The following is a 57,671-nucleotide window of genomic DNA, read 5'->3' on the forward strand; positions in this document are numbered from 1 at the left end:
TTTCCGTCCGGAAAACGAATGGTATACAGAGGGTCGCAAAGCAGCAGTTCATATCGCTGTTTCGATATTCCCGCTTCGCCTAACAATTCCTGGAACATTTCAGGAAGAAGGACGATGGTCGGCCCTTCATCAATTCGGTAGCCGTCTTTTTCAACAAAGCGAAGGCGTCCCCCTAATTGGCTGTCTTTTTCATAGATGGTGACGTCGTATCCTTGTTGTGTCAGGTATAAGGCACCCATCAATCCTCCGACGCCTCCGCCGATAATTGCGACGTTCATGCGAACCCCTCCAATGCAGGAAGCGGAGAAACAGGAAGTGTTTTTCTTCCATGCTGTTCCAAAATTCCATTGGTCGAGATGCGGGCGGATTCAAGGATGGTAGGCAGTCCGCTTCCAGGATGGGTGCCGCCGCCGACCAACCAGCAATTATCCAATTCCTCAAATTTATTGTGCGGGCGGAAAACCATCATCTGAGTTAGTTGGTGGCCTAAGTTGAACGTGGCACCTTTATAAACCGAATAGTCTTGTTCCCAACCAAATGGAGTGAGCAGTTTTTCCACTTCAATATGGTCGCGCAGCCCTTTGAATTGCGTCTTTTCTTCTATAATATCCAACACAAGGTCACGGAAAGCTTCCTGCTCATTTTCCCAACCGATATCGCTGAAATTATTCGGCACAGGAGCTAGAATATATAAAGCCGATTTTCCTTCCGGCGCAAGCGTCGGATCTGTCACACTGGCATTTTGGATATAAATTGAAGGATCTTCAGAAAGAATGCGTGAATTCGTTATTTCTTCTACATTTTTCTTGTAATCTTTTGAGAAGACGATTGTATGGTGTGACAAATCGTATTTCTTATCGAGCCCCAGATAGATCATAAATGTCGAACATGAATATTTTTTCTTCTCCAGTTTTTCCGGTGTGTATTTTTTGAGGATGCCAGGCTCTACGAGATGGTTCATGACATGGGCAAAATCTCCGTTGATGACAACTTCGTCTGCTTCGATGCGTGTGCCATCTTCAAGATCCAATCCTTTCACAGCCCGGTTCTCGATCCATAGTTTTTTAACCCCGCGGCCAGTGTGGATCGTTCCTCCCAATTCTTCGACTACTTTGGCCATTGCCTGAGAGAGCTGGTTAACGCCGCCAATTGGATGGAAGATGCCATAGGCATGTTCCATATAAGAAAGAATTGAAAAAGCGCCCGGACATTCCCATGGGGACATGCCCAGATATTTCGACTGGAATGCGAAAGCCATCTTGAGGCGTTCATCTTTAAAATAGCGTGATAGAACTTGATAAAGCGTTTTATTGACTTCAAGTTCTGGCAACGCTTTAATCACTTTCGGCTGCATCATATGGATGAATTTATCCATCCGCGATTGGAGGATCGGTGATAACACCTCTAGTTTTTTTCCGGTTTCTTTCATAAACCGTTCATAGCCTTCTCCATTGCCTTTGAAATTCTCGTCAATTTGCGCTCTCATTTCTTTATGGTTCCGTGTCATGATCAAATTCTGGTCTTCAAATACCAGTTCATACATCGGATCCAGTTCAATTGCATTCATGTAATCGCTCAACTTGCGCCCGGAAGCCTCGAATAATTCTTCAACGATGTGCAGCATGCTCAAAAAGGTCGGTCCCGTGTCAAAAGTAAACTCCCCTAACTTCAATTCGGCATTGCGCCCACCGACTTTATCATTTTTTTCATAGACGTCTACTTGGTAACCTTTGGCTGCAAGGAGCATCGCTGCTGCTAATCCGCCAGGTCCGGCTCCCACTACTGCAATACGTTCTCTCATTATATGACCCCATTCCGCTTCAAATGTCCTGTTTAAATTATATTTTTATTATACAAATACTATACGACGTATAATGAAAAAAAACTAGAAATAAGCTTTTTAAATTCTGAAAAATAATTTATTTTTATATTCTTTCTATATCACTAATCAATTCTAACTTTCCCTCTTTCTCATTCTTAAAAACAAATAAACAATACACTTTCCAAAAAGATACAAAAAAGCGCTGATCCAATCTTTTAATGATTGGATCAGCGCTTTTTTTATACATATTCAATTACTTAAGAATTTTAATTTTTACGTTTTTCCGTCCCCATTTAAGGGCATTGCTTTTCGATGGCATGAAGACATCAATTTTCTTTCCTTTAATCGCTCCGCCAGTGTCTCCAGCAACAGCGTAGCCATAGCCTTCAACATAGACTTTTGTACCAAGTTTGATCACCTTTGGATCTACTGCAATGACTTTAAGGCCTGGGTTTTTCTTTAAGTTCAATCCGGTTCTTGTAATTCCTGAGCAGCCTTTGCATGATGCGGTATAAGCAGATGCAGAAACTGTGAATTCTTTGACCACTGAACCTGAAGTAGAACGCGAAGGCGTTTTTGTTTTAGATGCAGTTTTTGCTGTAGACTTTACCAGTTTCAGCTTTTGTTTCGGATGAATCGTATTGGACTTCAAATTATTCCATGACTTCAAATTTGAAACCGATACTTTTTGTGTTTTTGCTATTTTATATAATGTGTCTCCACTTTTAACCGTATAGGTAGATGATGCTGCTGAGCTCTCAAGTGACATGCCAAGGAACAAAACTAGTGCAAAACTTAATACTATAAGTAGTTTTTTCAAGTTGTTCTCTCCTTCTTTGTTTTAGCAGTACAATCAAAATAGCATGTAAACATTACAGTTGTGTAACATTCCGTAGGTCATTTTATTACAATTGAGTTCTTTTTTGTGACAAAATTACCTCTGAATATTCAAAATACTTCGTTTCCAATGCTTTTCTTTCCTCTTTTACTGCCTTGTTGTCAAAATGCCTGAAGCTTTTTGCCCACAAAAAAAGAGAGATTCTGTACAGACAGAACCTCTCTAAATACTCTTTATTTATTGGCTTTATGGACTTTCAATGTCTTGCCTTTAACCGTTTTCTCTTTCATGGCTTTCAGCACCATCGGGCCTTTGCCGTTTAAGATGTCGATATAGGTTACCGTATCTTGGATTTTAATGATTCCGATGTCTTCCGCAGTCATTCCCGGAATACTCGTTAAGGTGCCGACAAAATCAAAAGCACGGAGTTTCTTTTTCTTGCCGCCGTTGAAATACAATTTCATGATGTCTTTATTGACCAATTCATTTTTGTTTTTCTTCAATTTTGGACGGCTTTCCATTTTTTCAGTGAAGGCTATTTCTGCCTCCGCTACTCTTTCTTTAGATGGAGCATCATTCCGCTCCAATTCAAAACCGATATAAGACTCAATTTCATTTAAAAACTTGTCTTCGTAAGGTGTAGCAAACGTAATCGCTTTCCCCGTCTTGCCTGCACGCCCTGTTCTTCCTGCCCGGTGAACGTAGCTTTCTTTTTCCAACGGGAGATCGTAGTTGATGACGTGGGTGATGCTGTCGATATCAATGCCTCGCGCTGCGACATCCGTCGCCACCAAGTAGCGGAATTCTCCGCGCTTAAAATCATTCATTACTTCAAAACGGTCTTCTTGAACCATTCCTCCATGCAATTTATCGCATGTGTAATAATGTTTTTCAAGTTGCTCCATAACGAAATCCACATTGTCTTTTGTTCGGCAAAAGATGATGCAGCTATCTGGATTTTCTATAATAGTGACATCCCGCAGCAAAGAGAACTTTCTTTTTTCATCTACTACATAAAGTGAATGTTCAATCTGATCCGTTAATGTGTGCGTGGAGGCAATCTCGATATGTTCCGGATCCCTCATGTATTTTTGCTGCAGCTTTTCAACGTTTTCCGGCAATGTCGCAGAAAACAGCATCGTCGTCCGCTCTTTCGGCAATTTGTTGATAATGGATTCCACTTGCTCAATAAAGCCCATGTTCAACATTTCATCCGCCTCGTCCAGAACCAAATAAGCGATGCGGCTTAAATCGATTGTCTCTCGTTCGATATGGTCGAGTACACGGCCTGGTGTCCCCACTACAACGTGGCATTTCTGTTTTAATTCGGCTTGCTGGTAAGCGAATGGCTGCTTGCCGTAAACTGCGGCTGCTTTTATGCGTTTAAAGCGTCCAATATTCGTAATATCTTCTTTTACTTGGTCGGCTAATTCCCGTGTAGGCGTCAAAATCAGCGCTTGCGGCTTGTTTTCTTCCCAATCTACGAGTTCGCAGATGGGTATGCCGAATGCTGCGGTCTTCCCGCTGCCGGTTTGTGATTTCACAGCTACATCGGTTTTCTTTAGCGCAGCTGGCATCACTTTTTCCTGTACTTCGGTCGGACTCTTGTAGCCAAGGCCTTCGAGTGCCCGTAAAATCGGTTCACTTAATTGAAAATCATTGAATTGTTGATTGCTCATTTATTATAGCTCCTTTTCCGTTCAAAAACGTACACCTTATTCGATTATCTCACGGATCGGATTTTTTTGCCGTAAATCAATTATTGAAACTACTGTCATTGATCCAGAAGACTGACGGAAACTTTCACTTCAAGGGATTGGCTTCCTCCGCGGTAGACACCCTGGACCGGGCTGACATCATTATAATCCCGGCCGACTCCGACACGGATATGATGTTCCAAAGCTTCTACGTTATTCGTTGGATCCAGGCCGACCCAGCCGATTCCGGGAACCATCACTTCCACCCACGCATGGCTCGCTGCATCTCCGACAAGCGCCGAGTTTTCGCCTACATACAGGTAGCCGCTCACATAGCGCGCCGGTATCTGTTTTGCCCGCAGAATCCCCAACATGACATGGGTGATATCTTGGCATACCCCTTTTCGCAGTTCAAATGACTCCTCCGCTTTCGTCGACACATTAGTCGATTCTCCGTCATAGGTAAAATGGTTATGGATATATTCCATGACGTCAATCGAATACTGCACCGGGTTCGTCATCTCGCCTAATTCCTCGTCCACCCGGGCCATCTGTTCCGGTGACAAATACGTATAAGCTGTATTGCTCAAAAAAGCCAAATAATGCTCGCTGAACAACTGCGAATGGAAAATCGCATTCATTTCCGGTGAATAGTCAATCCGGTGAATAAATGGACTTTTTTGGATACTCACAATCGATGTCGCTTTTACTTCAAGATGCTGATGGTGTTCCGCAATGAAGAAAGTTTCCACGTGATTCCCCCAAATATCGATATGCTCTTTTGTTAAAGAGGCAGGCGTGATATCGGCACGATAAGAAAGCAGACGCTGGCATTCGTCGGTCCTTGGTTTCAGCCGAATTGAATTCATGCTTTGGTCGACAATCGTTTCATATTTAAAAATATTGGTATGTTCAATTTGATATTTCATAGAACTGATCTCCTCTGCACTCATGGATTGTGACTGGCTGAAACCCATATCTTGTATTGTTGGATCGATTAAATAATAGGTCTTCGAGAAAAGCTGCGAAATTTCATTGCAGCCGTCCTGGAAATGATTTAAAAAATCCATCATTTCATCTGTCGTGAATTCTTCGATTTTCACTTCATTGAATTCAGTCCGCATCTCATCCAATTTGGCATAGAGCTCCCATGAATAATGCGAGACTTTCCCTTCTTCCAATACGTCAATCGCTTCCCTCACATGATCCAGGCAGTAGCGGATTGAACGCGGAAAAGCTTTATTCGAAATCAAAAAGCTAAGCACGTGGCGAGGGTCCATTTTCGGGGGATGCGATTTTAAATACGCTTCATATGCATTGGTCATCCTTAAAGCCGATAGCCAGTAATAATAATCCTCAGTTTGCTCATCCAATTGCTGCTCATACGTCCGTTCACAAACGACGTTTAAAATCCTGGCCGTCTTTTCGGCCCGTTCAAGCCATTTGCCGATTTTAATAATTTGGTATTCGACCCCCCTCGACATCGACGATTCGACGATTCCTTGCGATGTCAGGGCTGTCGTTTTCACGCGTTCCAAAAACAGCCCGATTCGGCTATTTCCGCATTGACTGCGGTCTATATCTTGAAGGGCCAAATAACAGCGGTTCCAAGTTTTCCAGTAATCATCTATAATATGATCCCTGCTTACCCGGGCATTCTCCCTTACCATTCGCACGCAATTCGAAATGGAATTCAAATTCTGATCATCTATCGCTAAATAATGGATCAAGTGGTCTTCGCCATGCGCTTGCTGTTTTTTCAAATAATCCAATTCTTGCTGAGTGGCACAAATTTCATAAATCAGCTTCCAATCGCTATCCCTGACCAAGTCTTCATCTGAAGCTTCAATCATCTGAAGCAATTGCACATCAAGTATCCGGGCATTATTCTCTGCCCTTTCCGCATTCCGCGACATCCAATATAAGGCATTCGCTACTCGGCTAAGCATCAAGAAGCCCCCTATCCTCTTTTTCTTTATACACCCACGTGTCTTTACCGCCGCCCCCTTGAGAGGAATTCACTACTAAAGAGCCTTGCTTCAGGGCGACTCGCGAAAGGCCTCCCGGAAGCACTTTCGTTTCCTTGCCTCTCATGACAAATACCCGCAAGTCTACATGGCACGGATAAAACTCTTCACCTTGATAGGCAGGGGCCCTTGAAAGCTTAATAGTGGGCTGGGCAATATATTGATGAGGAGATTCGATGATTTTCTCCCGGAATTTCTCTATCAGCTCTTTCGAGGCATGGGGACCGACAAGCATATCGTAGCCGCCTGATGATCCAACATTTTTAACGACGAGTTCTTCAAGATGATCAAGAACCCATTCACGATCTTCTTTATTGCTAAGCAAATACGTTTTGACATTATCGATAATCGGCTCTTCGCCCAGGTAGTAGCGAATCATGTCAGGCACATATGCATAAATTGCCTTATCGTCTGCAACACCGTTGCCGATGCCATTTAATATGGCTACATTCCCGTTCCGGTAAGCTTCAAGCAGCCCAGGCACTCCAAGTGCTGAATCCGCTCTGAAAGCTTGCGGATCAAGAAAATCGTCATCGATCCGGCGGTAGATGATGTCCACCCGCTGCAGCCCGCGGATCGATTTCATGTAGACGATATTCTTCTTGACGATCAAGTCCCTGCCCTCCACTAAGTCGATGCCCATTTGCTGAGCCAAAAAAACATGGTCATAATATGCTGAGTTGTACATTCCTGGTGTCAATAAAACCGCAAAAGGTTTTTCATTCGAGGTGTTCGGCATATGGTCGAGCATGGCCTGATGAAGATAAGACAATTGATGTTCAAGCGCATGCACGGAATGGTTAGCGAAGAAATCGGGATAGACCTGTCTCATGACATAACGATTCTGGTACACATAAGACATGCCCGAAGGATTTCGCAGATTGTCTTCAAGAACATGGTATTTCCCAAATTCATCGCGTATCAAATCGATGCCAGCCAGGAAAATATGATTCTTGAGAGGAATATCAATTCCTTTCACTTGCTTCGAATAATAGTAGGGATTTTCTTCGACTAAATGTCGGGGCACGATGCCTTCTTCGAGGATTTTCTGCTCATGATAGACATCATCGAGAAATCGGTTAAGAGCTTCCGTACGCTGAATCATTCCTTTTTCAATTGTTTGCCATTCGTCCCGAGAGATGATAATCGGCACAAAATCAAAAGGCATGGTCCTTTCCGTCCCGACATTGTTGTTGTAAACCGTGAACGTAATCCCTTGCCGCAAGAATGCAAGTTGAGCTGTATCATGCTTTTCTTTAAGCTCTTCTTCGGTAAACCGCTGCAATATGTCATAAAACTTCCGGTAATGCGGTTTCGGAACCTTTTGCTCGTTGAACATCTCATCGAAAAAAGGCTTGACCTGATAGGAATCAAACATAATACAACTCACCCTTTCTTAATATTCCGTTAATTTTAAAGCTTAAAAAAAGCTATAGCTCATAGGCTTGCGAGCAATAGCTTTTCTGTTGGGATATTCACTTTTATTTGTCGAAAGTCGATTTATCGGTTGAAGAAGAATCATTTGATAAATCTTTTTTCAATGACTCACTGTAATCCGTACTGCCGCCATAGACTCCGCCGCTCGGGGTTGAAGTGTCTGGAGAAACACTGCTTGAAGAACTCGTATTTGATGAGCCTGAAGCACTGGACCCAGCCGTTTTTGATGTAGAAGAAGAATCTTTAGTAGACGTGCCGCCCACTTCATCCTGCAAAGTTTGGTTGGCTTTATCCAACATGTCTTTTTCTTTATCCATCATTTTTTGCTGGCCTTCAATGGCACTTTTGACTGTTTCCACCGCTTTGCTCACGCCTGGTTTCACTTTGTCGACCATGCCGCCTGATTGTTCATTGAAGCGGTCTAGCCCTTTCTTTACATTCTCTTTCAAATTGCCGGCTTGAGAAGTTTCATTGCCGTTGGAATCTACTTTTTTCTGGGTCATTGCTGCACCAATTACTGCCCCGACGCCTAATAACACAAGCTTGCCAAACATACCGCCTGAATTTCTAGCCATTTTCATCTCTCCTTTTCAGTTTTAAAATACACTGTGCTCTTAGTATTGACTGTTTTAGCCTATTTCAAACATAAAAAAGGAAAAAAGAAAGACACCTTCTAAGCCAAAGGTGCCACAAAATTTATACAAACTATTCAATTTTGCCCTCTTCTTTTATCACTTGTTCAAAGGCCTCGACTACTTCCGGATCGTATTGAATGCCCGCAAGTTGCTTAATTTCTGCCAAAGCGAACTCAGCGGTAAAGGCTTTTCGGTAAGCACGGTCTTCCGTCATCGCATCGAACGTATCGCAGACACCGATGATTTTCGCTTCCATTAAAATTTCTTCATCCACTAAACCGAACGGATAGCCTCGCCCATTCACTCGTTCATGATGCTGCTCAACGATATCCGCAAGTTCTGCGTAAGGCGTATGCCTGATCATTTCAGCTCCGTCTCCAGGATGTTTTTTAACCAGCTCGAATTCAGCATCAGTCAATTTATCAGGTTTTTGCAATACAATTTTAGGTATATTAATCTTGCCGATGTCATGGAGAATAGCAGCAAGATATAAATTTCGAACTCTTTGTTTAGGCAATTTCATTTTAGTGGCTGTTTTTACTGCATAATGTGCAACGCGTGAGCTATGGTTAAAAGTGTAGCGGTCTTTTTGCTCAACAGCTTCCCCAATTTTTCGCAACTCTTTAATTTCTTCGCTTAAAAATTGAAAAGCTGGAGCAGTCGAAACAGAAAGTAAGGTAACATCAGATTTCGTCAGAAAATCTATGGTTCCGTTTAAATTCTTTGCAGAAAAAAAGTCATGGGCACCTAACTTAACTTTCTCCCCATCAATTTCCGCTTCAATTTCGCCTTCTAGTATGTAGTAAAATTCTAGAACATCTGCCTCTTCACTTGGAAAAAGAATAAACAATCGATCTTTGAGAATCGTCTGCTTCATCATTTCCAAACCCTCTCCTCGTCCAAGCAAGCTTAGAGTTGTCGAATCATTATTCACTTTTTCGAGATATCCATTCTTCAATATGTCTAAGCCTTTCACGATTACACGTCCTTTAGAAAAAGATGAGAGTATCGGTTTCCCGATACTCTCATCTTACTGTATCTATGAGGTTTTATCCAATGGTAATTACCATCCAACTACTTTGATTGGATCGATTAAGGCGATGCGATCTGCGAACTGGACAGGAATCCATTCGATTTCTACATTAAGCCCTGATTCTCTGGCTTTTTCAACACCATGGCGTGTAATTTCTTGAGTCTTCACGTCAACTTCAGAAATGATTTTCGTCAATTTTTGTTCATAATCCGCTTTTAACAAAGCGGGGTCTCCAGCTTCACTAACAGCTAAAAGATAGTCTTCATATAATTGATCTGCCTGTGCTTGCCCTTTTGCAATTACATCGTAAATTTCAGCATTTACTTGTTCCACTTCGTTAAGCGCTTGTGCGATTTCTGGAGTTATCACTGCTTCTTGAGCAAAAGCAGTAGTACCAACCATAACAGCAAGAAGTACAGATAGTAACAATGCAACAAAACCTTTTTTGAACATTCTTCTTCCTCCCGACAATTAAATGATGTGGTGAACACAAGTTTAACTGTTCTATGTAGTAATGCCTGATTCTTTCGAGCCTAGCAGTTATACCTATTAAAGTTAATCTCGATGCACCTATTATAGTATATATGAATCATGTTTTTTGTACAAGATTTTCTAAATTTTCTTTCTATTCTATTTTTTTAAAGACTTTTCACCTAAAAAAAGACCAGACAAATGTCCGGTCTCCCAAAAATCAAGGCAACACGGTCGCCCCCATCAGATAGCGGTCGCATTCTCTTGCTGCTTCTCTTCCTTCATTAATCGCCCATACAATCAGGCTCTGGCCTCTTCGCATATCTCCAGCTGCGAATACGCCTTCGACATTGGTAGTGTATTTTCCATATTCCGCATTGACCGTGGAATTTGCGCTTGTTTCAACTTCCATCTGTTCAATGAACTTCTGGTCAGGTCCACTAAATCCGATGGCAATCAAGACAAGATCCGCTTTCCAAACTTTTTCCGTGCCCGGAATTTCTTCGCGGATGCGGTTGCCTGATTCATCGATTTTCAACTTGACGTTCACCGTATGAACTTCTTTAAGCTGGCCATTTTCATCGCCTACAAACTTCTTCGTCATAACAGCGAATGCTCGTGGATCTTCCCCGAATGCAGCTGCCGCTTCTTTTTGTCCATATTCCACCCGGTGCACACGCGGATATTGCGGCCATGGGTTTCCTAAGTCATCGCGCAATGCACCTTTTTTATCGTAGACATCAAATTGCACTAAGCTTTTGCAATTGTGGCGAACGGATGTGGCCAGGCAGTCTGTTCCCGTATCTCCACCGCCAATGACAATCACATTTTTTCCTTCAGCGGAAATATAATTGCCATCCGCTAAATTCGAATCCAGTAAACTTTTCGTATTGGCATGCAAGAAATCCATTGCGTAATGGACGCCTTTCAAATCACGGCCTTCTACAACGATATCACGATGTACAGCAGCTCCTGTGCACATAATCACAGCATCAAAATCCGAGCGAAGCGCTGATACCGGATAATCTTTTCCAACTTCAGTATTTGTAATAAATGTGATGCCTTCTTGTTCCAAAATTTTGACGCGGCGAAGCACGACGTCATACGATAATTTCATTTCCGGGATTCCATAAGTCAGCAAACCTCCGACTCGGTCGCTTCTTTCAAACACGGTCACGAGGTGCCCCGCTTTATTCAATTGGGCTGCAGCCGCTAATCCAGCTGGACCCGAGCCAATGACGGCCACTTTTTTGCCGGTTCTTGAAAGAGGCGGTTCCGGAACGACCCACCCTTCCGCAAACCCTTTTTCGATGATGGAACGTTCAACTGTCCGGATAGCTACTGGCGATTCATTGATTCCGAGGACACAAGCCCCTTCGCAAGGAGCTGGACAAGCCATTCCTGTAAATTCCGGAAAATTATTCATAACGTGTTCCCGCCGCAATGCTTCCTTCCATTGCCCTCGGTACACCAAGTCATTCCATTCAGGAATTAAATGGTAAACTGGGCAACCCGTCGTTGATCCTTCCAACTCCATGCCGGATTGGCATGTCGGCACGCCGCAATCCATGCAGCGTGCCCCCTGCTTTCTCACTTCTTCATCTGAAAGAGGGATTGTATAATCCGACCAATCTTTTTTCCGTACTGCCGGATCTCGTTCTTTCACTGTTTGCCGGCTGTATTCCATGAAACCAGTCGCTTTTCCCATCAAACCCCTCCAATTCTTTACTTGCATAGATGGCCGCTTACGCCTTTCGGAGCTGACCAGCCGCTTACGCTTTTCCTGTTGCCATTTTGCTTTCTTCAAACGCTGCCATTTCGGCATCAGATTTTGCCATTCCGCTTTCCTGCAATTTGCTGATGCGTTCATTGATTTTCAAATACGCTTTCGGGATGACCCGGACAAATTTAGCCGAATAGATTTTCCAGTTGTCGAGCAGGCGTTTGCCATTTTTGCTGCCTGTATACTGAACATGCTGTTCGATCATATGGCGCAATTCTTCCATTTCACCCGGTTCGACAAGCGGCTGCATATGAACAAGCTCAGCATTGCAGCGTTCAGCAAATGTCTCGTCTTCATTCAATACATAAGCGATGCCGCCCGACATGCCGGCTGCAAAGTTTTTGCCAGTCTTGCCTAAAATAACAACGCGACCGCCTGTCATATATTCACAGCCATGGTCTCCGACACCTTCAACGACGATATTGGCCCCACTATTACGGACCGCAAAACGCTCTCCTGCAATTCCGTGGATATACGCTTCGCCGGCAGAAGCTCCGTAAAATGAAACATTCCCGATAATGACATTATTTTCAGGAATAAACGTCGAATCGCTTGCCGGATAGACGATGATTTTCCCTCCGGATAAACCTTTCCCTACAAAATCATTGGCATCTCCAATCAGCTTAAGCGTCATTCCTTTAGGGATGAACGCACCGAAACTTTGCCCGGCCGATCCTTGGAAATTGAAATTGATTGTGTCTTCCGGCAATCCTTCTGCTCCGTATTTCTTGGATACTGCATAACCGATGATCGTTCCGGTTGCGCGATGGATGTTTCGGATGGCTGTTGTGACATCAACCCGCTCACCCGATTCAATCGCTTTTCTGGCACGCGGCAGCAATTCGGTATAATCCAATGTATTCTTCAATTCATGATCTTGTTTTACAGTCGCGTAGCGCCCTACCTTTTCAGGCAGATCCGGCTGATACAATAAAGCGGAAAGGTCGAGTCCACTAGCTTTCCAATGGTCTACTGCCTGTTTCGCTTCAATTACATCTGTTCTTCCGATCATTTCGTTGATTGTCCGGAATCCGAGTTCCGCCATTAACTCACGTGCTTCCTGTGCAACAAAGCGCATGAAGTTTGCGACATGCTCCGGATCGCCCATGTATTTCTTGCGCAGCTCAGGATTTTGCGTAGCAATTCCGACCGGACATGTATCCATATGGCATACACGCATCATGACGCAGCCAAGAACGACTAATGGAGCCGTTGAAAAGCCGAATTCTTCCGCTCCGAGCAAAGCAGCGGTAACGACATCGCGGCCTGTCATCATCTTCCCATCCGTTTCGACAACAATCCGGTCACGTAAACCGTTCAGCAGAAGCGTTTGGTGTGTTTCCGCCAATCCGATTTCCCATGGCAAACCGGTATGCTTCAAACTCGTCTTCGGCGCAGCGCCAGTACCGCCGTCGTATCCACTGATCAACACAACATCAGCACGGCCTTTTGCAACGCCGGCTGCAATGGTTCCAACGCCAACTGCCGATACCAGTTTCACACTGATGCGGGCCATTGGATTAGCATTTTTCAAATTATAGATCAGCTCTGCCAAATCTTCGATCGAATAAATATCGTGATGAGGAGGCGGAGAAATCAATTCTACTCCAGGAGTTGAACCACGGACTTCCGCTACCCACGGATATACTTTTTTGCCTGGCAAATGTCCGCCTTCTCCCGGCTTAGCTCCTTGAGCCACTTTGATCTGAATTTCATCTGCATTGACCAAATAATGGCTGGTTACGCCAAATCGGCCAGAAGCCACTTGTTTGATCGCGCTTCGGCGGCTATCGCCATTCTCATCAGGGATGAAACGGGAAACCTGCTCTCCGCCTTCTCCCGAATTGCTTCTGCCGCCGATCCGGTTCATGGCAATCGCCAATGCTTCATGCGCTTCTTGGCTGATTGAACCGAATGACATCGCGCCTGTTTTAAAGCGCGCACAAATTTCTTCAATCGTTTCCACTTCTTCTATTGGAACAGGAGTCCGCTTCTTGAACTCCATTAAACCGCGCAAGGACTGGACATTCGAAGTTTCTTTCGTTAATAGGCCTGTGTATTTTTTAAACACTCGATAATCATTCGTCCGGCAAGCCTGCTGCAGCGTATGGATCGTTAATGGATTGTATTGATGCGTTTCACCGTTTGCCCGGTATTGGTACTCATCTCCAGCTTCCAAGAATCGATCTCCTGTTCTGCGTTCCGGATATGCCTGTTCATGACGCATCAGCGCCTCTTTTGCAATAATATCAAGGCCAATCCCGCCAAGCCGCGAAGAAGTACGCGTAAAGTAACGATCGATTACATCCATATGAATTCCGACCGCTTCAAAGATTTGTGCACCTCGGTAACTTTGGATGGTTGAAATCCCCATTTTCGACAAGACTTTGATGATTCCGTCGGTTACGGCATTCACATAGCTCGCTTCCGCTTTTTTATAAGGAACACCGACAATGTCTTCTTGTTCAATCAGGTCTTCAATGGTGCGCAAAGCCAGATAAGGATTGATTCCTTCAGCTCCATACCCGAGCAATGCGGCAAAATGATGGACTTCCCGCGGTTCTGCAGATTCCAGCAAAATGCTGACTTTCGTCCGGGTTCCTTTGCGGATAAAATGGTGATGCAAACCGGAAACGGCCAATAATGCAGGAATGGCCACATGCTCCTCGTCCACACCCCGATCTGAAAGAATCAAAAGAGTAGCTCCAGCTTCATAAGCTTGATCGGCTTTTATAAACAGCTCTTCCAGTTCCTGCTCCATCGCTTCCGGTCCACCGGATTTTTTGAAAAGAATCGGCAGCGTAATCGTTTGGAACTCCACGAGCTTCTGCTGGCGTAATTTTTCCAAGTCATCGTTTGTCAGTACAGGCGTTTCGAGACGGATATGGCGGCTGCTTTCCGGCCGAGGATCCACTAAATTGCCTTCGGCACCGATTGTGGTGCGGGCAGCGGTGATAATATGCTCACGAATCGCGTCAATCGGCGGATTCGTCACTTGTGCAAATAATTGCTTGAAGTAGTTATAAAGAAGCTGCGGTTTTTTGGATAAGACGGCCAATGGTGAATCATAGCCCATTGAACCAACCGGATCCTTGCCTTCCGTAGCCAGTGGCTTGATGATTTTTTGGACTTCTTCTGTCGTATAGCCGAATGCCAGCTGCTGCTCCACAAATTCTTCTTTAGTTACAGTCTGACCAGGAATTGAAGGGACCGGAAGATCCTCCAAATCCAATAGATTATTCTCGATCCAGTCTTTATAAGGAAGTTCCTTGACAATTTGCATTTTGATTTCTTCATCCGGAATAATTTTTCCAGCTTCTAAATCGACTAGGAGCATTTTGCCTGGACGCAAGCGATCTTTGTAAATGATGTCATCAGCAAATATGTCCAATGCGCCAACTTCAGATCCAAGAACGATCATTCCGGTTTTCGTCACGTAATAACGCGCAGGGCGCAAACCGTTTCGATCCAGGCAAGCCGCTATTTGACGGCCATCCGTAAAGACCAGTGCTGCCGGTCCATCCCAAGGCTCCATTAATGTACTATGAAATTCGTAAAAGTCTTTTTTCTCTTTCCGAATGGTCGGGTCGTTAACCCATGGTTCCGGAACCATCATCATTGCGGTATGCGCCAGTGAGCGGCCTGATAAGTGAAGGAATTCAAAGCAGTTGTCGAACATTGAAGAATCGCTTCCGCTTTCATCAATAACGGGCAAGACTTTTTGAAGTTCTTGCTCATTGAAATAAGGGGAACTGCAAAGCGTTTGTCTTGCACGCATCCAATTCACGTTTCCTCTGAGGGTATTGAATTCACCGTTATGGATTGAGTAACGGTTTGGGTGGGACCGTTGCCAGCTCGGAAAGGTATTCGTACTGAAACGGGAGTGAACTAATGCCAGCGCTGATTTGAATTCAGGGTGGTTGAGGTCAATATAGAAGGAATCCAGTTGTTCTGGAATTAGCATGCCTTTGTAAACGATCGTGCCTGCTGAAAGGCTGCTGAAATAGACATCTTTGAAGTCCTCATTGCCGCCCATAACCATTTCAATGCGTTTGCGGATGACATAGAGTTTGCGTTCAAGCGCCATACGGTCTCCCAGATTTTCAGAAGCCGCAATAAACACTTGGCGTATGACCGGCTTTGTTTTTAAAGCCACTTTCCCTACAAAAGAATCATTTACTGGAACTGGCCGCCAGCCTAGGCATTCCTGGCCTTCCTCTTCTACAATTTGCTTGATGATTTCTTTCGTTTTCATGCGCAGCTCATAATCTTGTGGCATGAAAATCATCCCAATGCCGTATTTTCCAGCTTCGGGCAGAATAATCCCTTCTTTTTCGCATTGCTTTAAAAAGAAACGATGAGGAATCTGTGTTAAAATCCCTGCTCCATCCCCTGTGCTCGTGTCCGACGATTGGCCTCCCCGATGCTCCAAGTTGCAAAGAATGTTGATTGCGTTCTGAACAATCGCGTGTGATTTTTCTCCATTAATATTAGCAATCATCCCGATTCCGCATGCCTCATGCTCTTGATCCGGATGATAGAGTCCTTGTTGTTGCGGATATTCTCTCTTGCTCATCAAATCGCCTCCTTCATTACGATAAAGTGTCATAATGTTTTGATAGTATACCACATGTCTGAATATATATACAATTCCATATTGATATTTTTTTCACATTGTTTCGCAAATACAGGCCATGTATGTAACCGTTTACATTTTAAAAAAATATATAAAAATCAGTATAAATTAAATTGAATATTTATGCATTTATATTTAGTAGAAATAAAAAAGACCCCTTAACAAAAGGGGTCTTTTTTGTATATTTTATTCAATTATTGACCATATCATATGCTTTTATCGTTTCTAAAAAAGCTGCTCCGTACTTTTCAAGCTTGTTGGATCCGACTCCATTTACTTCTAAAAATTCTTCGCTGTTTTTAGGTCTTCTTGAACACATATCCTGCAAAGTTTTATCGGAGAATATAACAAATGGAGGAACTCCTGCTTCATCCGCCAAAGTTTTGCGGATTTTCCGCAATTCTTCAAACAATGGATCGTTGTCTGCAATCTGCTTGGTGGCAACCGCTCCTTTTCGGAGCACTTTTCTTTTGCCTAATAACACATCACGACCGCCATCCGGCACATAGATAGTCGGGAAAGATCCTTGTTCTACGGCCAGCAATTCTTGGGAAATCATAAACTCGATTAAATTCGCCACTTCTTTTGCGCTGTGATGCTTCAAAATGCCGTAAGTTGATAATTTATCAAAACCGAAGTCGATGACTTTTTTATTTCGGGAACCTGTCAACACTTGAGCCGTCATCATCTTTCCGAATTTCTGCCCCATCCGGATGACACAAGACAAGACCATTTGCACATCCGTTGTCACGTCCATACTTTCCCGGTCATCGTTGCAGCTGCTGCAATGTCCGCAAGGCTCAGCAGTTTTATCGCCAAAGTAATGGATGATAAACTGCTGAAGGCAATTTTCCGTATGGCAATAGTCGACCATCCCTTGAAGTTTCACCAATTCTCCCGGAATACGGCTTGGATCTTGGGCTTGATCGATGAGAAAACGCTGGGTCTGCACGTCTTGTGAAGCATATAAGACGATGCATTCACTCGGCAGTCCGTCACGGCCTGCACGCCCTGCCTCCTGATAGTAGCTTTCCATATTCTTCGGCAGCTGATAGTGGATGACATAACGGATATTCGATTTATCAATGCCCATCCCGAACGCATTGGTGGCTATCATCACAGTCACTTCATCGTTCAAGAAGCGTTCTTGTCCATTCTTCCGTTCCATATCCGGCATCCCTGCATGATACCTTGCAGCTTTGACGCCTTTTTTGATCAGCATCTCGTAAACCGAATCGACCGTTTTTCGGGTAGCGGCATATATAATGCCCGCTTCCTTTTCATTTTTTTGGACGTACTCTTTCACAAACCGATCGCGGTCCTGCCCTTGCACAACAGAAAACGTTAAATTCGCACGTTCAAAACCGGTCATGATCGTATGCTGTTCTTCAATATTTAAAATACGGCAAATATCTTCACGGACTTGAGGCGTTGCAGTAGCTGTCAATGCCAACACAGTCGGATTATTCGGGAACAACTCCATCATTCTGCTGATCAAGCGATAGCTTGGGCGGAAATCATGCCCCCACTGCGAAATACAATGCGCTTCATCGACTGCAATCAGCGGCACATGGACGCCTTGCAATTCGTTTAAAAACATTTCCGAATCCAGGCGTTCCGGTGCGATATATAATAATTTCACAGCGCCGCGTTGGACGTCATATAAAATTTCACGAACTTCTTCAAAATCCAGCGAGCTATTAATATACGCAGCCGGAATTCCAGCCGCCAGCAAAGAATCCACTTGGTCTTTCATCAAGGAAATCAATGGCGATACGACAATTGTCGTCCCTTCCATAACAAGTGCAGGAATTTGATAGCACATCGACTTCCCGCCGCCTGTCGGCATGACACAGATAGAATTATTCCCTTCAAAAACCTGGGAAATCGCTTGTTCCTGACCTAGCCGAAATGACTCGTATCCAAAATACGACTGCAATATTTTTCTTGCTTCTTCCAACAAAATTAAACACTCCTAATACTCGTCTCGTATGAGTAGCTTATCATATTTCCTTCCCTTTTTCTTGCGCCAGAATCCCTCTTTGCACGCCCGGTGATCAACTAAAAACAACCTAAGAGCATAGGCTCTCAGGTTGTTTTCGCTTTCATTCCACTTTTTCCAACAGAAAAAAGAATGGTTTCTTATCCCCTTTCCAATCCATCATTCCTACCAGGAGCTGTTCATTCACTTTACGAAAATGATCGTGAATCGGCAGGTTGTCGTAAATCATGGCTGCACTTAAAACACCTCTATGCTTCACCATCCGGATCCGCGCTTTGCCCCCAGCTGCTTTCAGAAGCTTTCGCTTGTCCATCAGCGGAACAGGATCCATCGCCACAACTTCTCCATTCGACATCTCAAACAATAAAGGATCCACATTTTCAGCGTCATGGAAAGCTTTGCCGTACCAATTCAACTCGCTTAATACGCCGTCTAATGGGTGGCCGGTCGGAAATTCCCTGCCTTTCCATGTGCCGATCAGCTCTTCCAAGTTTACTGTTTCTAATCCATCATAGAGCCGGCAAGCGGTGTGCGTGTCTGATCCGCCCGCCGCTAGAATCGCCCAAAACTCACTGTTCGCTTCCATCTCTGACACTCCTCTAGATTTCCATCTCCCAGCGTTTCGCTTCTTCTTCCTTCATTTGCTTTTCGGTTTCCTCTGGATAAGCTGTACGGAATTTATGAGAATCAAGCGGGATGACTTCCACCATTTTCGCTATCATATCAGCGGGATCGTATTGGTCTTCCAATGCTTTATCCGCTTCTTCCATATCTTCTTTTTTCGTGAAATGGATTTTCTCGTCATACCATTTCCATTTTGCTTCCGCACTGCGATCATTAAACCCTGTAGCGAAAGCCCCGGGATTAATGGTTGCCACTTTTACGCCAAATCCTTCAAGTTCTTTTTGCATCGTCGTTGCAATCGCTTCAATTGCATGTTTAGTAGCCGTGTACGGCCCCACGTAAGGCGTTGCCATAATCCCAGCCATCGAAGACATGAAAATAATTTTCCCTTCACCTTTTGCTACAAATTTCTGTGCCGCAATTTGAGCTGTTTCAAGCGTACTGAACACATTCACTTCAAATAATTCACGGAAATTTCTCATCGGCACTTCGCCAAGAGGCCCGCCTTCATTCACAGCGGCATTGGCCACAAATATATCAAAATCGTAATCAAGCATTTGAGCAAGGTCCTGCGGGTTTTTAATATCCATTTTGAATACTTCAAGTTCGACTCCGCAGCTTTAGCATCTTCTCTTAAAGCTGTAACTTGCGGTGCTGTTTCAACAGGTGCTATGACTCGATGGCCTTTTTCAGCCAGTCCTAAAGCTGCCCCTTTGCCTAATCCGCTTCCTGCTCCGGTAATAAATATTGTCTTTGACATACAATCGTCCTCCTAGCAATCTTTTCTTCTATCATTCTTCTTCCCTTCCGCTAAAGAGATAAACAACCATTTCCGAAAGATGTGGCCAGCAGCAATTGACTTCCTTCTATAATATAGTCCTTATTTATGGAGTAAATGCTTTTTAGAAACAACCGGCATAGTTTATCCGCTATCACCATTAAGAAGAACTCTTTACCACTTGTGTCTTTACAAACCAATCGTAAAGGGTTTGTTTTCTTTTTGAAAAAATCGCTGTCGTTAGATAACTAAACATAAGAACATATACGAAGCCGCCAACCACCATATAAAAAACCGGAACCGGATCATTTCCAAGAACCATTAAACGATAGACGAGGAAATGCGATAGTTCCCATGGGACAAACTTCAAGAGATTTTGGATAGCAGACCGAAGCAAGCCAGGCTTTTGGCCATCTAAAGTGACTACACGTATTTTCATCTTCCTTTTTCCAAAGGTCTGCCCTTTGCCAAGGCTATCAAAAGCGGCGAAATAAATTGTGACTGGAAGTGTGACCATAAGAAATCCAGTAAATTGGGCAACTTCTAAAGATCCTTGAAAAAAGCTTTGGAGAGAAGGGAAAATAAAAACAGTAAGCACCATGAGTGAAAGAAGATATCCGGCAATCAACAGATAATCAATCAGAGACGCTTTAAATCGCTGAATGACAGAAACGTTCATCGACCATCCTCCTCTGTTAAACTGGGGAACAGCAAAAAACGCCTACCTTAATTGAAGTAGGCGTTTTCATGAAATTGATCCATATGGCTCACGAACTTGCCGCTCCGTAACTCCCCATGCGACGTTTGACTTGTATATAAGAAGCAGCTTCAGCAATTTCAGTTTTATCCAAGGGCTTATTATCCAGCATTAAATTATACTCTTCGATAGCGGCAGCATTTTGAAGATCCAAGTCAATGACTCTTTCAGACCGGTCTAGCAAGAGGTCAACAGACACGTCAAAGAAATCAGCAAGACGAGAAAGATGGCTGACCGTTATCTGTTTTTTGCCGCTCTCATAGGCCCAAACAGTGCTTTTGGCAAAACCGATCTTCTCCGCCATTTCTTCTGGTGACAGCTTTTTCGCTTCTCTTAAATCCCTGATTTTCTTCCCTAGATCATTCATAATACTTTATCTCCTTTTAAATTAAATTCTAACTATTTTAAATATAATGTATATTAAAATTTTTTTCAAGATATTTCTATATATTTCTATAATTTATTTAAAAAAATTTGTACAACTAGTGAACAAAATCGTTATACAAATAATTGAAATTTCAATATTTTTGGAAAATAAAAGAAAAAATATTTTTTCCAAAATCCAATAATACGTCTGAATACAAATTATTCAAAATCAAATAATTATTTCAATAAAGCTTATCTATTTTAAAAATCATTATTAAATATCATTATTAACCTATAACATAGGCTTTTTTCCCAATTTGTAGATTTATTTTGATTTTTGGACCTAAAAAAAGTATTATAGTAACATACATTAAAAGGGGGTTGTAAGATGTCTGACAAATATAGTCGCGAAGACATCGTGAACAGTGTTCCTCAAAAAGGATTTTTTGGCCATCCAAAAGGCCTGTTCACACTATTTTTCACTGAATTTTGGGAGCGTTTTTCTTACTATGGAATGAGAGCAATTCTTGTTTACTATATGTATTACGAACTTTCTCAAGGCGGACTCGGGCTTGACCGTACAGTAGCTCTTTCAATCATGTCTATTTATGGTTCGCTTGTATATATGTCGGGAATTATCGGAGGATGGCTTGCCGATCGAGTTTTCGGAACATCAAAAGCCGTTTTCTACGGTGGTATCCTCATCATGCTTGGACATATCGCTTTAGCGATTCCTGGCAGTTTGTCTCTATTCTTCGTTTCAATGGTCTTAATCGTACTCGGAACCGGCTTATTGAAGCCGAACGTTTCCAGTGTGGTTGGTGAAATCTATGCAGAAAACGATGACCGCCGGGATGCCGGTTTCAGCATCTTCTATATGGGGATCAACCTCGGGGCATTTATCGCACCTTTGATCGTCGGTACTGTCGGAATGGATATCAACTTCCACCTTGGCTTTAGTATTGCCGCTGTCGGTATGTTCTTAGGTTTAGTGCTTTTCATGGTTACAAAAAAGAAAAACCTTGGTTTAGCCGGTACAATTGTCCACAATCCGCTAACGCCAGCTGAAAAATCAAGAACGATCAAGATTTTCTCTGTTGCAGCTGTTGTAATTGCTGCAGTGGTCATTTTAGGTCTTCAATATGGTTTCTTGACATTCGATAGTTTCATCGCGACTGTAGGTATTTTGGGTATTTTAATCCCTACCGCTTACTTTATCGTGATGTATCGCAGCAAGAAGACGAACGAAGTGGAACGCTCACGCCTGATTGCGTATATTCCTTTGTTCATTGCTGCAGTTATGTTCTGGTCGATCCAAGAACAGGGATCGACAATTTTAGCTGCTTACGCAGATACACGGACTGACTTGGAATTTGCAGGCATTACGATTTCACCTGCTTGGTTCCAGTCGCTGAATCCATTATTCATCATTACGCTAGCGCCTGTATTTGCTTGGTTATGGGTAAGACTAGGGACGCGCCAACCGTCAATTCCGCAGAAATTCTCACTCGGTCTTCTGTTTGCCGGATTGTCGTTCCTGGTTATCCTTTTGCCAGCTTATTTCGGTGGAACAGATGCTTTAGTAAACCCATTATGGCTGGTACTCAGCTATCTGATCGTCGTTCTTGGTGAACTATGCTTGTCGCCGGTCGGTTTATCCGCTACGACAAAATTAGCGCCATCCGCTTTCTCAGCACAGACAATGAGCTTATGGTTCTTGTCCAATGCCGCTGCCCAAGCAATCAACGCTCAATTGGTTAAATTCTATACCGTTGAAAACGAAATGATGTATTTCGGAATCATCGGCGGTGCTTCTATTGCACTAAGTATTCTTCTATTCTTGGCTGCTCCTGCAATCCAGCGCTATATGAAAGGCGTTCGCTAGACTTCCAAATTATTACAAAACCCCTGAAGCAACCGCTTCAGGGGTTTTGTTTTTTATTCTACTATATCAATTTCAATCAATTTCCAGTCCTAATTGTCTTGCGAAAGCTAAGGCTTGCGGTTCCGACACTTTGCAGCCTGCCAATTTTTCAATGGTCACTTGAATGTTTTCAAACGCGTTGCTGCTCAAATCTACCCCATTTAAGCTGGTTTCCACAAAATTCACATCATTCATGTCGCAGCCGTTGAATTCGGTCTGCTTCAACTCCGCTTCATAAAAATCAGCATACCGCATCAACGAACTTTCAAAGCGTGATGTGTTGCAGAGCGAAAAACCGAAAGTGGCATAATTTAAAACGCAGTCTTTGAATAAAGTATGGCGGATGCCTGCTTCAGCAAAATTCGTACCGACCAGTTTTGAGTTGTGAAATTCGGTCCGATGAAAAACAGATCGGCTAAAGTCTGCATTTGATAAATCGCAATTTATGAATTGCACGTCGATAAATTCACTGCGCGGCCATTGGACTTCCAGAAAGTTCACATTCTCAAATATCACTTTGTCGATATGCAGCGCTTCTTCCGCTTCGTATTCGATTGTCTCCTGCGAGATTTTGCAATCCGTTAAATAATGGTCATCCAATGCTGACTGAAACGTTTTAACAGTCAGGTTTTCAGAAATAAGCGGTTCAGATCTTTTCGATTTTCTCACAGAATTTCTCCTTTAATTGATAAACGGCCGCTCAATTGGCAGCGGCCGTTTATTTACGGTTGATTATTTTGGAACAGTTTGGCGGTTAAGGCATGAATTGACGACAGTCGGTTCTACAATTCGGTCATCCGTCACTTCCACTTGATGCAATTTGTTGTTGTGCATAAACTTGAAAATCCCGTTGTTGAAATCCGTTCCAATATCTTTGAAGAAGATGCCTTCGTATTGGCATTCTCTTGTTTGGGAGAAACTGATTTTGTAAGTGTCTGCATCTTTCACTAAATAACAGCGGACGCCTTTTTCAAATTCTTCATGATCTTCTCCTTTAATGCTCCGGTCAACTGAAACTACATGGAAATCTGCAAAAGGGATTTCACGCAGCAGCGAGTTCATAAACGAACCTTTTGTAATTTCTTCCCATCGGCTTTTAGCCGTCTGTCCGACGATGATCTGTGTGATATTCAAATCATGTGCCACTTCCGCGATGACTTTTGCGGAGGGGCGTTTTTCATTGTCCCGGATTATGAATTCTTCCGCTTCATATTCTTCAGCTAATTCTTTCCAGCGTTCAACATATTCGGATTTCTCCGCGTCAAACTCATCAAATGGAAGCGAATCGACAGTTAAAATATACAGTGGGCAGTCAAGCATGCTTGAGAGTTTATGGCCGCGGTTAATCAAACGTTCACCATTTGGTCCATAAAACACACACACCAATATGCTTTCATCCATCCGTCCTCTAATTTTTTTCATTATCTGTACCCCTCCAGGGATTAATATTCGTAAGCCGCAATTTCAAAACTATGAAATTATACTGCGGATCTTAATAAAAATCAAGGGTTTATACTTTTTGTGTTTCACCTTAATTTTGTTCCGTTTTTTATCGCTTAATCTGTACCATATCGAAGTTATCAAGTGAAAGCAAGCCCTATTTCCTGTATAATTTATTCTATATGGCTTTGTGTCTTTATGGAGTCTTTTGTCTTTCTATTCCCTTTGAAAACATTTATTCTTTGCGTTACATATCTATTTCCCGTTTTGCCGTTTTTTATTCTGTTTCAGGAGGTTCACTTTATGCATCTATTGATTTTCGCAATCTTAATTCCATTCTTTGCGGCCGCCCTCATCCCTCTTCTTTATAGGCGGGTCGGAAAGTTAAATATCGGTTGGTTTGTTCTCATTGTGCCATTGATATTATTCATCATTTTCGCTCTACGGATTCCGGATATTTCTGCAGGCGACACGATCGCCTCAACATTGGAATGGATTCCCTCGCTGGGCATCAACTTCTCCATCTATTTGGACGGCCTCAGCTTAATTCTCGCGTTGTTGATCACGGGTATGGGAAGCTTGGTCATTCTCTACTCCATCTATTATCTATCTCCATATGACTCATTGCCGCATTTCTATGCTTATTTGCTTCTTTTCATGGGCGCCATGCTAGGAGTCGTACTTTCCGACAACTTGCTTGTGCTTTATGTATTCTGGGAGTTGACAAGCATATCCTCTTTTCTATTAATCGCTTTTTGGTTCCACCGCAAAAATTCACGCTACGGTGCCCAAAAATCTTTATTGATTACTGTATTCGGCGGTTTTGGGATGTTAGCGGGTTTTATCATGCTTCATACGATGACAGACACTTTCAGTGTCCGTGAAATTGCTGCAACGATCAGCCAGTACACAGACCACGCACTCTTTTATCCAGCCATGTTCCTTGTGCTGCTCGGTGCATTCACTAAATCAGCCCAATTCCCTTTCCACATTTGGCTCCCTGACGCTATGGAAGCTCCTACACCCGTCAGCGCTTATCTGCATTCCGCTACGATGGTAAAAGCCGGCATCTATTTGGTCGCGCGGTTTACGCCTGTCTTCGGCGGCACTTCTGCTTGGTTCTGGACAGTCACATTGGTTGGGCTGGTCACACTGTTCTGGGGTTCTTTCTGTGCAGTTCGCCAAACGGATTTAAAAGCATTGCTCGCGTATTCCACTATCAGCCAATTAGGATTGATCATGAGCTTATTCGGAATGGGGTCAGCGGCGCTTTATTTCGGCGATGGCAGCGATGGCGCTTTATACGGACTCGCGACTTTCGCCGCTCTTTTCCACCTAGTCAACCATTCCACATTCAAAGGCGCGCTCTTTATGGTTGTCGGCATTGTCGATCACCAGGTTGGTACGCGGATATCCGGCGTTTAGGCGGCTTGATTTCGTTTCTCCCGATTACCTTCACGTTTGCTATGATCGGCAGCTTCTCAATGGCTGGACTTCCTTTCTTCAATGGATTTTTAAGCAAAGAGATGTTCTTTACAGCGTCTCTCAATTCGACCACGCTTCCGATTTTTTCAGCAGGCACGTGGGGCTGGCTAATTCCGGTGATTGCTTGGACAGCCAGTGTCCTGACTTTCGTCTATTGTATGATTATCGTATTCCGGACTTTCCTTGGAAAGCCGCAGCTGAAAAAACTGGATAAAAAACCAGTGGAACCGGCGATCGGGATGCTGATTTCTCCAGCAATTCTATCTATTTTAATTGTTGGCATCTTTTTTGCCCCGAACCTATTGGGAGACTATCTGCTCCGTCCGGCATTAGGCGGTGTACTGCCTGGAATTACTGGAGCAGCCCCCCATATTACGGCTTGGCACGGTTTCCAGCCGGAACTCTGGATGACGCTTGGCGTTATCGTAGTCGGCAGTATTCTATTCGCAACTTTCCGCTACTGGAAAAGAATTTATACGTTCATTCCGGATACTTGGACGTTCAATAATCTGTACAACCGTTTCTTAGCCGGATTGGAAAACAACTCAAATACGTTGACTTCCCTTTATATGACGGGTTATTTGCCGCATTATTTCGCTTATATCTTCACCTTCTTCATTTTAGTAGCAGGCGGCACTTTAGTGTTTACCGGAGCTTTATCCATCGATTTTTCCAACGATGCGCCTGTTAGCCCTTATGAATTTTTGTTGGTGTTGGTCATGATGATTGCCGCTGTAGCAATCTTATTTGTAAAATCACGATTGACTTCTATCTTGCTGAACGGCGTCCTTGGATTTTCCATTGCGATTTTCTTTGTATTATTCCGCGCGCCGGATTTAGCGTTGACCCAATTGGTCATTGAAACCGTTACGACTGTTCTTTTCCTGCTATGCTTCTATTTCTTGCCGGAACTGAAAAAAGACATAATTCCGAGAAACGCCAAAATACGCAATGCCATTATTGCTGTTGCTGGCGGGGCTACTGTCGTTTTGATCGCTCTTTCTGTGCATAGCGGAAAACTATTTGAATCCATTTCCAGCTATTTTGAAAATTCATATGAACTGGCTGGCGGAAAAAATATCGTCAATGCAATTTTAGGCGATTTCCGCGGCTTTGATACGATGCTCGAATCTCTTGTACTTTTCATCGCGGGCATCGGGGTATATACCTTGATTCGGATTAAAAGCGGAAAGGAGCCGAAAAAAAATGAAGATAAATGATGTCATTTTAAAAACGGTCTCCAAAGCTGCCGTCCTGATTATTTTCACGTTTGGCATCTACCTTTTCCTATCCGGCCATAATGAGCCGGGCGGAGGGTTTATCGGCGGGCTTGTCCTTGCTTCTGCCTTTGTTCTCTTATTCTTGTCTCACGATTCGGAAACGATCAGTGATGCCATCCCACTCGACTTCAAGAAAATTTCAGCTTTGGGGGTCTTAATCGCTTTCGCGAGCAGCACGGTTCCGATGTTTTTCGGACAGCCGTTCATGAGCCAGTCTTTCGGCTATTTCGACTTGCCGATCTTCGGCAAAACAGAACTTGCGACCGTGACCGTTTTCGAAGCTGGGGTTGCACTGACGGTTATCGGTGTTGTCGTAAATATTATCTTTAGCATAAGTGAGGATGAGTAGCCGATGGAAACCTTAATCATATTATTGGTCGGCGTCCTTACAGCTGTCGCCATCTATCTAGTTTTATCTAAAAGTTTGATCCGCGTCATTTTAGGTACTGCCATCTTTTCCCATGCTGTCCATCTATTGATTTTATCTATGGGCGGCTTGAAAAAAGGCACGGTGCCGCTTCTCGGCGAAGAAGCGCCAAGCTATGTCGATGCCTTGCCGCAAGCTTTGATTTTGACGGCCATCGTCATCAGTTTTGCCGTTACAGCTTTCATTCTTGTTTTGGCCTTCCGTGCTTATCAAGAACTTGGCACGGATGACTTGGAAGAAATGAGAGGTGTAAATGATGAATAATATAGTCTTGCTTCCCATGCTTTTGCCGATTCTGGTAGGAGTGGTGTTAATATTCTTACGTGCTTACGGGCGCGTTCAGGCTTGGTTCAGTATCGGCGTCATGGCGGTCAGTGCCGGAATTGCCTTTTACTTATTGGAACAAGTTCAGACAAATGGAATCCTTAGGCTGGATTTCGGTGGCTGGGAGCCGCCTTTCGGTATATTGTTTGTGGCAGACTCTTTTTCCTTGCTTCTTGTTCTGACCACTGCCATTGTCGCTACGATTATCCTATTGTATGCCATGTTTTCAGCTGGAAAATTTCTGCAGACAACTTATTTCTATCCGACCATTCTTTTCTTGATAGCCGGCGTCAACGGATCTTTTTTAACCGGTGACTTGTTCAATCTATTTGTCTGTTTTGAAGTGATGCTTTTGTCTTCATATGTTCTCCTTACACTTGGGGGCAATAAACGGCAGCTTCGTGAAGCAATCAAATATGTAGTCATTAACATCGTTTCTTCCTGGTTCTTCTTGGTGGCTTTAGCGTATCTCTACGGAGCTGTCGGCACTTTGAATATGGCACATGTTTCCGTCAGAGTGGCCGAGGCCGGACAAGGTCCGCTTCTCACCACAGTCAGCATCATCTTTTTAATTGTTTTCAGCTTAAAAGCCGGATTGCTTCTTTACTTTTGGCTCCCTGGTTCGTATAGTGCACCTCCCGCTGTCACTTCAGCATTATTTGGAGCTTTGCTGACGAAAGTCGGGATTTATGCATTATTCCGTGTATTTTCATTGATTTTCTACCATCAGCCGGAAATTACGCATACGATTATCGGGGCGATGGCGGCGCTAACTTTAGTTGGCGGAAGCCTCGGGGCTATCGCCTTCAATGATATCCGTAAAATTGCCGCTTACAATGTGGTCATCGCTGTTGGCTTTATCTTAGTCGGCTTGGCCGTTTCGACTCCGAATGCGGTCGAAGGAGCGATTTACTACCTGATTCACGATATGGTGATCAAGGCATTATTATTCTTGTTAGTCGGCACGATCATTTCATTAACCGGTACTGCCATGCTCGATAAAATGAGTGGATTGATGAAAAACTATCCGTTACTTGGCTGGTCTTTCTTCATTACGATGCTTTCATTAGCCGGAGTACCGCCGCTTAGTGGATTCATCGGGAAAGTGCTGGTTTCAGAAGGAGCTGTCGAAAGCGGCTCTTATGGATTGTTGACGCTTGCTCTGCTGTCCAGCCTTTTTGTCCTGTACTCATTGCTGCGAATCTTCAAAAACAGCTTTTGGGGCGAGACCATCGTCAGCAAGGAAGATCAAGTGCCTTTGAAGAAGACGCTTTTGATCCCCTGCCTACTGCTGGTATTGCTGACTGTCGGCCTTGGACTCGGTACAGAATTGATTTCCGGTTATGTAACCGACGCAGCTGAAACCCTTCTCAACCCGGATATCTACATCGATGCAGTGATGGGAGGCGGCGAATCATGATATGGATATGCTCGCCCGCTGCGATGAAAGGAGTGGATGCACATGCCTGCACAGTTCCTGATTAATATTATGATTGCGTTTCTATGGACATTATTGATGGATGAAGATGCGTTTCATATCTCCACTTTTATCGGCGGTTACTTAACAGGGATCGGAATTCTCTTTCTCATGCACCGATTTTTCGGAACGAAGTTTTATATGATCCGCGTCTACTCGACGATAAAGCTTTTACTGATTTTTATTTCTGAGCTGGCTCAGTCAAGCCTGCTGATCATGAAGCAGATTCTGAGTCCGAAACTCAATATAAGCCCTGGCATTTTCACTTACGAACACAGCATGGAAGGCGATTATGAGTTGACCACATTGGCACTTTTATTGACCTTGACTCCTGGATCCGTCGTAATGGAAGTTTCACCCGATGGCAAAACTTTTTACATTCACGCGATGGATGTGGAAGAATCACGGGATTCTGTATTAAAATCAATCAAAGTTTTTGAAAAAGCAATTATGGAGGTGACTCGCGGATGATACAAACAATCTTAACTATTGCCTTATCGCTTTTCTGTTTAGCGATCCTATTGGCTCTTTACCGCATCATTGTAGGGCCATCGATGCCAGACCGTGTTGTCGCTTTGGATATGATTGGTGTTAACCTTATCTCCGGTGTTGCAGTTTTTTCTGTCGTGCTCCATACACATGCTTTTTTGGAAGTTATTTTGATTGTCGGGATATTGGCTTTTATCAGTACCCTGGCACTCGCCCGCTTTGTTGAGAGGGGGGATATCGTTGAGCATAAGAGAAATAATTGAATTCGCAGGTGTTCTTCTGATTCTCATCGGTTCGATAATGGCTGTCATCAGCGCTATCGGAATCCTTCGGCTGCCTGACGTTTATACGCGATCCCACGCCGCAACGAAAAGCTCTACTTTAGCCGTATTGCTTTCATTAATCGGCACGTTCATTTACTTTTGGGCATCTGAGGATTTTATCAGCGTCCGGCTTTTGCTCGGTATCACCTTTGTCTTTTTAACCGCTCCGGTGGCTGGCCATTTGATTACAAGGGCAGCTTATCGCTCGAATGTTAAATTATCCGAAAGTTCCACGGAAGATGCGTTAGAGAATGTGATTGCAAGACCTCAAAATACGGACAATAAAAGCGGCGAATCCTAAAAGGAACGCCGCTTTTTCTATTGTCATGAACACTTGGAAGGTTATGGATTTCTTCTCTTTATCACGTTTACACCAAAATTGATAAGGGAATACCAAAACAAACGAGCGGTGAAGGAGTGTTGAGATGGAAAATGTGAAGGATACTTTCAAAGAAGTAGCCGCTGCTATTCTCCCCGTCACGATTGTCGTCATCCTTTTACAGCTGACAATCATCCGATTGCCTTTAGAGGCTTTGCTGCAATTTTTGATTGGCGCTGCATTTGTCAGCATCGGTTTTTTCTCTTTTTGCTCGGCGTAACTGCCGGTCTTCTGCCTGTCGGTGAAATGATCGGCAAACGATTGCCGAAAACGAAGAAATCCTGGCTTATCATCGGCACCGGCTTTTTGCTCGGCTTGGCGGTCACAATCGCAGAGCCGGATGTCCGGGTGCTTGCCAAGCAAATTGACCAAGTTTCTGGCGGCGGTATCAGTGCCGGAATATTAATCCTCTCAGTTGCCCTTGGCTTGGCGATTTTTGTCGCATTAGCCATGGTACGGACAATCTACAGCATCCCTATCCATTATTTGCTGATTGGCGGATACATCGCTGTATTTGCTTTGTCGATGTTCGTTCCAGATGCTTTTGTCTCGATTTCTTTCGATGCCGGCGGAGTGACAACAGGGCCAATGGCCGTTCCTTTCATCCTCGCGCTCGGTGTCGGTGTAGCGTCCGTTTTACGCACAAACTCCTCTTCTGCCAGTGAAGGCTTCGGCCTTATCGGGCTAGCCTCCATAGGGCCTGTCCTGGCGATTATGATTTTGGGGGTGCTATTTCAGTGAACCTTCATGTGTTTGATGGATTTTCACAAATCCTCGAAGAAGTTGGCATTGCGCTTGTCCCCTTATTTATCTTCTTTGCTCTCTTCCAGGTTTTCATGCTTAAACTGCCTAAACAACGGGTATTGCAAATATTACTCGGATTCTTCTTAACTTTTCTCGGATTGGCTTTCTTCCTTCAAGGCGTTCATGTGGGCTTTTTCCCAATTGGCGAAATGATGGGAAAAACACTCGGGGAAAAGTCAGCCACCTGGATTCTTATTCCCATAGGATTCATTCTCGGTTTTGTAGCAACCTTTGCGGAACCAGCAGTTAGCATCATGAATGATGAAGTCGACCGGGTGACCGGAGGGTATATCTCTCAAAAAATGATGCTATATACCGTTTCGATTGGCGTCGGATTGTCTGTCGCTCTTTCTATGTTCCGCATTCTTTCCGGCGTTTCGCTTTGGTATTTTCTCATCCCGGGCTACTTGCTGGCCCTGGTTCTAATTTTCTTTTCCGAGAAAATTTTCATCGCTATCGCTTTTGACTCTGGAGGAGTTTCTACGGGACCGATGACTGTGACGTTCATTTCGGCTATGGCCGTCGGTGTGGCTTCTGTCACCGAAGGCCGGGATCCGCTATCAGACGGGTTTGGCTTGATTGCTTTGGTCGCATTGACACCCATATTGGCGGTTCTCATTTTGGGGCTGATTTTCAAGAGTAAAGGTGGGGCTAAAAAAAATGAACCTGAATCATAGATTGATGATTGCTGTTGTTAAACGCGGACATTCGAGAGAAGTAATCGCTGCTGCTAAAAAAGCAGGGGCTGACGGGGCCACTATTCTATACGGCGAAGGCATTGGACGCAATGAAAAACCTACTTTTCTGGGATTGCCGGCCACACATGAAAAAGATGTGATTTTTATTGCGATTGATGGCACGCTGGTAGATCCAGTGGCTGATGCTGTGACTCAATCCGGGAAACTCGGAAAGCCAGGCCATGGTTTGGGATTCACTGTCCATTTAAGCCAGCTTTTAGGCGTTCCTCATCTCTCCGCCCGGCCAAATGACGGCAAAAAAAAGAAAGGTGGGCAATCGATGCGAGCTGCACATGAACAATTCAATTTGATTGTGACGATCGTTAATAGCGGAGACTCCAGTAAAGTAGTAAAAGCGGCAGCCAAAGCAGGCGCGGAAGGCGGAACGATCCTCACGGGCCGCGGCACCGGCGTCAATGAACAGCAGAAATTCATGAATTTTACGATAGATCCTGAAAAAGATGTGGTATTGACCTTGATACCTGAAGACTACACTGAAGCGGTCATTGAAAGTATCCAGAATGCCATTGACTTATATGCTCCTGGCAAAGGAATCGCTTTCTTAATCGACGTTGAAAAAGTCTTTGGGGTCAATCATTCTTCATTTGACAGCTTCAACCAATAAAAAGCTTGGAATCCTGAAGATTCCAAGCTTTTTCATTTTTTCTTATGCAGGTGCAGCATGCTGACAATAACAATCCATAATGAGCGTTTTGATTGCTGCTTGTCCTTTTTTTGCCGTTTCCGCATTCGTCCATATTCCACTTCCGCCTTCATATCTTTCATTTTTTGCTGTCTGACCGTTTCATCAGTATAGAACATTCGGAATCGCCTCCTCTCTTTAAAGAGCAAGTTCGCCCACATTCTGCAAACCTGTATGTTCATGTTCAGCAGATTCATCAGATGAATTTTTTATCTGCCCTTCATTGGCCCGCAACTTGTTTTGGACAACCCCTTTTTGAATATCTTTTGAAACTTTGATTTCGCCAAAATTGTCTATTGCTGCTAACTTGCTGTTCAAGGTTACTTCTGTAACGTCTTCATCCAAAATCAGTAAGCCCTCTACAATCAGGTTGGTTCCCGGCTCGAGTGACTGGAATTGCGCATCCGACCATTTTTGCTCACCTTCCACCCACATATAATGCTGCCCATATGATAGGACCTCAGTTTCCAATCGATCCAGTTTTTCGTACATCAAATCTTCCAGCTCTTCGCTGCAGATGATATAGGACTTGGAATTGATATTATCGATAGCTTCATTAAATGCTTCACGTGCAATTCCTGGTTCAAAAATCAACGGCTTTTTAGTAAATAGCTTTTTCTCTTTAAAACTTCGAATAGAGCGGGAATTGATGCGCAATGCTTTTTGCAAAACGGCATAACCGGCGGGAATCACCTGAATAATGCCATTGGCTGCCGTTTTCATTTTTCGGTAAAGTGCGCTTTCCTGTTCTTCGTGGATCCGAAGAACCCCATTAACGTCGATTTGGCCGATTTTTTCGTCAAACAGAACCATGTCCAGGTCTTTTGCAAAATCGACGACACCGCTAACCACTAAATACATCGGCGCTTCTGCCGCATGCAAGAAAGAGTTGCTGAGTTTGAAATGGCTGTTTTCAAAGTAAGGAGTTTGCCCTGTGTACGGTTTTAATGTTCGATTGCCTTCAGGAAACAGCCGGCTGACTAATCCTATTAAGTGTTCGGGCGCATATATATCGCCATTGACAATCAGTGTTAGCTGCCGCTTTTCTAGATCTTCTGCTGCAACATCCTTTTTGAATACGACCGTGCCGTTCACTAATAATTTCTGTTCGCCGCCGAGCGATTGAAGATAGGCGGAATCGACTGCCAGTTCCCCGTTATAATAACGGTAATCTTCCGGCAGTTCGAGGCTTGCTCCTAAATTGCCGATCGTTAATGCGCCGAGCAGATGCGCATTGCCGGAACGATAAATCACCGCTCCTACATTTTCAATTCGTTCGACTTTTTTTACGCTTTCCTCTGTAGCATTCAATAAATTCAGCAGTCCCACATTGCCAATTTTTTGTCCCATCACAAATCATCCTCCAACTGTTTTCTCAATTGCTTTATTGCGTGGTGCAGTTTGTAGCGAATGGTTGCAGCAGGCGCTCCCACTTGTATTCCGATTTCGCTGCTGGTCATGCCCAGCCAATACCGCTTAAATACGAGGTCACTTAGCTCCGGCGTTAACTGGCCCAGTAATTCGACCATTTCTAAATGATTCAATGAAGCCGGCTTTTCGGGAAAATCGATTTCTTCTTCCCAGGCAGACAACCGGCTTTCTTTTCGCCGATCGTCGATTAAGCGATTTTTCATCACCCGAAAAAACCAAGCGCGCTGTTTGTAAACCGGTAAGTGCTCTAACTCTTTTTCTTTCAATGACTTCTCCCAAGCGTCCTGAACCAAATCTTCTGCTTCCTGCTCGTGGCGGGAGATGGAGCGGGCGAACTGGGTGATGTCTTTTATTAAACTGTCATACATCGTATTCGCTTCCATCCCACTCCCCCGCTTTCTGCTGTATTTCCTTATTCATTAAGATAACGGATGGGAAGGACAAAGTGTTTGAAAAAAAAACCAAAAAAATTTTGAAACACTAAATTAATGTGAAGCATATTCTTTTCAAGCCGTTCCTTCTCTCGATCTTTCACAGCAAAAAACCGGCAAACCTTCAAAAGGCTTGCCGGTTTTTTTATTTAATTCTTAATAAGGGTCTGCTTCATGCCCTTTGCTCGCTGCTGCTTGCGCTACTTTGCTCGCTGCAGGCTTGCCGTATACTTTCGGGCCATTGTCTTTCATTTCTTTCATTGCTTGGATTTTCGCTTCCATGTTTTCACGTACACGGCGTCCGTAGTCTTCGTCCGCCTGCGTGAAATGATGGATCATCTCTTCTTGGATGCGTGGATCGCAAACAGATAATGCGTCGCCCAAGTTATTGATCAATTCTTCGCGTTCCCAATCTTCAAAGCTGCGGTAAGTTTCACCCGCTTGCCCGTAATTGTTCGTACGGTCGATTGGCGCTTTCATCACTTTGTCATTATACGCCGGCTCATGATCCGGTGTTACCTGCTCCGCTTCTTTTACGCCGCCAAGTACAGATGGCTCGTAATTGATATGCGGATTTGGCACATGCTCAACTTTACGGTCCATCGCACCGCCATATTGGTTTGTTGCCACACGTTTCTTCGGTGCGTTAACCGGCAATTGCAGGTAGTTCGCTCCAACGCGATAGCGTTGTGTATCGGAATACGAGAATGTACGTCCTTGCAGCATCTTATCATCAGAGAAATCAAGTCCGTCAACTAAAACTCCTGTACCGAATGCAGCCTGTTCAATTTCTGCATGGTAGTTTTCCGGATTGCGGTTCAAGACCATTTTTCCGACAGGAAGGAATGGGAATTGATCCTGTGGCCATAATTTCGTATCATCTAGTGGATCAAAATCAAGTTCCGCATGTTCGTCGTCGCTCATAATTTGAACGAACAACTCCCATTCCGGATAATCTCCGCGTTCAATTGATTCGAACAAATCCTCTGTTGCGTGGCCTGTATTTTCCGCTTGAATCTCGTTGGCTTCCGCCTGCGTTAAATTGCGGATGCCCTGCTTTGGCTCCCAATGGTATTTAACAAGAACGGCTTCGCCTTTATCATTCACCCATTTATACGTGTTTACGCCTGAACCTTGCATATGGCGGTAAGTCGCCGGAATGCCCCATGGCGAGAACAGGAACGTAATCATATGCGTCGCTTCCGGAGTGCGTGCTACAAAGTCAAACATGCGCTCAGGGTTTGGAACGTTTGAAACCGGGTCGTTTTTAAAAGCATGAATCATGTCCGGGAATTTCATTGCATCACGGATAAAGAAAATCTTTAAGTTATTTCCGACTAGGTCCCAGTTGCCGTCTTCTGTGTACATTTTAACTGCAAACCCGCGTGGGTCGCGTGCCGTTTCAGAAGAATGGCGAGATCCTGCCACTGTCGAGAAGCGCACCATTAAAGGTGTCTGCTTGCCTGCACCTGAAAATACTTTAGCGCGTGTATATTTTTCTACCGGCTCATCGCCGACTTTGCCGTAAGTTTCGAAATAACCGAATGCACCCGCTCCTCGCGCATGAACAATCCGTTCCGGGATTTCTTCACGGTCGAAATGAGAGATTTTTTCGATGAAATGATAATTTTCTAAAGTAGCCGGGCCACGGTTGCCGACAGTCCGTATATTCTGATTGTCTCGTATCGGATGGCCTTGACGGTCTGTTAACGTTGATTCGTCTTCACTAGTGCCCATTTTGTTTTTAAACTCTTCATGGTTTTCCTTCATTAAAAGAATCCTCCTCCACAATAGTCTATCACCCTATCATCTTCCCTTTATCCGCCCAAGCTAAACTTAGAATCCCTCTTTTTAATAAAGAAGTTTTTGTCCTTGCTTGCAGATAGACAAACTGACAGAAATATGAAAAACTGAAGGAATAACAACAGAGAGAAAGCAGGGCTGGAAATGAGTGTAACATTAAAAGAAAAAGGAAAATTGGATCCATTGAAAGTCTTTTTGAAAGTTTCGGCTGCTTATTTAATTACCCGCTTTTCCACTCGCAAAGAGAAGAAAAAGATCGTTTTAGTCGGCGGTAACCTCGGTGAAAAATACGAAGACAACGCATCCGTTTTTCACACCTACCTCACCAAAAACCATTCAGACCAAGTGACTGCGTACTGGATGTATGATCCGAAGACTACATATGCCTTAAACGGCAAAATTCCAAATGCGATTCCGCTTGGCAGCTTTAAGAATTATCTTCTTTTTTTCAAAGCAGATTATACGTTCCATGGACATTCACTAATGTATGACATTGCGCCTTCTGTCGATAAGTTTTTATTCCTCAATAAAAAAACCGTCATTACCCATATTAGCCATGGCATCGAAGGATTCAAGAAAATTCTGATCCAAAAAGAAGATGTGCCGTTGCTGAAGCGTACGGATTATTTCAATTGCGCATCGAACTATGAAAAAGAACTGAAGCTAACGAAATGGAAGATTCCAGAGAACAAACTGATTGTCACCGGATTCCCTCGTTTCGACCGCTACCCGACCAATAAACCTGCAGAACAAGTCAAAAACATCCTAATGATGATGACTTGGCGGGAATGGCTTTACGGATTAAGCGAAGAAGAGTTTTTAAACAGCGCTTATTTTAAAAACACCGTCGGCATCATCCAGCATAAAGGCATCCGTGAGCTGCTCCAGCGAAATGAGGTTTTGTTGGAAATTGCCCTACATCCTTTCATGAAAAAATTTGAGAATTTTTTTACAAGTCTGGGAGATTCAGAAGGCAACATCGAATTTCTCGATTCCCAGCGCGTCTCCATTGAACGCAGCATTCAAGAAAGCGACATGCTGCTGACTGACATTACAAGCGTTTCCTGGGACTTCCTGTATCAGAATAAGCCCATCATCTTCAATATGTTCGACCAGGAAGAATATGAGGCAAAACGCGGTTCCTATTTGGACTTGGATAAAGATTTGTATGGCTACAAAGCTGCAACCGTGGAGGAAGTTTACCAAAGCCTTGCGAAGATTATTGAAGGCGGCATAAACACCAATGAATGGTATCCGCTCGCACCAAAATATATCGACTTTTTTGATCAGCAAAATTGCGAACGTTTGGCCCAGCGCGTTCTGGGAGTAGCTTAAAATAAAATGCCAAATGAAAAAGCACAAGCAGAAGTGATCAGCTTCCGGTTGTGCTTTTTCGGTTATTCCACTTTTTTTGCTTGGACAATCAATCTGAATTCATTCGAATTTTCGGGATAACAGGTAATTAGCGATGCCAACGCCATCCCTTTTTTCGGTTTCAGAACATCCACTTGCTCTGGCTTTACAATTTGTATATCGAACACTTCAAAAGCCATTTCCTCATTGATGGTTTCAAGAGTGAAACGGTCTCCTGATTCGAGTTCGTCCAAGCGATTGAAAAACTTGCCGAACACATGGGCTTGATGGCCAGCTATGGCGTAGCTCCCACCCATTTCCCCCGGTTCATCCAACCCTTCGATCGACCCCAGTGCTTTATCCAGATTGGCAGGCGATGCACCTGCTAAAACTGGCGATTTCAACTCGATGGCAGGAATCGTCAAAACAGCTTCCACCCCGTCGGGCAGTTCAGCTGCTTCAGCAGTGATGCCAAAAGCTTCATTTTGCAAAGGCAGTTCGGTGCTTGCTTCTGTTTTCACCGACTCGAATGCTTCAATTAATCCCAGCTGTTCTTCTTTTGTTTGCTTCATTCCCCAAGCGAGGACAATCAACAAAACTAATCCTGCAGCAATCATGAAATTGCTCATCCATTTTTTCATAGCCATTTTCCTTTAGGCAAAGCGGCGCATTGTGATTCCGCCTGCAAGTAAAAGCAATGCTGCCATTAAAACCATCAAGCTGTCGACTGGACCGCCAGTTTTCGGCAAAGTAGAAGCCATTGACGAATCGCTGTTTGACGCCTTGCCGTCAGATGCAAATGCCGATTGGGAATCCATCAAGTCCAGCGGAGAAGTTCCTGCCGAAGCCGTCAATCCGATTAATGCACTACGGCCGCTAGAATCATTGTTTCCATTTTTTTCTCCATTTGATCCATTCAAGGTACCTGTTCCGGCATTTCCATCATTTCCAATCACATCTCCACCTGATAGAGATCCGTCGCCTGCCGGAGTACCTGGCAATGCTGGCGTTCCTTCTCCCGGTGTAGTTCCCGGTGTTTCCGTGCCTGGCTGTTCACCTGGGTATGTGCCCGGTGTTTCCGTGCCTGGCTGTTCACCTGGGTTTGTGCCTGGTGTTTCTGTGCCTGGCTGTTCACCTGGGTTTATGCCTGGCGTTTCTGTGCTTGGCTCTTCACCTGGGTTTGTGCCTGGCGTTTCTGTGCTTGGCTGTTCTCCCGGGTTTGTTCCCGGCGTTTCTGTACCTGGCTCTTCACCTGGGTTTGTGCCTGGCGTTTCTTCACCCGGAGTTTCTGGTGTTGCAGTTGGCGGTGCCGCTACAAATCCTTCATTGCCCAACAAGGTTACATCAAGTCCACCTAGAATTCCATCCAGTAAACTGATGGTCAAAAGGCTTGAATCTGTAGAACGCCCGCTTTCATCTGCATTGTTTTGATTTTCAAGCAATCCTACATGAAGATTTCCCAAAAGAGGCAAATTGTCTAATCCAAGATGCAAAATCCCTTCAAAACCTGAAGATTCAGTTGCGGCTTCATCAACAGATGTTGAGTTTCGTTCCGGCAATACTTGAAGATTTAAATTATCTGCAACCAATAGATCTTCAAGTGAAAGATCCAACACTGAACGTTCTTCAGTAGAGGCATTTTCTGTGGCAGTGCTTTCATTTTTCAGAAGTCCCAATCCTGTTTGCCCCGTTAAAATCAAATCTTCCAAAAGCAAGTCAACTGCTGCTTGCTCTTCAGAAATTTCATCTTCGGTTACTGAGCTTTCGTTCTTCAAGACTTCAAGATCCGTTTGCCCTGCAACAATCAAATCTTCCAAAGCCAAATCAACGGCTGCCTGTTCTTCAGAAATTTTGTCTTCGGTTACTGAGTTTTCGTTCTTCAAGACTTCAAGGTCTGTTTGCCCTGCAACGATCAAATCTTCCAAAGCTAAGTCAATTGCTGCCTGTTCTTCAGAAATTTCGTCTTCGGTTACTGAGCTTTCGTTCTTCAAGACTTCAAGATCCGTTTGCCCGACCGCAATTAATTCCTCGATCGCAACATCAGCCACTGCATCTTTCTGGAAAGATTCTGTTTCAGATGAAGAGTTCTCGCTTTTTAAAACATCGATCGCTATCTCATCAGTAACAACTGTGTCTTCTGTTGATACATCGATTATGGCTTGCTTGTCGGAACTGTCTGTTTCTGTAGCAGCACTTTCGTTTTTAAGCACTTCCACTTCCAGCTCATCCGCAACTAATGCATCTTCGATTGAGACATCAACGACGGCTTGGTTTTCAGAGCTGTCTGTTTCGGTTATCGTGCTCTCATCTTTCAACACCTCTACGTTCACTTGGTCAACAGGCGTTTCTTCCAATTTCACATCTACTACAGCTTCTTTCTCGGAAGTGCCTGATTCTGATGCTGTGCTTTCATTTTTCAGCACTTCGACATCTGCTTGCTCCGTAATGATCGTCTCTTCAATCGATACATCGATTACAGCTTCTTTCTCGGAAGAATCAGCAGCTGTTGCCGAGCTCTCGCTTTTCAGCACTTCGGCTTCCACTTGGTCCGCGATGATCGCATCTTCCACGGATAGATTCACTGCGGCCTCTTTCTCAGTCGATTCAGATTCTGTGCTGGTCAATAGTTGAACTTCTACATCATCCAACACAGAATCTTCCAACGAGACATTTACTGCAGCTTCTTCGCTTATACTTTCTTCACTGTTTGCGGCTTCTTGTGTTTTAGGAATTTCGATATCCACGCTTCCTGCGACGGGAAGGTCAGAAGTTTCGACACTCAGGACTTCCTCTTCGCTCAATAAATCAATATTCAATTCCAGCTGTCCTGATGCTTCACCTTCCGCTTGCACAAGCGAAGGTGCAAAATTCAAGGTTGCCCAAATCCCAAAAGCCGCTCCAGTATAAGTTATCCATGTTTTTTTCATTAATTCCCTCTCCTTTTTTATTATGATTTAAATCACATATAAAAAAGGAGTGTGAATGGGTGGTTTCCTTAACGGAGTGTGAATCCATTGAATAATCGCATAGCTGTTCTTGTGATACCATAGCTTTTCGGTGGATGCTTTAAAAACTTCGGCATCCGATAAGGTGCCTAAACTTAAATCCGCATGATGTGCGGCAAAAGAATTTGAAGCAAAGACCGACGAAGAAGAACTTGGCGATGCAGGTACAGTAGCTATCGAACGCCCCTGGTCTTGGTCTTCCGGATAAGCCGGCTGCTTTGTCTTGTTAGAGGTGGCAGCTGCTTTATTTTCTTCACTTGCCGCCAGTTCTTTTTCCCCTTCTGCCAATTCACCTACATAAACTAAAGCTTCTGGAGTCGCGTCAATATCAGCTCCGCGTGCCGCTGAAGGAGTAAGGCCGCTTTCAATTTCTAAAATAGGCGTTTCTCCTTGCACCACTGCTGATGCTTCTTCAACAATTGGCTTTATCGCCTCGACAGGAACTTTAGTTGGTTCATTAACTGCCGGAGTTGGAATTTCTGCAGTTTCTTCTGCAACTGGCTTTTCAATTACCGCAGGCGTGTCGACGACAGGAATTGACGGTTCCGGAGACAGAGCTGGTGCAGCTTGCTCACCCTTTTCCGGGGTTGGCAAAGCTGGCGTTTTTTCTTCCTGATACGGCAAATCAGCTGTTTTATCAATGACTTCCGTCGTACTGCCGACTGTTTTTTCTGCTGTATCCGCCACCGCTTCCACTGTCCCATTGACTGCGTCATTCGTCTTTTCGACTGTTTTCTGAACACCCGACGTCACTTTCGTTACGGTTTTATTCACTTCTTTTACGACAGGCGTCACTACTGGAACTTCAGGCAAATTATTGACCGTCTGATCAACTGCTTTAAATACTTCGGAAGTCGTTTTTTCAGTCGTGTTTGTCACTTCTTTCACAGTAGTCTTCGCTGCCGGCGTTGTATTGCCGACCACTTTTTCTACAAGTTTCCCTGTGTCTTTTAAAGTGGAAGAAATGATTTTATTGCCCACTGGATCAGCGGTTTTCTTCAAAGTATTGCCCGTAAATTCGAGCGTGTCTTTAACCGTTTTGTCGACGCTTCCAACGGTTTCTTTTAAGATTGAACCCGTCGACTCAGCTGCTTGCCCTGTGACATTTCCAACCGTTTTTCCAACCGTATTCAATGTGCCGCTAATTAATCCTGCAGGCTTTTCTTCAGGTTTCTCCAGTTCATCCGCATGTGCGGCGAACGGCGATAAGGCTACTAAACAGGCACCCATGATAAAAGTACAGATTCCCTTTTTCAAATTTTCACCTCCTTAGCGCGAATTATCAAATAATTCATATGATGATTATCTGATTCCCTAGAAGAGTTTATTTAAAACTTATTTGGATTATTTTTCTATTAGATTTTTGAGAGTTAATTCCACAGGACAATGATCTGATCCCCAGACGTCCTTATGTATTTTGGCCCCTTTAAATTTCAACGCCAACCGGGCAGAAGCAATAAAATAATCAATGCGCCAGCCTACATTCTTTTCCCGGCAATTCGAGCGGTACGACCACCAGGAATAGCTCCCGCTCTGCTCCGGATAAAAATAGCGGAATGTATCAATAAAGCCGCTTCCAAGAAACTCCGTCATCTTGCCGCATTCTTCCGGCGTAAAGCCTGAATTTTTCCGGTTGGCTTTTGGATTCTTCAAATCGATTTCTTCATGCGCCACATTTAAATCACCGCAAAGAATAACCGGCTTCTGCTGATCCAGTTTTTTTATATAGGAAAGAAGCGCATCTTCCCAGCGCAAACGATAGTCTAATCGAAGCAGGCCGTGCTGGGAGTTTGGCGTGTAAATGGTCACAATATAATAGTCTTCATATTCTAAGGTGATGGCGCGCCCTTCTGTGTCATGCTCCGCTATTCCCAACCCATAGTTTACAGAGAGCGGCTGTTGTTTGGTGAAAATAGCCGTACCCGAATAGCCTTTTTTCTCTGCATAATTCCAATAGGTGTAATAACCGGGAAGATCCATTTCAATCTGCCCTTCCTGCAATTTAATTTCTTGCAGGCAAAATACATCTGCATCGACTTCCTTAAAAAAATCCATAAATCCTTTTTTCATAACGGCCCGCAAGCCATTGACATTCCACGAAATAAACTTCAAAACTGCACCTTCCTTTTCTCTTCTATCCTTTAGTGTACTGAAAAGGCAGCACCTTCTCAAACAAGCGATTTTTTGTCAGTTCAAATAATATTATGTAAAATTTCAGTGAATATCGCTAAACTTGCAGTTTTCTTACGGACGTTCTTGTACAATGAATTTATCTACAGCTAGAGATTACGGGGGATAAAGACAAAGGGGATAGAGAGATGAAAAAGTTTACAAAGGAAGAAAAGAGTTGGGCGTTCTATGACTGGGGGAATTCAGCTTATTCCATTATCATCACTACTGCTGTTTTTCCGCTGTTCTATAAGTCCGCTGCCACTGACGCTGGGGTCAGTTTATCGGATTCAACCGCTTATTTAGGCTATACTATCGCTATTTTCACGTTTATCTTAGCCATGATCGGGCCAATCATGGGCACCATCGCTGATTACGAAGGCATGAAAAAGAAATTCTTCACCGGATTTTTCCTGCTTGGCACCGTTTCAACCGCCATGCTCGCATTTATTCCAAGCGATAATTGGCTTATGCTGCTCATTTGCTATACTTTCGCAGCTTTAGGCGCGACTGGGGCCAACTTGTTCTATGATGCTTTCATCGTTGACGTTACGACAGAAAAACGGATGAACAATGTATCGGCCTTCGGATACGGGCTAGGCTATATCGGTTCGACGATTCCGTTTATCTTGTCCATTGCCGTCATTTTGCTTGCAACGAATAATGTCATTCCGGTTTCCGTCATCAACGCCAGCCGCATCGCCTTTTTGATCACTGCTGTTTGGTGGATTGTTTTTTCCATCCCGCTGCTCCGAAACGTCCATCAACGCTATTACATTGAACGCGAACCGAGTCCAGTTGCCCAAAGCTTTAAGCGCCTTGGGAAAACTCTTCGGGAAATACGCCAATACCGCGCGCTGTTCTTGTTTCTGATTGCGTATTTCTTTTATATCGACGGCGTTGGCACGATCATTTCCATGTCGACGGCATACGGCACCGATCTCGGCTTAAGTTCGACCAGTTTGCTGATTGTGCTCTTCGTCACTCAAGTAGTTGCTGCACCTTTCGCTATTTTATACGGTCGCCTGTCTGAACGTTTCACTGGAAAGAAAATGCTCTATGTCGGCATCTGCGTTTACATCGTCGTCTGCATTTACGCCTTTTTCCTGGAAACGATCACCGATTTCTGGATTCTCGCTATGCTCGTTGCAACGAGCCAAGGCGGAATCCAGGCGCTAAGCCGCTCGTATTTCGGAAAACTTGTACCAAAAGAGAACTCCAACGAATTTTTCGGCTTCTACAATATCTTCGGGAAATTCGCGGCGATTCTCGGGCCATTGCTTGTTGCTGTCACTTCCCAAGTAACCGGGAATTCAAGCATGGGCGTTTTCAGTTTAGTGGTTCTGTTCATTATCGGATTGGTTATCCTATCGCGTGTTCCAGAACCGACACCGCATGCGCCGGTCGATGAAGTCGCTCCGGAATAAAGTATTTTAACTGTCCATGCTCCGGCATGGGCAGTTTTTATTTTTCAAATTCGAGATTTGCTGCGTTATGGCGATTCAAATATTTATTATGGAAGGAAGTATGTTTTTGAATTTGTAGACGTGCTATGGTTTTAGTTAAAAAAGCGGGGATGCCTGTGCTATGGAAAACGAGGAATGAGACTGCTGATAAAGAACGTGCAGAAGTACTGTTGAGGCGATTGCCGAAAACCCATCCATCGTATATGTTGGCGAAAAACGACTTATGGAATGCCGAATCCGGAATCAGCGGGGAAAGGCGATTTGATGCGTATTTTTCGATGAGCAAAATCGATTTTCCGCATCTTGTTTTACATGATGTTCCGCTGAAATCGGCCCTCCCTTTCCAGTTGGATTCGTTGTTGATCACACCTTGGTGTGTCTATGTGTTCGAAGTAAAGAATATGTCCGGCCGCCTGTTCTTTAAACAATCGCCTCCACAGCTCATCCAAACGAAAGAAGACGGCTCCGTCACCGGGCGCAAAAGCCCCATTGAACAAATGGCGACAAACGAATGGCTGCTCGAAGAATGGCTTTCTTCTCGGGCGTATTTTTTACCGATCCGTTCCGTGCTCGTATTTTCATACACGAAACAGATGCCCGAAAACTTTCCGAGAGAGCAAATCGCGTTGTTTTCAAATCAGCTGCCGATGTTTTTACGAAAACTGCAGCCTGAAAAAGAAATCATGAGTTTGAGCGAAATTGAGAAGCTCGCAACTGAACTGGCAGCGGCACACTCCCCTTATGCACACGAGCCGATCTGCGCGAATTCCGCTTTTCCTGTCGAAGCGATGCAGCGTGGCGTCTGGTGTGAGCCTTGCAACCGCATTGGCATGAAACGCAAGTACGGGACATGGGTTTGTCCGAGTTGCGGCGTTTCAAACAAAGATGCCCATATTCGCACACTCAAGGACTGGATAATGCTGACCGGCGAACCGCTGACGAATAAAAGATGCCGGGAGATTTTGCAAATAGAGGATCATCGCTTAGCTAGCCGACTGTTAATAAGCATGAAAATGAAGAAAACCGGTTCTTATAAAGATGCGAAATACATTTTTGAAGCTAGTTGGGAGTATTTTTTATGAAGTCGGGAGTATTCGGGTGAAAGTTGGGGATATTTCATAGAAAGTTAAGAGTATTTCTCCTTAAGTTGAGAGTAATTGCATTCTCAACTCAATAAAAGAGCGGAGGACCAATCAATATTGGCCCTCCGCTCTTTTTCTTATTATTTATTATCTTTATTCTTCGGTGTAATGGTTGCGCCGCCTGAATCATTTTGCGTGATATCGGCATCGCCCAATTCCACTACCTGCGTTTTGCCTTTATCTTGGTTAGCTTCTTTTTCGGCTTTCTTCACTTCTTTTTCAACTTGCTTCTCTGCTTTTTCGTGTTCTTTTTTCGCTTTTTCTTCTGCTTTCGCTTCTTTGATGACTACTTTTTCCTGCTTCTTCAATTCTTTTTCTTCTTTTTTCTCCGTACGCTTCGCTTTCAGCTCATCGACTTTGCCTTTTGTTGCATCTGTCGCACCTGAAGCTTTTTCTTTAACTTGGCCGACTTTGTCTTTTACTTGGTCAACTGTGCCGCTCAATTTTTCTTTAGTTTTGCCAGCGGTATCGGAAAGTTTTTGCGAAGAGCCGGAAGTTTTATCTTTTACCACTGCCTGCATCTCTTTGCCGCTTTTCGGTGTCAATAGGAGGCCGGCTGCTGCTCCGATAATGGCGCCTGTAGCCGCTCCCTTGATAAATGCAGAGCTGCCGACGCTGCCTTTGCCTCCAGTTTGTGACAAGGGTTGATCAATTTTTCCAGTCCGCACTAAGCGCTCTTCTACTTCTTCAACGATTTCCTGCAAAGTGCGGCCTCTTGCATCAACAAGAGGGACATTCATGTGAAAATCAGCTAAATCCTCTTGATCCCGGACAACTACACAATCGTAGTCCATTGAATCTGTCTTGTCGGTCAACATTTCCGCTTTATAGCCTTTTTGTTCTAATGCATTTTTTACGGATACAAACGGTTCTTCTACTGCAATTTTCACCATCTTTTGTCCACTCCCTTTTCAAATTTGTCTCAATTTTGCTTATAGTGTTTTATTTCCCCTCTTTAGCGGTCGAATAAACGCAGTAGCAAGAATGAAACATTTTTAATATAAGGGTAATTTCGCTTGGCTCATAACTAGACGGCGAACAATCACCGCCCCAAGAATAGCTCCGGATAGGCTGGAGACGAGAAATGGCGGCATGAAGAATAGCGCTGCCGCTTCTGTGCCCATCAATAATTTGGCGTAAGGAACTGCAATGAGTGCGGCGAGAATGCCGGTGCCGACCACTTCCCCGAGTGCCGCTATCCAAACTTTGCCGAATTTCATGTAAATCAACCCGGCAAGCAATGCACCGATCATGCCACCCGGAAAAGCAAGCAGCGAGCCGGTGCCTGTCATAACCCGGACAATCGCTGTCAGGAAAGCCACTAATACTGCAGCGGCAGGTCCAAAAATAACCGCTGCGATCACGTTCACCGCATGTTGGATGGGATAGGCGCGTGCAATGCCGGCTGGGAAAGAAACAAATGCAGAACCTGCCACGCTTATTGCCGAAAGCATGGCAAGGATGACTAATTTTCTCGTTTTCATTTATGGGCACCTTCCATCGCTGAATCTCTTAAGGCTGACACTTCTGCTGCAATATCACCCGCATACGAAATAGCGGTGATGACCGCAACTCCACAAGCCCCGGCTTTCCAAATAGCGGCAGCATTTTCAGAAGTGATTCCGCCAATACCGACAATCGGCAGGTTTGGATAAGCTTTCTTAACTGTTTGGATGCCTGCCACTCCAGCTGGTGCTTTCGCATCGGTCTTGGTCGAAGTCGCAAATACGGGTCCCATGCCGACATAATCTGCTCCGCTTTCTACTGCCTGTTTTGCCTCCGCCAAGGAATGCACCGAAACGCCGAGCAGTTTGTCAGCGCCCCAAATTTTGCGAACCGCTGCAGCAGGTGCGTCGTCCTGGCCAATATGGATGCCATCTGCGCCAATTGCCCAGGCAAGCTCAATATCATCATTGATCAGGAAAGGGGTTTGGTAGCGCTGGCACAACTCTTTGCAATCAAGTGCAAATTTGAGCAACTCCGCGCCTTTCAACGCATTCGGCCCTTTCTCCCGCAACTGAAAATAATCGATGCCAGCCGTTAAAGCCGCTTCCAAAATCATCAATGGATCTTTCCCTCCCGCATTCTCCGTTCCAAGGATAAAGTAAACGACCGGTCCTTCACTGAATTTCGACATAGTTCATTTCCCTTCTTTCGTTCATGGATTTCCGGTAGGCAGCGTGATTGGTCGGCCCGTGGCCAGCTCCGATGTTCAATTCGCTGCTCAAAGCTGCGTGGATAAATTGTTTAGCCGTGTAAACCGCTTCTTTAAGCGACTTTCCTTTTGCCAGTTCAGCAGTCAGCGCTGCTGAAAACGTACAGCCGGTTCCATGTGTTTGCACTGTCGCAATTCGAGGCGACCGGAACAGCAGCTCTTCACCGTCCTGATAAAGAAAGAAATCTTCTGCGACATATTGGTCCTTGCCATGTCCGCCTTTGATGATCACCGACTCGGGGCCATACGACAGGATCTTTTGCGCCGCCAGTTTCCGGGACGCGGAGTCAATGATTTCAATGCCGCTCAAGACCTCCGCTTCCGGTATATTCGGCGTCACTACGGCAGCTAAGGGCAGCAATTCCTTTTTAAGTGCAGCCCCTGCTTCTGCGCGCAATAAATTCGCTCCGCCTTTTGCAACCATGACCGGGTCGACGACCAGCTGCCGCCAGTTGAAATACCGAATCCACTTGGCCGTTTCTTCAATGATTTCTTCATTAAATAACATTCCGGTTTTCAATGCCGCTAGCTGGAAATCCTTTCCGATAGCCTGCAATTGAGTCTGCACCGCTTCTCTTCCCATCGGGTAAATAGCGGCAACACCGAGCGTATTTTGCGCGGTCACGGCCGTCAGAACAGAAGTCGAATAAACTCCGAGTTCCTGGAATGTTTTAATGTCCGCTTGGATTCCTGCGCCTCCTCCGGAATCCGATCCGGCAATGGTTAATACTTGTGGAATCATTTTGGCTGCAGCTCCTTTCCGGCAGGCAGTTCGGTATCGCCTATTCCAGGTCGGGCTAATTGGTTCAGGAATTCGATTTGAAAACTGCCAGGTTCAGGAGCTAAATGGCTTGCCCGCTCTCCCGCTTCCCCGTAAAAACGCAAGGCTTCTGCAGCAGCACTTAAAACGTTTTCCGGATAGACGGCTAGATAGGCAGCAACCACTGCGCTTAACAGGCAGCCAGATCCCGTAATTGCCGACATGAGCGGGTGCCCAAAAGGAATTTCCACGATTTCTTTTCCATCCGTAACAATATCAGTTGAACCTGTTACAGCTACAACCAGCCCGAGCCTACCGGCAGCTTCGACTGCCAGCTGCTTCACATCCGCTTCACCGCTGCCGGCATCGACCCCTTTCCCTTGCCATTCGGTTCCGCAAATCGCGGCAAGCTCGCCTGCATTGCAGCGCAGCACGGCAATATTCACTTCCGTTAAAATTCTTTTCGCCGCAGCCGCTCTGAAAGCTGTCGCTCCTACACCTACAGGATCCAGTACGACAGGGCGGCCCAATTGATTCGCTGTCTTTCCTGCAATGATCATGCTTTCCAAAGTTTGGGCGTTCAAAGTTCCAATATTGAGTGACACGGCTCCAGCAATTGCCGCAAGTTCAGCGGCCTCTTCCGGCGCTTCGCCCATGATCGGAGAAGCCCCAATGGCAAGCAATCCATTGGCCTGATAGTTTGAAACGACGTGATTCGTAATGCAGTGGACAATCGGATTTTCAGCGCGCAATTTCTCACTCACTTTAAACACCCGCCTTCGTGTATGGTTTTACCGTCCATGTCTGCATTGTCCAAGCCTGCTCCCAGAAATTCCATTCGTAATAGCTGCTTCTGCGGAAACGGTCCTTCAGTTCTTTGCGCCGTGTTTCGGTTAGTCCTTCTGCGAGAAGGTCCATCCGCTCGATCTGTTCGTTTACAAGTGCCGCAAATTCCTCTCCGCCATAAGTTTCGATCCAGCGGCTGTAGATTGGATGATCCGGCTTCGCTTCTTTAAGCCGGTCGCCGATTTCCTGATAAAGCCAGTAACAAGGAAGAATTGAAGCGAGGACGTCCGCCAAATCCCCTTCAGCCGAGCGGTACATATGCGATACATACGCGTAAGCATTCGGCGATGGTTCAAATTCAGCCCAATCCTCTTCGGTCACTCCAAGAAGTTTCATGAATGATTCGTGCAAAGCCATTTCAGCCGCACAAGTATGCTCGGCATGAAATGCGAAGCGCTTGGTCGTTTCTAAATCTTTGGCTTTTACCGCACCGATTGCCTGTACCTTTGCAAAATGTGTTAAGTAATAGGCATCCTGCATAACGTAATAGCGAAAAATGTCTAAAGGCAGTGTCGCGTCTGCGATTCCTTTGACAAACGGATGTTCAAAACTTGCTTCCCATAATCCATTGCACTCCAACCGGACTTCTTCACAAAATTTCATTTCGCCATCTCCTTTTTTGCAAATAAAAACGCCACTCTCCAGTTAAGGAAAGCGGCGTGTGCGTATGCATTGAAAGATAGAGAAATAGCATGCTTCTCGCCACTTCCCTACGCTGGTATGATCCAGATCAGGTTCAAAGGGTCCGGGCTTATGCCCGTCTCAGCCGATATCCGGCTCCCCTAGTGGGTGTTTTATTTGGTTGTCGAAATCACTATAGCACAGATTCAACTTCTGCAAAAGATTTATCTGAGTTTTCAGCTTTGATGCGCATCCCATTCTCGGTATCAAAAAAGTGGGCATGCGACATATCAAAAGCCAGGCGAGCTGTATGGCCCGGCTCGATCGCGGTATCTGCCTCAACGCGCGCAATAAATTCCTGTTCAGCATAAGTGGCATAGAGAATGGTTTCTGCACCGGTCAATTCGGAAACGGTGATCGTCGCATCAAACTCACTGACCGGGAGCCCGGATAACTCTTCGCTGTTGACGTGGATATGTTCCGGCCGAATTCCAAGCGTCAGATGCTTGCCTTCATACGCGGCTATTCAGAACATCCAAGGTTTCGCGCGGATGCTAATTGTCCGATCTCCCAACACAAATGCCCCTTTTTCCAATCGTCCATCAAAAAAGTTCATTGCCGGCGACCCGATGAAGCCTCCAACAAAACGGTTGGCTGGAAAATCGTAGACTTCTTTCGGGCTGCCGACTTGCTGGATATGGCCGTCCTTCATAATGACAATGCGCGTTGCCATCGTCATCGCTTCGGTCTGGTCATGCGTGACATAAATGGTCGTAGTTTTCAGCCGATGATGCAGCTTAGCAATTTCCGCCCGCATTTGGACGCGCAGTTTTGCATCCAAGTTTGAAAGAGGCTCGTCCATGAGGAATACCTTGGCATCCCTGACAATTGCGCGCCCGAGCGCCACTACTGCCGCTGCCCGCCTGACAAAGCTTTCGGTTTTCTATCCAAGTATTCCCGCAAGCCAAGAATGTCCGCCGCATCTTCTACGCGCTTTCGGATATCCGCTTTCTTAAACTTACGCAATTTTAGTCCAAAAGCCATGTTTTCGAAGACCGTCATATGGGGATATAAAGCGTAGTTCTGAAAAACCATGGCAATATCCCGCTCTTTCGGCTGGACCTCATTCATCCGTTTTCCATCGATGAAGAATTCGCCTTCCGTTATCTCCTCGAGGCCAGCAATCATACGCAAAGTCGTCGATTTCCCACAGCCCGAAGGACCAACGAAGACGATGAACTCCTCATTCTGGATTTCAAGATTAAAGTCTGTTACCGCTGTTGCGCCGTTGTCATAGGTTTTCCCCAGATTTTTAATTGAAATTTTGGTGGAAAATCGGACTTCCGTTGACGAAGCCAGCCCTGGCGACCGTAGCAATTTTCTCATTTAACGGCGCTTGGAATGATTTTCTTGGTCCGCTTCTCTACTTGAATGATGAAAAACTCTATACCTTGCAGCTCGGGCTAGCCGTGTTTAAAGGGCAGCTGGATACGCAATGGAATTACTTGATGGCAGGATCGCTTCTCGTGCTCCTTCCCGTCATTCTATTGTTTTTCTTCTTCCAGAAATACTTTATCCAAGGCATCAACTTGCAGTCCGGCGGAAAATAAACGAAGTTTGCGCTGATACCCGTCTAGAACACGAGCGTTTCGCTGGTGAAATGCGCTTCCAAATACGAGATGCGAAGGCTATTTGCGTTTAAATTTTTTTATTTGCGTTCAAAGGAAGTTTATTTGCGCTTAGAAATTTTTATTTGCGCTCAGCAATTTAAATAACCAAAAAAGGGCATCCCGAATGTCGGGATGCCCTTTTACCCTGCTCTTAAACAGCGGCTGTTTTTTCTTTTTTGATTTGCTTGCTGCGCAATTGTCCGCAAGCTGCATCGATGTCGGCGCCTTGTTCTTGGCGAACGCCGCAGTTGATGCCTTTTTTCTTCAATGCATCGTAGAATGCACTGATAGCTTCCGGCGTACTTTGCTGATACTGATCGTGTTCGCTGACCGAGTTATACGGGATCAAGTTGACGTATGACAAGTGGCGCTTGTCTTCAAGCAATTTCGCCAATTGATTCGCTTCCTCGACATGGTCATTCACATCGCGCAATAAAATATATTCGAATGTGATGCGGCGATTTGACTTCTCTAAATAGTAGTCGATTGCAGCCATCAATTTCTCGATCGGGTACGCTTTGTTGATCTTCATGATGCGTGAACGCAATTCGTTAGTCGGCGCATGGATGGAGATAGCTAAGTTAACCTGCAAGCCTTCGTCTGCATAATCGTAGATTTTCGGTACGATTCCGCTTGTCGATACTGTGATATGGCGTGCTCCGATAGCCAATCCTTTTTGGGAGTTGACCACATTCAAGAAGCCCATCAAGTTTGTATAGTTGTCGAACGGTTCGCCGATGCCCATAACCACAATATGGCTTACGCGCTCGTCTTTTTGCTGAGCATCAAAATGAGCTTGTACTTGCATGATCTGCTCAACGATTTCGCCCGCATTTAAATCGCGGCTCTTTTTCAAAAGTCCGCTGGCGCAGAAACTGCAGCCGATGTTGCATCCGACTTGAGTCGTTACGCAGACCGAGTTTCCGTATTTAAAGCGCATCAAAACGGTTTCAATCAAGTTGCCATCCTGTAAACGGAAAAGGAATTTGATCGTGCCGTCTGCCGATTCCTGTTTTACCGCTTCTTCAAGCGTACGGATGGCAAAATTATTTTCCAGTAATTCAATGACTTCTTTGCTCAGATTGTTCATCTGGGAAAATTCAGTCACGCGTTTAATATATAACCAGTCCCATACTTGTTCAGCACGGTACTTCTTCTGTCCATTTTCTAAAAACCAATCTTTTAGCTGATCTATCGTCATACCATAGATGGAATTTTTCATTATTAGAACCCTCATTTCAGAATTTCACAATTGCTTATTATAATACTAAAAATTTGGCTTGACAACAACTATTTTTGTTTACACAGAAAAATCTGTCTTTAAGATTGTCTAATCTCCGGCATTTCCGGGTAAAGAATCGGGTAAAGGAGGTCTGTTTATGGGAGAAATTACGCACATCGGCTTAGCAGTTCCGGATCTCGACCAAGCCATTGACTGGTACAGCAAAGTATTCGGATTTTACACATTGGCAGGGCCATTTGAATTTGAAGCGGTTGAAGCAGACGAAGAAAACATGACACAGGATTTGCAGGGAACCGAAGTACAAAAAATGCGCAATGCCCACTTAATGTCGCATAACGGAATCGGCATCGAATTATTCGAATTCCAACAACCCGCTTTCAACGATGAAAACCCTCCGCTCCATAAGGGATTTTTCCACATTTGCCTGATTGTCGATAATCTCGTGGAATCGATTGAACGAATTGTCCAGCACGGAGGCAAACAGCGCAGCAAAATCTGGCAAACCACGAAAGGCAAGCCGCATTTTCTGGTATATACGGAGGACCCTTTCGGCAATATCATCGAGCTTTATACAAGAAACACCTCTGAAATGTATGCCAATAAATAAAAGAAACCAGCTGATTGATTACCGATCAGCTGGTTTTATTCGTTTAAACAAGTTGTTCTTTTTTAGGAAGCATGGAGCCGTGCTGCGCAAAATTAGCGTGCCATGAGAAAGCTTTCTCAAGAACATGCGGTGTTTGCCCTCCGCGCGTCAATGCCTCGTCGTAATATTCACGCAGTGCTCCCCGGTAAGAAGGATGCACACAATTTTCGATAATCACTTCGACGCGCTCGCGCGGTGCGAGACCGCGAAGATCGGCGTAGCCTTGTTCAGTGACGACGACATCCACGTCGTGTTCCGTATGGTCGATATGAGATGCGAAAGGCACGATGCTTGAGATATTGCCGCCTTTGGCAATGGATTTCGTTACAAAGATTGCGAGACGCGCATTGCGGGCAAAATCGCCTGATCCGCCGATGCCGTTCATCATTTTTGTTCCGCACACATGCGTTGAATTGACGTTGCCGTAAATATCAAATTCCAGCGCTGTATTGATGGAAATCAATCCAAGGCGGCGGATCACTTCCGGATGGTTGGAAATTTCCTGTGGACGCATGACGATTTTATTGCGGTAGTTATCGAATTCACTGAAGACCTGTTTCATCTTTTCCTCTGACAAGGTGATGGAACAGCAAGAAGCGAATTCCACTTTGCCGGCATCGATCAAATCGAAGACCGCGTCCTGCAGCACTTCCGAATAGACTTCCAATCCTTCAAACTCCGAATCCAGCATGCCGTGGAGAACCGCATTCGCGACTGATCCGATGCCTGACTGCAACGGTGCCAAAGTTTCCGTCAATCTCCCCGCCCGGATTTCAGCACGGAAAAATTCAAGCAAGTGATCAGCCATGATTTTGGTTTCGGCATCAGGCGCAACAATGGTGGACGGTGAATCCAATTGTTCTGTGAAGACAATCCCTTTGACCTTTTCCATATCGATTGGAATGCCGATCGTTCCGATGCGCTGATCGACTGTTGTCAATGGAATCGGTGAACGCTCGCCTTGTTTGCCGGTATCATAAATGTCGTGCAGCCCTTCAAATAATTCAGGCTGGGCCATGTTGATTTCCACGATGATGTTTTTTGCGTGCTTGGCAAAAACAGAAGAGTTTCCGACAGAAGTCGTCGGAATGATCATGCCATCTTCAGTAATAGACAAGGCTTCAACAATCGCAAAATCAATCGGTTCTGTAACCCCAGATCTGACCCATTCAGCTGTGTGGGATAAATGATGGTCGACAAAAAGCATTTCACCTTCATTGATTTTTTTGCGCATCGCTGGCTCAGCCTGGAAAGGCAAGCGTTTGTTGACGATGCCCGCTTCTGCAAATACACGGTCGATGTCTGATCCGAGCGACGCGCCTGTAAAGATGTTCACTTTAAAATCTTCCGTTTCTGCCCGCCTTACCAAAGCAAAAGGAACCGCTTTCACGTCGCCAGCACGCGTAAATCCGCTAAGCCCCAAAGTCATTCCGTCTTGGATCCATGAAGCAGCCTCTTCCGGTGTCACGATGCGCTGCTGTAATTCAACAGCCTTGATGCGTCCAAGTTTGTTCTCCATATCGATCACTCTCTTTCCGATTTTAGTCAATAAAACAGCATATATTCACAAGATAAAGCGTTTTCATGAGCGTGCGCTCAGTCAAAACTCGCATTCAATCTAATAGGGACTAGTTTTTTAATTATTAGATAACTTTATCTTAAAATGTGTCTAAAATGTGTTTTACCGGTTAGAAGAGTGAGAAAAATGAGTGAGGCAGAAAATTTCGCGCCTCAAGCAGCATTTTCTAAAATCCGAGCATTTTCCGGAAATAACTGGAGTAGGATTGGCTGACGGGAATTCGATCTCCGTTGTTCATCGCCAGCACAAAAGTTGAATGGGTGTCCGGATAGATTTCTTTTATATGGTGAACATTGACGATAAACGAACGGTGGCACCGGATGAACATATCCCGGGGCAATAAAAATTCAAATTCCTGCAATGTGTTTTTATTGGTACCGGATAGCTTAGCTGTATAGACATGGGTTTTCCGCTCTTTCACTTCCAGGTAAGCCACTTCTGCAAAAGGAATAGGCTTCCAGCCATCGGAAGTTTTGACGGTCACAACCGATTTCCCTTCAGTGAGTGTTGGATAGATGGCAATTACACAACCCTCGAGCACGCCTTCTTTTTCGAAAGGCACAGCCATTCCATGATAAGGCACTCCAAAAACATCCCGATCGACGAACTCAGAAGATTTTTGATTAGTTGTTAATGCCATATGCGCCATGCTGCCTTCTTTTATCGGATCCCCGGGACGGATTTTCAAATCGATTCTTTTACTTGGCCGGTAATAGATATATTCTTTCGTATTGGTGACGACAATCGATACTTCATCGGAAAACAATTCTCCCATCACATCAAGCAATGAGCTTTGCGTAAACCATTCCATAAGACGGCGCCTGCCTTTCTTCACTATTATTTCTTAATGATACCGTTCTCGCTCCTGACTATCACTATAAGTTAAAACAGCTGCCCCCTAATAGGACAGCTGCTGCGTTTCTTTCTAAAGCATCGTGCCGGTCTGAGCTAATTTTGTATGCCAAGAGAAAGCTTTTTCCAGAACATGCGGCGTTTGTCCGCCGCGTTCCAGTGCTTCCTCGTAGTATTCAAGCATTTTTTCTTTGTATGTCGGATGCACACAATTTTCGATGATCAGCTTCGAACGCTCCCGCGGCGCAAGTCCGCGCAGGTCTGCATAGCCTTGTTCCGTAACGACGATATCGACGTCGTGTTCCGTATGGTCAATATGCGTGGCGAAAGGCACAACACTTGAAATCCGACCGCCTTTTGCAATCGATTTTGTCACAAAAATGGAAAGCCGGGCATTTCGTGCAAAGTCCCCGGATCCGCCGATGCCGTTCATCATTTTTGTGCCGGATACATGAGTCGAGTTGACGTTGCCGTAAATATCAAATTCCAGTGCCGTATTGATGGAAATAAGTCCAAGGCGGCGAATGATCTCAGGGTGATTGGAAATTTCCTGAGGACGCAATATGAGTTTGTCCCGGTATTTTTCAAAATTCGAGAATACCTGCTTCATTTTTTCTTCAGACAAAGTAATGGAGGAACTGGAAGCGAAACGGACTTTACCGGCATCAATCAGCTCGAACACCGCATCCTGCAGCACTTCCGAATAAACTTCCAAATCGTCGAACTCCGAATCGATCAATCCATGAAGCACGGAGTTCGCCACTGTTCCGATGCCGGATTGCAGCGGAGCAAGTTTATTGGTCAAGCGTCCTGCCTGGACTTCAGAACGCAGAAAGTTCAGCAAATGCTCCGCCATCATTTCGGTTTCTTCATCTGCTTCTGCAATCGTCGACGGCGAATCTTTTTGATGCGTAAAAATAATTCCGCGCACTTTTTCCAAATCCACCGGGATTCCCGGTACGCCGATTCGGTCGCTTACATGCGTCAATGGAATCGGCGATCGCTCTCCTTGCTTGCCGGTGTCGTAAATATCATGGATTCCTTCGAATAAATCCGGTTGAGCTGTATTGATTTCCACAATAACATTTTTTGCGTACTGCACAAAAAGAGCCGAGTTTCCGACAGAAGTCGTTGGAATGATCAAGCCCTCTTCCGTAATACCCAACGCTTCAATTATCGCAAAATCAATCGGTTCAATGACACCTGCTTTGATCCATTCTGCCGTCTGAGAAAGATGATGGTCCACAAACAGCATTTCGCCTTCGTTAATTTTTCGGCGCATCGTCGCATCTGCCTGAAATGGCAGACGTTTGTTGACAATGCCCGCCTCTGCAAACAGTTTGTCAATATCCGAACCTAGAGAAGCACCCGTGAATATGTTCACTTTAAAGCTTTCGGTTTCAGCACGTTTAACAAGTGCCAGCGGAACCGCTTTAGCGTCTCCGCGCGTGTAAATCCACTTAATCCGAGCGTCATGCCGTCCTGGATCCAAGAAGCTGCAAGGTCGGCGTCGATAACTCGGTCCTGCAATTGAATGGCTTTGATGCGTTCAATGGTTTTTTCCATTACAGTCACCTTTCGTGGCTTGAATGCCGTTCTTATTTATCTTAATTATACCTTACCTCAGCCCTTCTTCCGTAAACCCTGGCACTGTGTTTCTACTATATTAAGTTCATTCTTCACATCACTGTAACATATGAAGGAAACTCCGCACCTCGATGTAAGCGTTTTATTTGACCGC

General features: G+C 44.7%; 48 protein-coding genes, 6 pseudogenes and 1 riboswitch (1 of these 55 running past the window's edge). Of the genes and pseudogenes, 16 read left to right on the forward strand and 38 right to left on the reverse strand.

The features are described from left to right. From L0M13_RS15515 to L0M13_RS15590, 17 genes and pseudogenes are all read right to left on the reverse strand, one after another. On the reverse strand, positions 1-278 hold the 5' end (the start) of the coding sequence (locus L0M13_RS15515; protein ID WP_235197342.1) for a phytoene desaturase family protein. It extends 1,180 nt beyond the left edge of the window; 278 of the gene's 1,458 nt are visible here — the first part of the coding sequence; the start codon lies at positions 276-278; its stop codon lies beyond the left edge, outside the window. Further along, positions 275-1,801: a phytoene desaturase family protein gene (locus tag L0M13_RS15520; protein ID WP_235197343.1), complete on the reverse strand. Its 1,527-nt coding sequence runs from the start codon at positions 1,799-1,801 to the stop codon at positions 275-277. Before L0M13_RS15520 ends, L0M13_RS15515 begins: the two co-directional genes overlap by 4 nt. Before the next feature lie 274 nt (positions 1,802-2,075). Beyond that, positions 2,076-2,642, reverse strand: coding sequence for a 3D domain-containing protein (locus L0M13_RS15525; protein WP_235197344.1), 567 nt, complete (start codon positions 2,640-2,642; stop codon positions 2,076-2,078). Between the two features lie 251 nt (positions 2,643-2,893). Beyond that, a complete protein-coding gene (locus L0M13_RS15530; protein ID WP_235197345.1) occupies positions 2,894-4,339 on the reverse strand; it encodes a DEAD/DEAH box helicase in 1,446 nt (481 codons plus the stop codon). Positions 4,340-4,434: 95 nt separating this feature from the next. After that, the gene (locus L0M13_RS18780) at positions 4,435-5,286 is read right to left on the reverse strand and encodes a transglutaminase family protein (RefSeq protein WP_397443547.1); all 852 of its coding nucleotides are present in this window, start codon (positions 5,284-5,286) and stop codon (positions 4,435-4,437) included. Between the two features lie 135 nt (positions 5,287-5,421). Next, positions 5,422-6,306: pseudogene (locus tag L0M13_RS18785) on the reverse strand (alpha-E domain-containing protein); the annotation flags it as partial. Beyond that, positions 6,299-7,762 carry a circularly permuted type 2 ATP-grasp protein gene (locus tag L0M13_RS15540; RefSeq protein WP_235197347.1) on the reverse strand — a complete coding sequence of 488 codons (1,464 nt, stop codon included), beginning with the start codon at positions 7,760-7,762 and terminating at the stop codon, positions 6,299-6,301. The pseudogene L0M13_RS18785 and the gene L0M13_RS15540, both read right to left, overlap by 8 nt. Before the next feature lie 103 nt (positions 7,763-7,865). Then, complete coding sequence (locus L0M13_RS15545) at positions 7,866-8,396, reverse strand: hypothetical protein (RefSeq protein WP_235197348.1); 531 nt, start codon at positions 8,394-8,396, stop codon at positions 7,866-7,868. 130 nt (positions 8,397-8,526) lie between these two features. Continuing rightward, positions 8,527-9,432, reverse strand: coding sequence for an HD-GYP domain-containing protein (locus L0M13_RS15550; protein ID WP_235197349.1), 906 nt, complete (start codon positions 9,430-9,432; stop codon positions 8,527-8,529). 87 nt (positions 9,433-9,519) lie between these two features. After that, a complete protein-coding gene (locus tag L0M13_RS15555; protein ID WP_235197350.1) occupies positions 9,520-9,942 on the reverse strand; it encodes a hypothetical protein in 423 nt (140 codons plus the stop codon). Between the two features lie 238 nt (positions 9,943-10,180). Continuing rightward, complete coding sequence (locus tag L0M13_RS15560) at positions 10,181-11,668, reverse strand: glutamate synthase subunit beta (protein WP_235197351.1); 1,488 nt, start codon at positions 11,666-11,668, stop codon at positions 10,181-10,183. Positions 11,669-11,732: 64 nt separating this feature from the next. Beyond that, entirely contained in the window at positions 11,733-16,319 is a 4,587-nt protein-coding gene (gltB, locus tag L0M13_RS15565) for a glutamate synthase large subunit (protein ID WP_235197352.1), read from the reverse strand. Positions 16,320-16,569: 250 nt separating this feature from the next. After that, on the reverse strand, positions 16,570-18,342 hold the full coding sequence (recQ, locus tag L0M13_RS15570) for a DNA helicase RecQ (RefSeq protein ID WP_235197353.1): 1,773 nt from the start codon (positions 18,340-18,342) through the stop codon (positions 16,570-16,572). A gap of 142 nt (positions 18,343-18,484) precedes the next feature. Then, on the reverse strand, positions 18,485-18,967 hold the full coding sequence (locus L0M13_RS15575; protein ID WP_235197354.1) for a DUF4334 domain-containing protein: 483 nt from the start codon (positions 18,965-18,967) through the stop codon (positions 18,485-18,487). Positions 18,968-18,980: 13 nt separating this feature from the next. Beyond that, positions 18,981-19,765 (reverse strand): annotated as a pseudogene (locus L0M13_RS15580) (SDR family oxidoreductase). 178 nt (positions 19,766-19,943) lie between these two features. Continuing rightward, positions 19,944-20,462, reverse strand: coding sequence for an RDD family protein (locus L0M13_RS15585; protein ID WP_235197355.1), 519 nt, complete (start codon positions 20,460-20,462; stop codon positions 19,944-19,946). A gap of 88 nt (positions 20,463-20,550) precedes the next feature. Then, complete coding sequence (locus L0M13_RS15590) at positions 20,551-20,907, reverse strand: helix-turn-helix domain-containing protein (protein WP_235197356.1); 357 nt, start codon at positions 20,905-20,907, stop codon at positions 20,551-20,553. A gap of 387 nt (positions 20,908-21,294) precedes the next feature. On the opposite strand from L0M13_RS15590, the gene L0M13_RS15595 reads away from it, so the two are divergent. After that, positions 21,295-22,791, forward strand: coding sequence for a peptide MFS transporter (locus L0M13_RS15595; RefSeq protein WP_235197357.1), 1,497 nt, complete (start codon positions 21,295-21,297; stop codon positions 22,789-22,791). Between the two features lie 72 nt (positions 22,792-22,863). Here the strand turns inward: L0M13_RS15595 and L0M13_RS15600 are convergent, their stop codons facing one another. Beyond that, positions 22,864-23,499: a pentapeptide repeat-containing protein gene (locus L0M13_RS15600; protein ID WP_235197358.1), complete on the reverse strand. Its 636-nt coding sequence runs from the start codon at positions 23,497-23,499 to the stop codon at positions 22,864-22,866. Positions 23,500-23,562: 63 nt separating this feature from the next. Next, positions 23,563-24,252, reverse strand: a complete 690-nt coding sequence (locus L0M13_RS15605; RefSeq protein WP_235197359.1) for a universal stress protein — start codon at positions 24,250-24,252, stop codon at positions 23,563-23,565. Between the two features lie 321 nt (positions 24,253-24,573). On the opposite strand from L0M13_RS15605, the pseudogene L0M13_RS15610 reads away from it, so the two are divergent. From L0M13_RS15610 to L0M13_RS15655, 10 genes and pseudogenes are all read left to right on the forward strand, one after another. Further along, positions 24,574-26,975, forward strand: a pseudogene (locus tag L0M13_RS15610) (Na+/H+ antiporter subunit A). Beyond that, positions 26,962-27,384, forward strand: coding sequence for a Na(+)/H(+) antiporter subunit B (locus L0M13_RS15615; RefSeq protein ID WP_052650260.1), 423 nt, complete (start codon positions 26,962-26,964; stop codon positions 27,382-27,384). The pseudogene L0M13_RS15610 and the gene L0M13_RS15615 overlap by 14 nt, the downstream one beginning before the upstream one ends. Positions 27,385-27,387: 3 nt before the next feature. After that, positions 27,388-27,726 carry a Na(+)/H(+) antiporter subunit C gene (locus L0M13_RS15620; protein WP_235197360.1) on the forward strand — a complete coding sequence of 113 codons (339 nt, stop codon included), beginning with the start codon at positions 27,388-27,390 and terminating at the stop codon, positions 27,724-27,726. Beyond that, entirely contained in the window at positions 27,719-29,206 is a 1,488-nt protein-coding gene (locus tag L0M13_RS15625) for a Na+/H+ antiporter subunit D (RefSeq protein ID WP_235197361.1), read from the forward strand. The genes L0M13_RS15620 and L0M13_RS15625 overlap by 8 nt, the downstream gene beginning before the upstream one ends. Before the next feature lie 42 nt (positions 29,207-29,248). Beyond that, positions 29,249-29,734, forward strand: coding sequence for a Na+/H+ antiporter subunit E (locus tag L0M13_RS15630; protein WP_235197362.1), 486 nt, complete (start codon positions 29,249-29,251; stop codon positions 29,732-29,734). Beyond that, positions 29,731-30,015 (forward strand): Na(+)/H(+) antiporter subunit F1, encoded by a 285-nt coding sequence (locus L0M13_RS15635; RefSeq protein ID WP_235197363.1) that lies wholly within the window; start codon positions 29,731-29,733, stop codon positions 30,013-30,015. The genes L0M13_RS15630 and L0M13_RS15635 overlap by 4 nt, the downstream gene beginning before the upstream one ends. Then, a complete protein-coding gene (locus L0M13_RS15640) occupies positions 29,993-30,376 on the forward strand; it encodes a Na+/H+ antiporter subunit G (RefSeq protein ID WP_260107654.1) in 384 nt (127 codons plus the stop codon). The genes L0M13_RS15635 and L0M13_RS15640 overlap by 23 nt, the downstream gene beginning before the upstream one ends. A 124-nt stretch (positions 30,377-30,500) precedes the next feature. Continuing rightward, positions 30,501-31,195: pseudogene (locus tag L0M13_RS15645) on the forward strand (DUF1538 domain-containing protein). After that, entirely contained in the window at positions 31,192-31,935 is a 744-nt protein-coding gene (locus tag L0M13_RS15650; RefSeq protein ID WP_235197364.1) for a DUF1538 domain-containing protein, read from the forward strand. Before L0M13_RS15645 ends, L0M13_RS15650 begins: the two are co-directional and overlap by 4 nt. Beyond that, positions 31,919-32,620 (forward strand): P-II family nitrogen regulator, encoded by a 702-nt coding sequence (locus L0M13_RS15655; RefSeq protein ID WP_235197365.1) that lies wholly within the window; start codon positions 31,919-31,921, stop codon positions 32,618-32,620. The genes L0M13_RS15650 and L0M13_RS15655 overlap by 17 nt, the downstream gene beginning before the upstream one ends. Positions 32,621-32,652: 32 nt before the next feature. Here L0M13_RS15655 and L0M13_RS15660 read toward each other — a convergent pair whose 3' ends face one another. The 4 genes from L0M13_RS15660 to L0M13_RS15675 form a co-directional block, all read right to left on the reverse strand. Next, the gene (locus tag L0M13_RS15660; protein ID WP_235197366.1) at positions 32,653-32,817 is read right to left on the reverse strand and encodes a hypothetical protein; all 165 of its coding nucleotides are present in this window, start codon (positions 32,815-32,817) and stop codon (positions 32,653-32,655) included. Positions 32,818-32,836: 19 nt separating this feature from the next. Next, the gene (locus L0M13_RS15665; RefSeq protein WP_235197367.1) at positions 32,837-34,048 is read right to left on the reverse strand and encodes a hypothetical protein; all 1,212 of its coding nucleotides are present in this window, start codon (positions 34,046-34,048) and stop codon (positions 32,837-32,839) included. Then, positions 34,048-34,512, reverse strand: a complete 465-nt coding sequence (locus L0M13_RS15670) for an RNA polymerase sigma factor (protein WP_235197368.1) — start codon at positions 34,510-34,512, stop codon at positions 34,048-34,050. The genes L0M13_RS15665 and L0M13_RS15670 overlap by 1 nt, the downstream gene beginning before the upstream one ends. A 204-nt stretch (positions 34,513-34,716) precedes the next feature. Continuing rightward, the gene (locus tag L0M13_RS15675) at positions 34,717-36,330 is read right to left on the reverse strand and encodes a catalase (RefSeq protein ID WP_235197369.1); all 1,614 of its coding nucleotides are present in this window, start codon (positions 36,328-36,330) and stop codon (positions 34,717-34,719) included. 177 nt (positions 36,331-36,507) lie between these two features. On the opposite strand from L0M13_RS15675, the gene L0M13_RS15680 reads away from it, so the two are divergent. Then, the gene (locus L0M13_RS15680; RefSeq protein ID WP_235197370.1) at positions 36,508-37,698 is read left to right on the forward strand and encodes a CDP-glycerol glycerophosphotransferase family protein; all 1,191 of its coding nucleotides are present in this window, start codon (positions 36,508-36,510) and stop codon (positions 37,696-37,698) included. 62 nt (positions 37,699-37,760) lie between these two features. Here the strand turns inward: L0M13_RS15680 and L0M13_RS15685 are convergent, their stop codons facing one another. The 4 genes from L0M13_RS15685 to L0M13_RS15700 all read right to left on the reverse strand — a co-directional run bounded on the left by L0M13_RS15685 (position 37,761) and on the right by L0M13_RS15700 (position 42,833). Further along, positions 37,761-38,357, reverse strand: coding sequence for a class D sortase (locus tag L0M13_RS15685; RefSeq protein WP_235197371.1), 597 nt, complete (start codon positions 38,355-38,357; stop codon positions 37,761-37,763). 12 nt (positions 38,358-38,369) lie between these two features. Then, positions 38,370-40,643: a hypothetical protein gene (locus L0M13_RS15690; RefSeq protein WP_235197372.1), complete on the reverse strand. Its 2,274-nt coding sequence runs from the start codon at positions 40,641-40,643 to the stop codon at positions 38,370-38,372. A 27-nt stretch (positions 40,644-40,670) separates the two neighbouring features. Continuing rightward, on the reverse strand, positions 40,671-41,978 hold the full coding sequence (locus L0M13_RS15695; protein ID WP_235197373.1) for a hypothetical protein: 1,308 nt from the start codon (positions 41,976-41,978) through the stop codon (positions 40,671-40,673). Between the two features lie 87 nt (positions 41,979-42,065). Further along, positions 42,066-42,833 (reverse strand): exodeoxyribonuclease III, encoded by a 768-nt coding sequence (locus L0M13_RS15700; protein ID WP_235197374.1) that lies wholly within the window; start codon positions 42,831-42,833, stop codon positions 42,066-42,068. Positions 42,834-43,039: 206 nt separating this feature from the next. Between L0M13_RS15700 and L0M13_RS15705 the strand changes: the two genes are divergently transcribed. Both L0M13_RS15705 and L0M13_RS15710 read left to right on the forward strand, forming a co-directional pair. After that, the gene (locus tag L0M13_RS15705) at positions 43,040-44,317 is read left to right on the forward strand and encodes an MFS transporter (protein WP_235197375.1); all 1,278 of its coding nucleotides are present in this window, start codon (positions 43,040-43,042) and stop codon (positions 44,315-44,317) included. A gap of 155 nt (positions 44,318-44,472) precedes the next feature. After that, on the forward strand, positions 44,473-45,438 hold the full coding sequence (locus tag L0M13_RS15710) for a nuclease-related domain-containing protein (RefSeq protein ID WP_235197376.1): 966 nt from the start codon (positions 44,473-44,475) through the stop codon (positions 45,436-45,438). 140 nt (positions 45,439-45,578) lie between these two features. Here the strand turns inward: L0M13_RS15710 and L0M13_RS15715 are convergent, their stop codons facing one another. The 7 genes and pseudogenes from L0M13_RS15715 to L0M13_RS15745 all read right to left on the reverse strand — a co-directional run bounded on the left by L0M13_RS15715 (position 45,579) and on the right by L0M13_RS15745 (position 51,326). Continuing rightward, on the reverse strand, positions 45,579-46,391 hold the full coding sequence (locus L0M13_RS15715; protein WP_235197377.1) for a YkuS family protein: 813 nt from the start codon (positions 46,389-46,391) through the stop codon (positions 45,579-45,581). A 102-nt stretch (positions 46,392-46,493) separates the two neighbouring features. Continuing rightward, on the reverse strand, positions 46,494-46,982 hold the full coding sequence (gene thiW / locus L0M13_RS15720) for an energy coupling factor transporter S component ThiW (RefSeq protein WP_235197378.1): 489 nt from the start codon (positions 46,980-46,982) through the stop codon (positions 46,494-46,496). After that, complete coding sequence (thiE, locus tag L0M13_RS15725; RefSeq protein ID WP_235197379.1) at positions 46,979-47,635, reverse strand: thiamine phosphate synthase; 657 nt, start codon at positions 47,633-47,635, stop codon at positions 46,979-46,981. The genes thiW and thiE overlap by 4 nt, the downstream gene beginning before the upstream one ends. Then, a complete protein-coding gene (gene thiD / locus L0M13_RS15730; protein ID WP_235197380.1) occupies positions 47,619-48,455 on the reverse strand; it encodes a bifunctional hydroxymethylpyrimidine kinase/phosphomethylpyrimidine kinase in 837 nt (278 codons plus the stop codon). Before thiD ends, thiE begins: the two co-directional genes overlap by 17 nt. Next, positions 48,452-49,237, reverse strand: a complete 786-nt coding sequence (thiM, locus tag L0M13_RS15735) for a hydroxyethylthiazole kinase (RefSeq protein WP_397443498.1) — start codon at positions 49,235-49,237, stop codon at positions 48,452-48,454. Before thiM ends, thiD begins: the two co-directional genes overlap by 4 nt. A 1-nt stretch (position 49,238) precedes the next feature. Beyond that, entirely contained in the window at positions 49,239-49,922 is a 684-nt protein-coding gene (gene tenA, locus L0M13_RS15740) for a thiaminase II (RefSeq protein ID WP_235197382.1), read from the reverse strand. A gap of 87 nt (positions 49,923-50,009) precedes the next feature. Beyond that, positions 50,010-50,113, reverse strand: a riboswitch (TPP riboswitch). A gap of 20 nt (positions 50,114-50,133) precedes the next feature. Further along, positions 50,134-51,326: pseudogene (locus L0M13_RS15745) on the reverse strand (ABC transporter ATP-binding protein). Between L0M13_RS15745 and L0M13_RS15750 the strand changes: the two are divergent. Beyond that, a complete protein-coding gene (locus tag L0M13_RS15750; protein ID WP_235197383.1) occupies positions 51,287-51,550 on the forward strand; it encodes an ABC transporter permease family protein in 264 nt (87 codons plus the stop codon). The pseudogene L0M13_RS15745 and the gene L0M13_RS15750 overlap by 40 nt on opposite strands. Positions 51,551-51,761: 211 nt before the next feature. On the opposite strand, the gene rlmN is transcribed toward L0M13_RS15750, so the two are convergent. Further along, complete coding sequence (gene rlmN / locus L0M13_RS15755; RefSeq protein WP_235197384.1) at positions 51,762-52,832, reverse strand: dual-specificity RNA methyltransferase RlmN; 1,071 nt, start codon at positions 52,830-52,832, stop codon at positions 51,762-51,764. 157 nt (positions 52,833-52,989) lie between these two features. On the opposite strand from rlmN, the gene L0M13_RS15760 reads away from it, so the two are divergent. After that, positions 52,990-53,460: a VOC family protein gene (locus L0M13_RS15760; protein WP_235197385.1), complete on the forward strand. Its 471-nt coding sequence runs from the start codon at positions 52,990-52,992 to the stop codon at positions 53,458-53,460. 43 nt (positions 53,461-53,503) lie between these two features. Here L0M13_RS15760 and L0M13_RS15765 read toward each other — a convergent pair whose 3' ends face one another. From L0M13_RS15765 to L0M13_RS15775, 3 genes and pseudogenes are all read right to left on the reverse strand, one after another. Further along, a complete protein-coding gene (locus L0M13_RS15765) occupies positions 53,504-55,018 on the reverse strand; it encodes a succinyl-CoA:acetate CoA-transferase ScpC (protein WP_235197386.1) in 1,515 nt (504 codons plus the stop codon). 226 nt (positions 55,019-55,244) lie between these two features. Further along, on the reverse strand, positions 55,245-55,889 hold the full coding sequence (locus L0M13_RS15770; RefSeq protein WP_235197387.1) for a LytTR family DNA-binding domain-containing protein: 645 nt from the start codon (positions 55,887-55,889) through the stop codon (positions 55,245-55,247). A gap of 114 nt (positions 55,890-56,003) precedes the next feature. Continuing rightward, positions 56,004-57,496: pseudogene (locus L0M13_RS15775) on the reverse strand (acetyl-CoA hydrolase/transferase family protein). Positions 57,497-57,671 lie beyond the last annotated feature (175 nt).

It is taken from the genome of Planococcus sp. 107-1 (genome assembly GCF_021513255.1).
Classification (GTDB): Bacteria; Bacillota; Bacilli; order Bacillales_A; family Planococcaceae; genus Planococcus.

Coding starts and splice junctions, on each gene's coding strand:
- L0M13_RS15670 (WP_235197368.1), bottom strand. CDS start 34,512: ATGGAAGCGAATACGATGTATGACAGTTTAATAAAAGACATCACCCAG.
- L0M13_RS15685 (WP_235197371.1), bottom strand. CDS start 38,357: ATGAAAAAATGGATGAGCAATTTCATGATTGCTGCAGGATTAGTTTTG.
- L0M13_RS15635 (WP_235197363.1), top strand. CDS start 29,731: ATGATACAAACAATCTTAACTATTGCCTTATCGCTTTTCTGTTTAGCG.
- L0M13_RS18780 (WP_397443547.1), bottom strand. CDS start 5,286: ATGAAATATCAAATTGAACATACCAATATTTTTAAATATGAAACGATT.
- L0M13_RS15575 (WP_235197354.1), bottom strand. CDS start 18,967: ATGGAAGCGAACAGTGAGTTTTGGGCGATTCTAGCGGCGGGCGGATCA.
- L0M13_RS15540 (WP_235197347.1), bottom strand. CDS start 7,762: ATGTTTGATTCCTATCAGGTCAAGCCTTTTTTCGATGAGATGTTCAAC.
- L0M13_RS15660 (WP_235197366.1), bottom strand. CDS start 32,817: ATGTTCTATACTGATGAAACGGTCAGACAGCAAAAAATGAAAGATATG.
- L0M13_RS15680 (WP_235197370.1), top strand. CDS start 36,508: ATGAGTGTAACATTAAAAGAAAAAGGAAAATTGGATCCATTGAAAGTC.
- L0M13_RS15560 (WP_235197351.1), bottom strand. CDS start 11,668: ATGGGAAAAGCGACTGGTTTCATGGAATACAGCCGGCAAACAGTGAAA.
- L0M13_RS15665 (WP_235197367.1), bottom strand. CDS start 34,048: ATGGGACAAAAAATTGGCAATGTGGGACTGCTGAATTTATTGAATGCT.
- L0M13_RS15520 (WP_235197343.1), bottom strand. CDS start 1,801: ATGAGAGAACGTATTGCAGTAGTGGGAGCCGGACCTGGCGGATTAGCA.
- L0M13_RS15625 (WP_235197361.1), top strand. CDS start 27,719: ATGAATAATATAGTCTTGCTTCCCATGCTTTTGCCGATTCTGGTAGGA.
- L0M13_RS15675 (WP_235197369.1), bottom strand. CDS start 36,330: ATGAAGGAAAACCATGAAGAGTTTAAAAACAAAATGGGCACTAGTGAA.
- L0M13_RS15615 (WP_052650260.1), top strand. CDS start 26,962: ATGAAGATAAATGATGTCATTTTAAAAACGGTCTCCAAAGCTGCCGTC.
- L0M13_RS15620 (WP_235197360.1), top strand. CDS start 27,388: ATGGAAACCTTAATCATATTATTGGTCGGCGTCCTTACAGCTGTCGCC.
- L0M13_RS15530 (WP_235197345.1), bottom strand. CDS start 4,339: ATGAGCAATCAACAATTCAATGATTTTCAATTAAGTGAACCGATTTTA.
- L0M13_RS15770 (WP_235197387.1), bottom strand. CDS start 55,889: ATGGAATGGTTTACGCAAAGCTCATTGCTTGATGTGATGGGAGAATTG.
- L0M13_RS15705 (WP_235197375.1), top strand. CDS start 43,040: ATGAAAAAGTTTACAAAGGAAGAAAAGAGTTGGGCGTTCTATGACTGG.
- L0M13_RS15760 (WP_235197385.1), top strand. CDS start 52,990: ATGGGAGAAATTACGCACATCGGCTTAGCAGTTCCGGATCTCGACCAA.
- L0M13_RS15655 (WP_235197365.1), top strand. CDS start 31,919: ATGAACCTGAATCATAGATTGATGATTGCTGTTGTTAAACGCGGACAT.
- thiW (WP_235197378.1), bottom strand. CDS start 46,982: ATGAAAACGAGAAAATTAGTCATCCTTGCCATGCTTTCGGCAATAAGC.
- tenA (WP_235197382.1), bottom strand. CDS start 49,922: ATGAAATTTTGTGAAGAAGTCCGGTTGGAGTGCAATGGATTATGGGAA.
- L0M13_RS15630 (WP_235197362.1), top strand. CDS start 29,249: ATGCCTGCACAGTTCCTGATTAATATTATGATTGCGTTTCTATGGACA.
- L0M13_RS15555 (WP_235197350.1), bottom strand. CDS start 9,942: ATGTTCAAAAAAGGTTTTGTTGCATTGTTACTATCTGTACTTCTTGCT.
- L0M13_RS15690 (WP_235197372.1), bottom strand. CDS start 40,643: ATGAAAAAAACATGGATAACTTATACTGGAGCGGCTTTTGGGATTTGG.
- L0M13_RS15765 (WP_235197386.1), bottom strand. CDS start 55,018: ATGGAGAACAAACTTGGACGCATCAAGGCTGTTGAATTACAGCAGCGC.
- L0M13_RS15585 (WP_235197355.1), bottom strand. CDS start 20,462: ATGAACGTTTCTGTCATTCAGCGATTTAAAGCGTCTCTGATTGATTAT.
- L0M13_RS15595 (WP_235197357.1), top strand. CDS start 21,295: ATGTCTGACAAATATAGTCGCGAAGACATCGTGAACAGTGTTCCTCAA.
- L0M13_RS15715 (WP_235197377.1), bottom strand. CDS start 46,391: ATGGTGAAAATTGCAGTAGAAGAACCGTTTGTATCCGTAAAAAATGCA.
- L0M13_RS15605 (WP_235197359.1), bottom strand. CDS start 24,252: ATGAAAAAAATTAGAGGACGGATGGATGAAAGCATATTGGTGTGTGTG.
- rlmN (WP_235197384.1), bottom strand. CDS start 52,832: ATGAAAAATTCCATCTATGGTATGACGATAGATCAGCTAAAAGATTGG.
- thiD (WP_235197380.1), bottom strand. CDS start 48,455: ATGATTCCACAAGTATTAACCATTGCCGGATCGGATTCCGGAGGAGGC.
- thiE (WP_235197379.1), bottom strand. CDS start 47,635: ATGTCGAAATTCAGTGAAGGACCGGTCGTTTACTTTATCCTTGGAACG.
- L0M13_RS15590 (WP_235197356.1), bottom strand. CDS start 20,907: ATGAATGATCTAGGGAAGAAAATCAGGGATTTAAGAGAAGCGAAAAAG.
- gltB (WP_235197352.1), bottom strand. CDS start 16,319: ATGAGCAAGAGAGAATATCCGCAACAACAAGGACTCTATCATCCGGAT.
- L0M13_RS15545 (WP_235197348.1), bottom strand. CDS start 8,396: ATGGCTAGAAATTCAGGCGGTATGTTTGGCAAGCTTGTGTTATTAGGC.